The organism is Streptomyces sp. NPDC001093 (assembly GCF_040298985.1).
Taxonomy (GTDB): Bacteria; Actinomycetota; Actinomycetes; order Streptomycetales; family Streptomycetaceae; genus Streptomyces.
The window spans coordinates 1-57,260 of sequence record NZ_JBEPBF010000026.1 but is presented as its reverse complement, the minus strand read 5'-3'; the positions used below and the strand labels follow the sequence as shown (position 1 = coordinate 57,260).

The window sequence follows — 57,260 nt, the reverse complement described above, 5'->3', positions numbered from 1 at the left end:
TGTGGTCGCGCCACTGCTGCACGGGCTGTTCGGGAGCGGGCCCGTCGGTCAGCTTGCGCCCCAGGTACTCGTCCTCCAGCACCTGACGGAACTTCTCCGCGCCCCAGTCGGCGACGAGGAACTTCAGCCGGGCGCGGTTGCGCAGCCGGCGGTAGCCGTAGTCACGGAAGATCGAGATGACGCCCTCGTAGACGTCCGTGACCTCCTCCAGCGACACCCAGGCGCCGAGCCGCACGCCCAGCTTGGGGTTGGTGGACAGGCCGCCGCCGACCCACACGTCGAAGCCCGGACCGTGCTCGGGGTGGCGTACGCCGACGAACGCCACGTCGTTGATCTCGTGCACGACGTCCAGCAGCGGCGAACCCGAGATGGCCGTCTTGAACTTCCGGGGGAGGTTCGAGTACGCCTTGTTGTTCAGGACGCGGCGCTTCATCTCCTCCAGCGCGGGGGTGGCGTCGATGATCTCGTCCTCGGCGATACCGGCGACCGGCGAACCGATCATCACACGCGGGGTGTCACCGCAGGCGGTGATGGTGGACAGGCCCACGCCCTCCAGCCGTTCCCAGATCTCGGGCACGTCCTCGATCCGGATCCAGTGGTACTGCACGTTCTGCCGGTCGGTGATGTCCGCGGTGCCGCGCGCGAACTCCTGGGAGATCTCGCCGATGACCCGCAGCTGCTGGGTGGTCAGCGCGCCGCCGTCGATGCGCACCCGCATCATGAAGTAGCGGTCGTCCAGCTCCTCCGGCTCCAGCACCGCCGTCTTGCCGCCGTCGATACCGGGCTTGCGCTGGGTGTACAGCCCCCACCAGCGCATCCGGCCCCGCAGGTCGCTGGGGTCGATCGAGTCGAAACCGCGCTTGGAGTAGATCGTCTCAATGCGTGTCCGCACATTGAGACCGTCGTCGTCCTTCTTGACCTGCTCGTTGCCGTTGAGCGGGGTGAAGTGGCCCACCGCCCACTGACCCTCACCACGGTGACGACTCACCTTGCGGCGGGGCGCGGAGGCGGCGGGGTTCGGCGGGGTGGCGGCCATGGTTCTACGTCCTTCGGGACCGGTGGGAAACGACTCTGACCTGCACATATGCGCGCACGCGGGCAGGCGTGCGCGTCATTGCGCAAGGAAAAATCGGGTGGAGGGTTCGCGGCGGTGCTGGGGCGGTCAGCTCGCCGGACAGATGGCGCTGGACATGCGGCCGAGGTCGACGTGCCGCCGACTCACCAAGGCAATTCCAGTTCCAGACATGACGGAAGCGTGTCATGGCGATCTGGACACAGTCCAGCTTTATCCATCATGCGGACACCCTTGTCCCGGAATATGGGACAAGGGTGTCGTCGCTCACATGCCGCGCGGGGGGTCTTGTCCCGCCAGGTCAGGCGGGGTATCAGGCCGGGTGCGCGCCGGGCCAGGGACCCGGAGTCGCCAGGTCCGGCTCCAGCTCGACCTTGGTGTCGAACAGCTTGAAGCCGCGCCGCTGGTAGTTGTCCATGGCGAACTCGCCGTCCTTGCTGCACGTGTGCAGCCACACCCGCTTGGTCGGCGTCCGCACGGGCCACCGCTCGGCCAGGTCCCAGGCGCGCGCCGTACCGTACGAGAGCAGATGGCCGCCGATGCGCCGGCCGCGGAAGGCGGGGATCAGCCCGAAGTAGGCGATCTCGACCACGCCCTCGTCCTGCGGATCCAGCTCCACATAGCCGGCCGGGGTGCCCCGGTCGTAGGCCACCCAGGACTCCACCCCGGGCCGCTCCAGGTACTCCTGCCACTGCGCGTAGGTCCAGCCGAGCCGGTCGGTCCAGAGGATGTCGCCGCCGACCGAGGCGTACAGGAAGCGGCTGAACTCGGGGGAGGGGACCTCGGCGCGCACGATCCGGACGTCGCCCTCGGGCACGGCGGCGGGCAGGAGGTCGGCCGGCGAGGTCTGCTCCAGGGACCAGGTGGTGACGGGGACGCTGCTCATGCGAGCCAGGGAATCATCCCACCGGCCGGTCTGTCGATCGACTTGGTCACGTACTGGACGGCGGGGAACCTGACGGCCGCAGGGCACCTGGCGCACGGATCAGGCGGACCGCGGGGCACCTTACGCACGGACCAGGCGGACCGCGGGGCATCGGCCGGACGACCGGGGGCGCCTCGGGGCCGGTTCTGCGGCAGGGCCGGTTCAGGCGCTGGTCCCGGGAGTGGGGTACCTGAGCGAATGGTCTGGCGGCAGGGTCGGGTCGGGGGTTGGTCCGGCGGCATGCCCAGCCCGGGGGTTGGCCCGGCGTGCGGGCCAGAGCCGAGGCGGGTCGGGCGAGCGAGTCACCCGGGGTCGCGTCAGTGAGCCGGTCGTTCCGGCGCGCGCATCGAACGGCGCGGTCAGTGCAGGGAACGGTCCAGCTCGGCCAGGGGCAGGGCGAAGAGCATGCGGTCCGTCAGAGACCACACCTCGCCCGTCGCCTGCCAGTAGGACAGGGAACCCGCCCCCTCGGCCCAGCAGCGGCGCGAGCCGTCCGCACCGCAGTGCGCCGCCTTCGCCCCGCCGGCGTCCTGTCGCCACAGCGTGCCGTGGCCGTCCCGTGAGCCGGGCAGACGTCCCACATACCAGGACGCTTCCACCGCGCCCGGCTGCCAGTACGACAGCACCCCCCGGATCCCCGCCGCCCGGGTCCGGTACGCCTCCGCCGCCCTCACCCGCCCCGCGGTGTCCGCGTCGAGCAGCCCTCCGCGCGCCGGATCCGTGCTGAACGCGTACCGCCACAGCCGGGCGTTCCGCTCCCCGTCCGGCGCGGTCCACTCCGCGGCGACCAGACTGTCCGGCACGCTGCCCCGGTCGACGGCGAGTGCGCCGGGACAGGGCGGGCCGGAGCGGCCGCAGCGGCCCCCGGTGAAGCGGTAGGAGCCGATCGCGGGCATCACAAAGCGGTAGCCGTCGGCCGACCAGCCGCCGGGCACCCGGCCGATCGCGGGCCCGTCCACGCCGACGCGCTGGATCCGGTCGAGGTCGTAGACGTACAGCGCGTCGGCGCCGCCGGTCCTGGCGGTGACCAGCAGCTTGTCCTGGTACCAGACCATCCCGGAGATCCCGGAGGCCAGCCCCCGGTAGTCACGGCCGCCGTCGACCGGCACCACCAGCAGCACCCAGCGGTAGTCGAGGCGGGCGGGGTCGTCGGCGTTCACGAAGGCCACCCTGGCCAGTCCCCGCTCGGCGGCCCGGCCGGTGGCGGTGCTGTGGGTCCAGCCGGCGAGCACGACCCGGTGCGTGCCCCAGACACCGTCGTCGTCGGCGTCCCCGGACGTCGTCACGGAGGCCGGCCGCCAGCCGGTGCCGACGGCGTCGGCCGGGTCCCAGCAGTAGCCGCGGGTGGCGGCCGGGGTGACGGGCAGGGACGCGCGGTCGGCGGATGAGCAGTCGGCGGAGGCGCGCATCCCGCGGTCGGCGCTCGCAAGGACGGCGTCCACGCCGACCGGGCGGCCCATCGCGGCGGAGAGCCGGTCCAGCGTGCGGGCGGGGACCAGGTGCTCCTGGAGCCGCAGCCGGCCGGTGTCCGCGGGGGAGGAGAGCGGCTTGAGCGCGCCGGGGCTGTCGGTGACGTCCGCCTGGGAGGCGCTGATCAGCGTGGCGGCCGCGGTGAGCGCCAGCGCGGTCCCGGTCAGGACCGCGCGCAGTGCAGCGCCCCGCCTGCGCCGGCGGTGTCTGCCGCGATGCTTCATCTCGTCCCCTTCTCCAGGGCTCCTCAGCCGCCGGGGCGCGCCGGCCGGTGGCGGTCCAACTGCGCCTGGTGGTCCATACGTTGACGCGAGGAGCGGCTGGGGAGGCCCTTAGGGGATGCTACGGCAGTAACGGTCCGCGCAGGGCGAAGACCCCGCAAATATGCGGAAGACACGCTCACCGGTCGGCGGGCCCGCCGCACTGCGCGGCCGTCCGCTTCTGGGTGATCGCCGGCGCCGTCGAGGAGAGCAGCAGGTCACGGGGGTTGTCGGGAAGGAGCACCTCGATCTCCGTGTCCTCGCGGAAACGATACGGCCGATGCTGCAGAAGTTCCCCGCAGTATCTTCGGATCCGGGACATCTCCGCCCGTACCGTCACCGTGCGCGAGGGATCCCCGAACAGATCCCCGGCCAGGGCCGCCGCCCCGCGGCCGGCGCGATGCGCGGCGAGCAGATACAGCAACTCGGCGTGCCGGGGACTGAGTTCACGCGACCAGGAACCCGCCGAACCGGACACCGTCAGCGTACTGCGGCCCGGTGCGGCCAGATCCAGCACGATCCGCGTGGGCGTGCCGGCCGGTTCCTCGGCCGCCCGCAGCAACCAGCCCCCGGCCAGCGGCTCCACCGCGCACGAACCCAGCGACGGCAGCCACCGGCGGCCCGGCGCCAGCGACTTGGGCAGCGCGACACGCCGCACGTACGGCATCCCGGACACCGCCGCCGACCAGCCGTCCCGGTCCACCACCAGCGCCCGCCCGTCCAGCCGGGCCAGCACCGGCGCCGCCACCGACCGCAGCCGTTCCAGCGAGTCCAGGTGCATCTCCCGCAGCCGCGCCTCGGCCAGCTTGGCCACCGAGTCCACCCAGGCGAGGGTCGCCGGATGCATGGTCTCCAGCGGGCCGCTGATGTCCACCACACCGATCAGCCGGCCGTCCCGCGGATCGGTGATCGGCGCGCCGGTGCAGGTCCAGGAGGCGTGCGAGCGGACGAAGTGCTCGGCGGCGAAGACCTGCACCGGCCGCCGTACGACCGCCGGGGTGCCCACCCCGTTGGTGCCGACGACGTCTTCCCGCCAGTCCGCGCCGAGTTCGAAGCCCAGCCCGTCCGCCTTGCGCAGCACCGGCGAGGCCCCCTCCCGCCACAGCACCCGCCCGTCGGCGTCCGCGACGACCATGATGTGCTGGGCGACATCGGCGACCGAAAGCAGCCCCTGGCGCAGCACCGGCAGGACGTGCCTGAGCGGTGACTCCTCGCGCCGGCGCCGCACTTCGTCGGAGGACAGCAGCCCGGATCTGAAGTCGTGGTCGGGATCGACACCGCTGCGCAGCATCCGTCCCCAGGACTCCTCGATCACCGGCCGGGGCGCGATCCTCGCCCGCTGACCGGCAAGGGTGGCGTCGCGTACCTCGCTCAGCAGCCGCGCCGCCTGCGTCGCGTCCATGGCGGCCAGGCGCGCCACGTTGATCAGCGGGTTCACCACGGGGGTCCTCCCGGGAAAAGGCGTCGAACACACTTGTCAAGCCGCCCGGGCGGCGGTTTCCGGTCCGACTGTGCCTCTCATACTGCCGCTCCGGGCAGGCCGGAGGCACACACTCCGCGCATGTGCACCATTAAGTTGCAACCCCCTGCAACCCTGGTGGACGGCCCGAGGGTGGCCGAGACTTGACCCGACGCGATGTCGCGTCCGCGGGCTTAACGGGCCCATGAGGTGGGGGTGGTGCCGTGTCGGCGCAGCACCACCCCCACCGGGGATGTGGCCGACTTCGCTCGGCTCGGTCCGCGTTTCACAGTGCCGGACGTGCCCGCTCCACAATCGACGCCAGATCCAGGCCCGTTGGCAGCGTGCCGAAAGACGCTCCCCGGTCGCCGCCCAGGCGGGACGCGCAGAAGGCGTCCGCCACCTCCGGTGGAGCGTGGCGGACCAGGAGTGAGCCCTGGAGCACCAGTGCGAGGCGCTCCACGAGCCGTCGTGCGCGGCCCTCGACGGCGTCCAGGTCGGCGAGTTCGGTGAAGAGGTCCTTCACGGCGCGGTCGAGGCGGTGGTCGGCGCCGTGGGCCCGGCCGATCTCGGTCAGGCAGGCGTCGAGTGCGCCCGGCTCGCGTTGCAGCGCCCGGAGCACGTCCAGTGCCTGAACGTTTCCGGCGCCCTCCCATATCGAGTTCAGCGGTGACTCCCGTACCAGGCGGGGCAGCCCCGACTCCTCGACGTAACCGTTTCCGCCCAGGCACTCCGCGGCCTCGACCGCAACGGGCGCACAGCGCTTGGTGATCCAGTACTTGGCGGCCGGCACCGCCAGCCGCAGAAAGGCGCGCTCCTGGTCGCCGCCGTCGTCGCAGGCGGCCGCCAGCCTGAGCGTGAGCGCGGTCGCCGCCTCCGACTCCAGCGCGAGGTCGGCGAGGACGTTGCGCATCAGCGGTTTGTCGATCAGCTTTCCGCCGAACGCCTCCCGGTGGGCGCAGTGGTGCACCGCCTGCGCCACCGCCTGCCGCATCAGGCCCGCCGAGCCCAGCGCGCAGTCCAGCCGGGTCGCCGCGACCATCCCGATGATCGTCCGCACCCCGCGCCCCTCCTCGCCGACCCGGCGCGCCCAGGTGCCGGCGAACTCCACCTCGGCGGAGGCGTTGGACCGGTTGCCCAGCTTGTCCTTCAGCCGCTGGATGAGGAAGACGTTGCGGCCGCCGTCGGGCAGGACACGCGGCACCAGGAAACAGGTGAGGCCGTCCGGGGCCTGCGCCAGCACCAGGAAGGCGTCCGACATCGGTGCCGAGCAGAACCACTTGTGCCCGGTCAGCTCGTACGTGCCCGCCTCCGCGAGCGGCCGGGCCTCGGTGGTGTTCGCGCGGACGTCGCTGCCGCCCTGCTTCTCGGTCATGCCCATGCCGAAGAGTGCGCCGGGCTTGTGCGCGGCGGGCCGCAGCTCACGGTCGTAGACCGTGGACGTCAGCCGCGGCTCCCACTCGGCGGCGAGCTCGGGGTCGGTGCGCAGCGCCGGCACCGCCGCGTGGGTCATGGACAGCGGGCAGCAGTTGCCCGCCTCGACCTGGGTCCAGACCAGGAATCCGGCGGCCCGGCGGACGTGACCGGACGGGCGGGTCCAGGCGCCGGTCAGCCCCGCCGAGACACCCTTGCCGAGCAGCCGGTGCCAGGCCGGGTGGAAGTCGACCTCGTCGATCCGGTGGCCGTAGCGGTCGTGGGTGCGCAGCCGGGGCGGGTGCTCGTTCGCCTGCACCGCCCACTCCTGCAGCTGGGCCGAGCCCGCGGCACGGCCCAGCGCGGACAGCTCGGACCGCACCTCGTCGAGCACGTCCGGACCGGTGTGCCGCTCGACGGCCGCCACGAGGGCCCGGTCGGCGGCGAACACGTCGTAGCCCACCAGGGGAGGCGGCTGGTTCGTCACGGTGTGGGTGGAGGTGCCTGCCATGGTGCGAACCTACCCGGGACGGAGGCGGTGATGACCTCCAGAGTGGCACAGCGGTGCCGCCGGGCGCGCCGGATGTGCTCACCCGCCCCGGAAGGTGAGGCCGGTCCGGTGCGGCGGATACCGTTGGGTCGTGCAGCCAGCAAGTGAATCCCCCGAGAGGCCCGCCGGTCGCCTCCACCGGGCCAGAGCCCTCTACCGGAACGTCTCCAAGCGCAGGACCGCCTGGCTGCTGCTCAAGGACACCGTCAACTCCTGCGTGGAGTACCGCATCCTGGGCCTGGCGGCCGAGGCGGCGTTCTTCACGCTGCTGTCCGTGCCGCCACTGCTGCTCTGCCTCATCGGGCTGCTCGCCTACGTCGACACCTGGACCGGCGCCCACACCATCAGCAGCCTCGAGACCAACATCCTCGAAGCCTCCCGGACGGTCCTGTCCGACAAGGGGGTGAAGGAGATCACCGAACCGATCCTGCACGACGTGATGAAGGGCCGTCCCGACGTCATCTCCATCGGCTTCGTCTTCGCCCTGTGGTCCGGCTCCCGCGCGGTGAACGTCTTCATCGACACCATCACGGTGATGTACGGCCTCGACGGCGTCCGGGGCATCGTCAAGACCCGCATGATGTCGTTCCTGCTGTTCATCGTGGCGCTGCTGATCGGATCGGTGGCCCTGCCGCTGATGGTGGCGGGCCCGGACGCGGTGGTGCGGGTGGTGCCCTGGTCGGCGACGGTGGTGCAGGTCCTGTACTGGCCGGTCGTCATGGTCCTGTCCATCGTCTTCCTGACGACCCTGTACCACGTGTCCGTACCGGTCCGCTCTCCGTGGATCGAGGACGTACCCGGCGCCCTCGTCGCCCTGGCCATGTGGGTCCTCGGCAGCTCCCTGCTGCGCGTCTACCTCGTGCACACCATCGAGGGCGCCACGATCTACGGCTCCCTCGCCGCCTCCGTCGCCGTGCTCCTGTGGATCGGCGTGTCGGCCTTCGCCGTCCTCGTCGGCGCCGCCGTGAACGCCGCCATCGACCGTGTCTGGCCCGCCGCCGCCACGGCGGCCGCCCGCGCCGCGAACGAGCGGGTGCGCGAGGTCCAGGTCGCCGAGTACGTCGCCCGCGCCGCGGCGGCCCGCGAAGCCGACCCGGACGACCCAGACATGCCCTCCGAGTTCCCCGAGCGCTGGTCCCGCTTCCTGCCCCCGGAGGACGTCACGGCCCGCCTGCGCACCCACGCCCGGCACACCCACCAAGGGCCCAAGGCGAACGGCCGCCCTCCACAGGAGACCAACGGCCGACACCCGCACGAGGACGACGACGGACCTCGGCACGGGGACACCGGCCGGCCTTCGCACGGGGATGCGGGCCGGCCTTCGCACGGGGATGCGGGCCGGCCTTCGCACGGGGTCGACGGGGCCAATGGCGTCAACGGGGCCAATGGCGTCAATGGCGTCAATGGGGTCAATGGGGACGGGGGCGCGGCATGGCACGAGCAGTGATGTGCAGGTCCGTGGGCGGCCCGAGCCGTGCGGATGTGCCGGCGCCGCACGCCTCCACCCAGTGAGTGAGGGTGAGGTCCACCTGCTTTCCACTCGCTTCTCCACCCGCGCTCCGATCCGTCCGGCACCGCCCCGCACGTAGCGTCTTCGCGTGGCCCGGCACTGCTCCGGCGTGAGGACAAGGGCCTGGGACGGCGGAGGAGGTGGAGCACATGACGCATCTGGTCGACAGCTCGGTGCGGGAACGGCGCCCGGGCACGGGCGCGAGGAGAGGAAAGGGGGCCTACGGCCCACTGCTCACGATCGCCGCCGATATCGTCCTGCCGCTCCTCGTGTACTACGCGGCCCGCGCCCTCGGTGCGGGCCAGGGCCCGGCGCTGCTCCTCAGCGGCGCGCCCCCCGCCCTGCGACTGGTGTCCGGTGCGGTGCGACAGCGGCGGATCGACGGCGTGGACCTGTTCTTCACGGTGCTGCTGGCAGCCGCCGCGCTGGCCACCCTGATCGGCGGCGGGACCAGGGTGCTGCTGTTCAAGGACGCGGCGCTGTCCCTCGTCGTCGGCGGCTGGATACTCGGCACCGCGTTCACCGGCAGGCCGCTCGCCTTCCAGCTGGGACAGCGACTGCACCGGGGTGCGGCGGCCCGGGCACGGGCCGGACTGTGGCGGGACTCCGCCGGGTTCCGCCGGGGCCTGCGCGTCCTGACCGTGCTCTGGGGCGCCGAGCAACTGCTCGACGGCGGCCTCGGCACACTCGCCGCCGCCACGCTGCCCACCGACACGGTGCCGCTGCTCACCAGAGTCCTCTCGCTTCTCCTCATCGCCCTGACCGCCGCGGCCACCGCCGCCTACGCCCGCCGTCTCCGCATCCACCACGGCCTCCGGCTCTTCGGCACCCCCGTCGCCGCAGGCAGTACCGGCGATCCCGCCGAGGCGCCCCTGCCAACGGCCTCGGGCGGCGGTATACGCACCCCCGCGACGTAGGCTGGCACCCGTGTACACCGAGTGGGCGTCCCGGCTGACCGGTGCGGTCGTGTGGACGAACTCCCCGGATGGGGCCGGCGGCAGGCCGGTGCTGCCCGACGGATGCATGGACCTGCTGTGGAGCGAGGGCCGGCTGCTGGTCGCGGGCCCCGACACCCACCCGTACGTCCCCGGGGGCCCACCCCGCTTCTGGGCCGGCGTCCGCTTCTTCCCCGGCACCGCGCCCGCCCTGCTCGGCGTGCCCGCGCACGAACTGCGCGACCTGCGGGTCGACTTGGCCGACCTCTGGCCCGCCGCCCGGGTCCGACAGCTGCGCGAACGCGTCGAGGCGGCGCCCGACCCGGCGACGGCACTGGAGGACATCGCCCTGGACCGCGCGGCACGGACCACGGCCGCCGACCCGCTGCTGCACCGGCTGGTCGAGCGGCTGGACGAGGGCCGCCCCGTGTCGGCCACGGCAGCCGAACTCGGCGTCGGCACACGGACCTTGCACCGCCGCTGCCTGGACGCGTTCGGTTACGGCCCCAAGACCCTGGCCCGCATCCTGCGGCTGCAACGGGCGCTGGCGCTGGCCCGCTCCGGCACGCCGTACGCCGAGACGGCCGTCCGCGCCGGGTATGCGGACCAGCCCCACCTCGCGCGTGAGGTGAGGGAGTTGACGGGCATGCCGCTCGGCCGGCTACTCGGCGGCGGGTAGCGGGGCGAACAGGTCGACGCCGTTGCCGTCGGGGTCGTGCACAGTGGCGTACCGCTGGCCCCAGAACGCGTCCCACGGCTTCAGCTCCCCGTGGTACCCGGCGCTCACCAGGTCCTCGTACAGGGCGTCGACCTCGGCGGGCGAGTCGCACCGGAAGGCGAGCCCGACGCGGCCGGCGCGCTCCGGCGGCTGCCAGCCGGAGTGGAAGGAGCGGACGGTCCTCTCGGTGTCCAGCGCGAAGATCAGCCCGCCGGGCAGTTCGGCATCGACGTGCGGCTGGTCTTCGGACCCCTCTGGAAAGACGAGTCCGAGGCGACGGTAGAAGGCGAGCGCGGCGGCCATGTCGGACGTCACCACGCCGATCACGGCGAATCGTGGAGTCATGCCGTCACCGTAGGCGGGCGGCCGTCGGCCGGTCTTGAAGGAATCGGACACCCGGAGGAGGACGGGGGACGGGGACGGGGGACGGAAAGAAACCAATTTGCCCGGCGCCGCTGAGGCGGGAACGATCCGGCTGATCGGCGTGGGGGGAAACACTGTTGGGCGATGTGTTCGCGCGCCCCGGCTCCCTGCCCCGCGCCCCCATGCCCGAACTCCTGCGCCCCCGCATCCCCGCGCCCCGCGCCCTCCGCGCCCGGCTCCCTGCCCCCGCGCCCGAACCCCAGTCCCTGGCACCCTCCGCCCCGCACGCCGCCCTGGCATCCCGCAACCGCTCCCGCGCACGAACTCCCAGCGTCCCGCGCCAAGCTCCTTCCGGCCGGCCGCGCGCGCCAGACCCCGGCGCCCCCGGCCCCGCACTCCAGCGTCCCCGCGCCCAGCCCCACGCCTCAGCCGAAGGTGGCCGGCCCGTTGGGTGTGTTCACCGTGAAGGAGAGTGCGACGGGGCCCGCTGTGAGGAGTAGTCCCGTGCCCAGGGCCGTCAGCGGGCCGCGTACCTCCTCCGGGGCCGGCGCCGTCCCGGAGACCTCCAGCAGGGGGGTGACCGGCAGGCCCGAGGCCGTGGGGTGGCGGGAGGCGCCCCAGTCGATCAGGAACGGGACCAGACCGGAGGGATGCGCATGGCCGCCGTCGGTCAGCCGCCACCGCAGTACGGTGCCGTCGGGAGTGCGGCGGCTCATCGAGTGCACGGGTCCGGGGTCGTAGCCCCGCTCACGAGCCGTCGTGATCGCCGCGTCCAGGTCGGGTGGGCTGATCGCCCAGGTCAGCGTGCGCGGCCCGGTCAGCCGGTCGACCCCGAAGGGCCGCGGTCCGGCGGGCTCGGGCTGCTCGGGGTCGGGGCCCAGGATCTCCAGATAGCTGCGGTCGCCCAGCCCCACCAGATGGTTGCGCGTGCCGAGGCCGGGATGCGCACCGCCGGGCACGGGCGTCACCCCGGTCCGCCGTGCGAAGTCGGCGACGGTCGCCGCCAGATCGGGCGTGGCGAGGACGAGATGGTCAAGGAGCGGCGGAACGGCGTTCATGCCCGGCGAGGCTACGGTCAACGTCCCTGCGCATCAAGGGAGTTGGAGCGGACGCGGGTGGCCGCGGCTTAGGGTCGTCACATGCCCGCGCGACTGCTGCTCTACACCCGCACCACGGACTACCGCCACGACTCCATCCCGGACGCCGTCGCCGCCGTACGCGCGCTCGGCCGGTTCGCCGTCGAGCACACCGAGGACCCCGCGGACCTCGAACGGCCGCTGGAGGCGTACGCGGTCGTGGTCTTCCTCTCCACCAGCGGAGATGTGCTGACCCCGGCCGGCCGGGAGCGGCTCGCGCGGTACGTCGGCTCGGGCGGCGGCTTCGCCGGGGTGCACGCGGCGGCCTGCACCGAGTACGGCTGGCCGTACTACGGCGAACTCCTCGGCGCGCGCTTCGCACGGCACCCCGCCCTCCAGCCCGGCCGGGTCGTCGTCGAGGATCCCGGCCACCCCGCGACCCGCGGGCTGCCGGCCGTATGGGACTTCACCGACGAGTGGTACGACTTCGGCGCGAGCCCCCGCGGACGGGTGCGGGTGCTGCTGAGCGCCGACGAGGCGTCGTACGACGGCGGCGGGATGGGCGCGGACCATCCGCTGGCCTGGTGCCGTGAGCAGGGCCCGGGCGGCGGTCGCGTCTTCTACACGGCACTCGGTCACGCCGTCGAGGCCTACCGCGACCCGGACTTCCTCGCCCACCTGGACGGCGGGCTCCGCTGGGCGGGGAACCTCCCCGCGTGACGTTTCTGCGGTGCACCGGTTCCCCCATTGGGGTGAGTAAAGCTCGTACATATAGAAGTTCACGTGACTCTCAAGAGATGCTTTTGTCTTGGCAAAGGACGTCGAGGCGCGTCGGCCATCCGGCCCCGCGTCACCTCCCACAGGACAGGAGCCGGACCTTGACTCACGGTAAGAAGCTGCGCGAGCGCATCGCCGGGCCCGGGACCACGCCGCTGATCGGCGTGTACGACATGTACTCGGCGTCGATCGCGGCCAAGCACTACGACGGCATGTTCGTTTCGGGCTTCGGCTTCGCGGCCTCGTACTACGGACTGCCGGACATCGGATTCATCGCCTGGCCCGACATGGTGGCCTTCGTCCAGCGGCTGCGGGGCGCCTTCCCGCACCACCATCTGCTCGTCGACATCGACGACGGGTACGTCGACCCCGAGGTCGCCTGTCACGTCGTCGAGGGGCTGGAGCGCATCGGCGCCTCCGGTGTGATCCTGGAGGACCAGAAACGGCCCCGCCGCTGCGGCCATGCCGACGGCAAGCAGGTGCTCCCGCTGGAGGAGTACCTGGAGAAGCTGCACCGGGTCCTGGAGGTCCGCAAGGACCTGGTCGTCGTCGCCCGTACCGACGCCACCGACGAGCACGACATCCTGCACCGCGCCGAGCGGCTGGCCGCGACCGACGCCGATGTGGTCCTGGTCGACGGGGTGCGCAGCGCCGAGTGGATCACACGCATCCGCAAGGTCGTCGGAGACAAACCGCTGCTGTTCAACCAGATCGCCGGCGGCAAGTCGCCCCGGCTGTCGCTCGGCGAACTGTCCGACCTCGGTGTCGACGTCGCGATCTACAGCACTCCATGTCTGTTCGCCGCGCACGAGGCGGTGGACACCGCGCTCACCGAGCTGAAGGCGGCCGACGGCCGGCTGCCGGAGGTGGACTCCGCGCGCGGGATCGGCGTGAAGGCCTCCACCAGCCTGCTGGAGCGCAACATCGCCCGCGACCGGCTCGTGGCCGAGGGAGTGGGCGTGTGACCGGGGCCGTACCCCGGCTCGGGATCGCCGCGGCGGCCACCGCCGCGCTGCTCGGGGCGGGCGCCGCACCCGCGGCCGCGTCCGGAAGCCTGATCACCGTGATCGACAACTCCCATGCCGACTCCTGGCTGGAGGTCGACCGCACGGCCAACGTCCAGACCGGCAAGGGCACGGCAGGAAGCGACCACGACGGCAGCGCCGTGGACGCGGTTGAGGCCCTCGTCGGCCGCGGCCACCAGCACAGGGAGGTCTGGGACTGAGCGATCGGCGGGCGACCGGCCGCCGGACGACAGCCGATCGCTGACGTAGGCCTTTGACGACGACGGCCGGGCGCCCCGTGCGGGCGGTGAACGGCCGTCGCCGCGCTGCGGCCCGGTGCACGTGGTGAGGTTCATGCCCGGGAGACGAACTCGCGCGGGGCGCCGTGGGCCATCGACCTGCGTCCGAACGAGCCTTGTGCATCACGCAGTTGGCCGCCCCCGGAACGGCTCGGGTCGGCCGTCCCGGGGCCGGGTCAGCCCGGCCGAGACCACCACCTCCAGGCCCCCTCCGAGGTCACTTGAGGGCTCCGAGCGTCACCCCGGTACGCCAGTAGCACCGCATCGCGACCATCATCACCGCCAGCGGCAGGAAGAAGGAGTTCCAGGTGTTGACGAAGTCAGCAGGAAGACCGTCGCGCCGCCCGTCGTCATCATCCGCAGCACGATGCTGACGAAGATGCGCAGCTCCCCGGCGCCGTCGAGGCGGGCCGCCTCCAGCAGCTCGTAGGGCACCGTGGCCTCGGTGTACACCTTGGCCAGGTACACGCTGAACGGGTTGATCAGGCAAGGGATCAGCATCGCCCAGGGGGTGTCCACCAGGCCGATCGCGGAGAACAGCAGGTACAGGGGGAGCGTGAGCAGGGCGATCGGGATCAGGAACGAGCCCGCGACGCACGCGAAGATCACGCTGCGGCCCGGGAAGTCGAATCGGGCGAGGCCGTAGCCCGTGGCGAGCGCGATCAGGGCGCCCCGAAAGAGCCTGCACCGGCGTACAGCAGCGAGTTCGCCGTCCAGCGCAGGAAGATGTCGCCCTGGTAGGTCAGCACCTGGTGCAGGTTGTCCCACAGGTGCCAGCCGGAGAACCACAGGCCGTTGCTCTGGTACAGCGCGGTGCGGTCCTTGGTGGCGCTGACGAGCGGCCACCACACCGGGAACAGGCACGACGACATGGCTGCCCAGCACCAGGTGCTCGCCGTCGGCGCCCTTCCGGCGGCCCGCGCCGCCCTCTCGCCGGTCGGCCACCGCGCGCAGCGCCACCCGGCCCATCTCCTCGTACGGCACGTGCACGGTGGTCAGTTGGGGCGTCAGCCGGGAGGCGAGCGGGATGTCGTCGTAACCCACGATCGAGACGTCCTCCGGCACCCGCAGCCCCGCCGCGCGCAGGGCCTGCATGGCACCGGCGGCCACCACGTCGGTTCCGGCGAGCACGGCGGTGAAGTCCGGCGTCTCGTGCAGGGCGGTCCCGACCGCCGCGTAGCCGTGCGCGTCGTCGTACGGGTCGTGGCGGACCAGACCCGGGTCGAGCGGCACGCCGTACGCCTCGAACGCCCGCTCCGCGCCCCTCAACCTGCTCTGGGCCGTGGTGAGTTCGGCGGGCCCGGGTAGGACGAGGACGCGCCGGTGGCCGGCCGACAGCAGATGGCCGGCCATGGCGTAGGCGCCGGCCTCGTTGTCGTAGTCGACCGTCGTGGCCGGGACGTCGCCCTCCAGGGGTGGCCTGCCCACCAGGACGAGAGCTTTCCAAGGCCCGGCGGGCCTGTGGACAGCGGCCCTCGAGGGGTCGGTGGGGCTGTGGGCGATGGCCCTCCACGGCCCGGTGGGCCTGTGGACGGCGGCCCTCACGCGGGCATCAGGCGACCCGGGTCAGGTCCGCGTGCCGCACCTCGTGCAACGGCGGCAGGCCCGCCGCCAGCCGCTCCAGTTCCGCCACGACGACGGTGCCCAGCCGCTCCAGCTCGTTGCCGAGCGAGCCCGCGATGTGCGGGGTGAGGAAGACGTTGGGCAGCCGGTACAGCGGGGAACCGGCGGGCAGCGGCTCCGGCTCGGTGACGTCGAGGACCGCGCGCAACCGGCCCGAGACCAGCTCCTCGGTCAGCGCCTCGTGGTCGACCAGCGCACCACGCGCGGTGTTGATCAGCACACCGCCGTCCCGGATGAGGGCGAGCCGGTCCCGGTCGAGCATGTGATGGGTCTCGGGGATGTCGGGGGCGTGCAGGCTGACGATGTCGCTGCGCCGCAACAGGTCCGCCAGCGGGAGGAGTTCGGCCCCCAGGACGGCGGCCTCGGCGGGGCTCACGTAGGGGTCGTGCAGCAGGACCGTGAGGTCGAACGGCCGTAGCAGCTCCATGAGCCGCCGGCCCACGCGGGAGGCGCCGACGACGCCGACGCGGCGGCCGAGATTGCCGGTGGCCGCGGTCTCGGCGGGGGGCGGTCCGGCGTGGGTGCGGCGGTAGCGCTCACGGTGGCCGAAGGCGTCCTTCCCGGCGAGCAGGATCATCGCGAGCGTGTACTCCGCCACCGGGACGGCGTTGCCGGTGACCGCACTGGACACGCTGACGCCGTGTTTCCACAGCGCCTCGCCGACCAGGGAACGCACCGAACCCGCGGCGTGCAGGACGGCACGCAGCCTCGGGACCGTGGCCAGGACGCCGGCGTCCAGGTGCGGACAGCCCCAGCCGGTGATCAGCACCTCGGCCTGCGCCAGGGCTTCGGCCACCACCGGATCGGCGAAGTCCCGTACGACCAGCTCCGTGTCGACGTCGGCCGTCCGCCTCAGGCGGGCCATGAGCGGCGGGGGGAAGAGCAGCGGCAGGTGCACCGGATCCATCGCGAACACGGCCCGCGGCGGTTGAGGGCTGGGCATGGCTCTCCTGGGAGGGAGGGGGAAGGGGTGTGGTGCGAGATGGAAACAGTTTCAGATTCCTCGCCGTCGGCGTCTACGGGTGGGAGTTCGCCAACGCGGCCGAACTCATGTGCGACTACGACGGGTTCGACCTCGCCGCCTTCCAGGAGATGAGGGTGAGCGTTTTCTACCCGCTCAACAACAGCTTCCTGACCCACCACAACGACGCCTGCATCACCAACTACCGGGCGAACTGGGACCTGTGCACCACGGCCGCCGTCATGGCCATCGGGATCCTCACCGACGACGCCGCCACGTACGACCAGGCCGTCACGTACTTCAAGTCCGGCGCCGGAAACGGCTCCATCGCGCACGCGGTGCCGTACCTGTACACCGACGCGGACGGCTACGCCCTCGGCCAGTGGCAGGAGTCCGGCCGTGACCAGGGCACACCGTCATGGGCATGGGCCAGATGGGCGCCCTGTGCGAGACGGCCTGGAACCAGGGCGACGACCTGTACTCCTACGACGACCGCCGCTTCATGAAGGCCGCCCAGTACGTCGCGAAGTACAACACCGGCCAGGACGTCCCCTACACCACCTACACCTGGGGCACCGGCCAGAACTGCGCCCGGCAGCCGCAGACGGTCATCGGCTCCGGCTCCCGCGGGCAGGTCCGCCCGGTGTGGGCGATGCTCCACTTCCACTACAACCGCCGTCTGTACCTGGACGACAAGTACATCTCGGCCATGTACTACGGCCTTGTCGCCCCCGAGGGCGGTGGCGGTGACTACGGCTCCACCAGCGGCGGCTACGACCAGCTCGGTTTCGGCACGCTGATGTACGCCAAGTGATCGAGCGGCCATGCGCGTCCCCGGGGTAGCCCGAACGGCCCTACCGCGCGTCCGTGCACCGGAATACCGGACGTTCTTGTGGTGCTCTGATGTTGCACGGTGTACGAGCGCGCGGCGAAGGGCTGGTGGGCGATGACGGCAGACCAGGCGGACCCCGTGGCCGGGCCCGAGGTCAGAACGCCGTACGGGGCCGTACGCGGCCGGTACGAGCAGGGCGTCGCGGTGTTCCGGGGCATCCCGTACGCCGCCCCGCCCTTCGGCCCCCTGCGGTTCCGTCCGCCCGTACCGCCCGAGCCCTGGGACGGGGTGCGCGACGCCGGCGCCTTCGGTCCCACCGCGCCGAAACCGCCGTACTCCGAGGCGTTCGCCCAGTACCTGTCCGACCCGGAGATCCCCGGCGACGACTGCCTCAACCTCAATGTGTGGACCCCGCAGCCGGACCCCGGCGCCCGCCTCCCGGTCCTCGTCTGGCTCCACGGCGGCGCCCTCACCAGGGGATCCTCCGCCGTGCCGGTCTACGACGGTGTCACCTTCGCCCGGGACGGCGTCGTCTGCGTCTCCGTCAACTACCGGCTCGGCGTCGAGGGCTTCGGGCTCTTCCCCGACGCACCGCCCAACCCGGGCCTGCGCGACCAGCTCGCCGCCCTGCGCTGGGTGCACGACGCGATCGGCGCCTTCGGCGGCGACCCGGACCGGGTCACCCTGTGCGGCCAGTCGGCCGGCGCCATCAGCGCCGGCGCCCTGCTCGCCGCACCCGCGACCCGGGGTCTGGTCCGGCGCGCGGTGCTGCAGAGCGGACCCCCGGAGGCGTCCGAACGCGACAAGGTACGGCGGATGGTGCGCCGCATGGCCACCCGGCTGAGGATCCCCGCCACCGCCGAGGCCTTCGCCGCCGTCGACCGCGACCTGCTGCTGCGCACCCAGGCCGAGGTCGGCCGGCTCAGCAGCCCGGTCCTGGGCGGACCCGCGTTCGGCATCGTCGTGGACGGCGACCTCGTGCCCCGCGACCCCCTCCAGGCCCTGATCGACGGCGACGCCGCCCCGGGCGTCGAACTGCTCATGGGCTGGACCCGGGACGAGTACCGGCTCTGGCTCGTGCCCGGCGGGCTGCTGGAACACGTCGACCGGCTCGGCCCCGTCGCCCTCGCCGGAGCCATGGCCCGCTGCCGCGCCGGCCACGAGGTGCCCCGCGGCTACCGCACCCTGCACCCCGACGCCGGCACCGCCGAGATCGTCGGTCAGATGGTCACCGACCACCTGCTGCGGCTCCCGCTGCACCGCCTCGCCGACGCCCGCCCCGGCGCTTCCTACCTCTATGAGTTCGCCTGGCCGTCCAGCCTGCCCGGCCTCGGCGCCTGCCACGCCCTGGAACTGGGGTTCGTCTTCGACTCCGGTGACCTGCCCGAGTCGAAGAAACTGGCAGGTGAGGGCGCCCCGCGGGAGCTGGCCGAGGCGATGCACGCGGCCTGGGTGCGCTTCGTCACGACGGGGGATCCCGGCTGGCAGGGCTGGGACGCGTCCCATCCGGTGCGGATCTTCGGCGACGGTGCCCCGCGCACCGCATACGGACCACGGGACGCGGAAGTCGCCCTCTGGTCGACCACCGCCGTCCCGGAACCCGACCCCGCCTCGGACATCCGGGCGCCGGGAGCGGAGCTGGCGGCGGCGGTACGGCGCTTGCGGCGGTCCGTGGGGGCCGCCCGGCGCCATTGATCACCGACGGGCGACTTCCGGTGATCCGGCATACCGTCGCCGGTCCGCCCCCACCTCACCCCTCACCCCTCGACCGCTGCCACCGAGTCCCGCACCACCACATGCGTGCCGAGCAGCAGATGCCCGCCGGGGGAGTCCGGGGAGTGGCCCAGGGCGGTGCGCACGGCGAGCCGGCCGAGCTCCTCGTACGGGACGTGCACCGTCGTCAGCGCCGGGCGCAGGTCGCGGGCGAACGGTATGTCGTCGTACCCGGCCGGCGACACGTCCCCCGGCACGTCCAGACCGGCCTCGTGCAACGCGGTCAGGGCGCCCGCGGCGACCATGTCGGTCGCGGCCACCACGGCGGTGAAGTCCAGCCCCCGCTCCAGCGCCCGGCGCATCAACCGGTGCCCGGAGCCGCGGGTGAAGTCGCCGTGCAGCAGCAGCTCCGGGCTGGGTTCCACGCCGCGGGCGCGGTGCGCGCCCAGGTAACCGCGCTCGCGGCCCTGCGCCGTGGTGTGGTCCGGCTTGCCGCCGAGGAACAGTACCCGCCGGTGGCCCTGGGCGAGGACGTGCGCCACCAGGGCGAAAGCCCCGCCCTCGTTGTCGTACTCGATCACCGTCACCGGCGCGTCCGGACCGAGTGGCGGCCGCCCGCACAGCACCAGCCGGGAACCGGCCGAGGCCGGTGAGCCGGCGATACGGCGCGTGCGCTCCCGGTACTCGGGCGTGTCCGCCGCACCGCCGACCAGGATCACCGCCGCCGCCCGCTGGGCGCGCATCGTCTCGATGAAGTCCAGTTCCTGCCGCAGGTCACCGTCCGTGCTGCAGACCGGGCAGAGAGGCCCGAGCCGCGCGGCCTCGCGCTCCACCCCCCGTGCCATGTGTGCGAACGACCGCCCTGTGATGTCCTCGAGCACGAACGCCAGGGTCGGTGTGCCGACCCCGGCGACGGCCTTGGGCGCGCGCGTCGGCTACATAGTCCAGCTCCCGCACGGACCGCATCACCCGGGTCCGGGTCGCCGCGCTCACCGGATACACCCCGCCCAGCACCCGGGAGACCGTCGAGGCGGACACCCCGGCCCGCGCCGCGACATCCCGGATCGTGCTGCGCCCGGCGGTCTCGCTCTTCCTCGTCATCCCCCAGCCCCTTCGCACCGTCGGGAACTGCGGCAACGCGATAGCAACCGGTTCCCACGCCGCAGGCCGGCGCCGGCAGGGGACAGGGCCGGCGCGGATGCGCGGCTCCTGCGCCGGACTTCCGAGCCTCCGCGTCCGTCCCGCCGCGGGGCGGGGCTTTCAGAGGGCGCACCCGGGCGTCGGCCTCGGTGGGGGCGGCGATTTCAGACTGCGCACCCAGGTATCCGTCTCGGCGCAAGGTGGTGACCTCAGGCGGCGCACCCCGGCGTCCGCCCGGCTGCCGGGCGGCGCGTTCAGGCCGGGCCCAGCGCCTGCCTGATCGACGCGATCGCCTCCGGCCCCACCCGGCAGCACCCGCCGATGAGCCTCGCCCCGGCGTCCCGCCACGTCTGCACCTGGTCGGCGCCGAACCTCGTCCGCCCCGTCCAGGCGCGGGACTCGGCGTTCCAGGCCTCGCCGCTGTTGGGATAGACCACGACCGGTTTGCCGGTGACCCGCGCCGCGATCTCCACCGCGGCCTCCACATCCTTTGGCGCACAGCAGTTCACGCCGACCGCGACCACCTCGTCCGCGTCGGCGGCCGGGGCGAAGGCCTCCTCCAGCGGCTGCCCGGCCCGCGTGCGCCGACCGTCGACCGTGTACGACAGCCATGCCGGCACCCCCAGCCCACGCACCGCCCTGAGCAGCGCGGCGCCCTCGTCGGCGTCCGGCACCGTCTCCAGCGCGAGGACGTCCGGCGCGGCGGCGGCCAGCACCTCCATGCGCGGCCGGTGAAAGCGCTCGAGCTCGTCCACGCTCAGCCCGTACCGGCCCCGGTACTCGGAGCCGTCGGCGAGCATCGCGCCGTACGGCCCGACCGACGCCGCCACCCACAGCGGCCGGTCGATGCCCGCGTCCCCGGCCTGCCGGGCGGCCTCCCGTGCGAGGTCCACGCTCAGTGCGAGCAGCCGCGCCGCCTCGTCGTGGCCGATGCCGCGCCGCGCGAAGCCCTCGAACGTCGCCTGGTAGCTCGCGGTGATGGCCACGTCCGCGCCCGCCCGGAAGTAGGCGAGATGCGCCTTGGTAACCGCTTCCGGCCGCTCGGCGAGGAGCCGTGCCGACCACAGTTCGTCGCCCAGGTCGTACCCGGCCGACTCCAGCTGGTTGGACATACCGCCGTCGAGCACGACCGTCCCGGCTGCGAGGGCGGAGGCGAGGCTGGGGGAGGTGTTGCTGGTCATGTCATGACGCTAGTCGAACCGGAGGGTGTACGGACCTGGAAACCGGCCCGGCAGCCTGGTTTCAGAAAGGGCTTTCCCGCATCTCGCCGAACCCATTGACCCCACTCCCGGCCCACCCGTACCTTTTCCGCGTTCGGAATGACAGATGATGTCCGATATTTCGAATCCCCCACCGAGAGGCACTCCGCATGAGCCGTGCCCCCGGGCTCCCCGAAGTCCCCAGCCGCAGACTGATGCTGAAAGGTGCCGCGATCGCCGCCGGTGCCCTCGTCGCCGCCCCGGGCATCGCCCAGGCCGCCCCCGACCGTCCGACGGCCGCCCCCTACGTGAACCCCCTGGTCCTCCAGCGCGCCGACCCGCACATCACCCGCCACACCGACGGCCTCTACTACTTCACGGCCACGGTCCCCGAGTACGACCGCATCATCCTGCGCCGCTCGCACACGCTGAACGGCCTCGCCACGGCGGCCGAGTCGGTGATCTGGCGGGCCCACGCCACCGGCCCGATGGGCGCGCACATATGGGCACCCGAACTCCACCGCATCGGCGGCAAGTGGTACATCTACTTCGCCTCGGCCCCGGCCGAGGACATCTGGGCGATCCGCATCTGGGTGCTGGAGAACGCGGGCCCCGATCCGTTCCGGGGCACTTGGGTGGAGCGGGGCCGGATCAGGACCGCCTGGGAGACCTTCTCCCTCGACGCCACCACCTTCAAGCACCGCGGCACCCGCTACCTGGTCTGGGCCCAGCACGAGCCCGGCATGGACAACAACACCGCGCTGTGGATCTCGAAGATGGCCAACCCCTGGACCCTGACCGGCCCTCAGGTGCGGCTCTCCACCCCCGAGTACGACTGGGAGTGCGTCGGCTACAAGGTCAACGAGGGCCCGTACGCGCTCCAGCGCAACGGCCGGGTGTTCCTCACCTACTCGGCCAGCGCCACCGACTGGCACTACTGCGTCGGGATGCTGACCGCCGACGCCGGCAGTGACCTGCTGGACGCCCGGAGCTGGTCCAAGTCGCCCGTCCCGGTGTTCACCAGCGACGACACCACCCGGCAGTACGGCCCCGGGCACAACTGCTTCACCGTGGCCGAGGACGGCCGCAGCGACGTGCTCGTCTACCACGCCCGCCCGTACAAGGAGATCACCGGAGACCCCCTGCACGACCCGAACCGGCACACCCGGATCCAGCGGCTCGGCTGGAAGCCCGACGGCACCCCGGACTTCGGCGTCCCGGTCGCCGGCACCGTGAAGGCAGGGGCGTGAGATGAGGCGCGTCCACGCCGCCCTCCTCGCCCTGTGCTGCGCCCTCGCCGCGGCCCTGGCGGCGGCCGGACCCGCCCGGGGGCGGCACCGCGGACGGTCACCAACGGCACCCGGTTCACGGATACTTCCGGCAACCCCGTGCACGCCCACGGCGGCGGCGTCCTCAAGGTCGGCTCGTACTACTACTGGTGGACTGCGCCGGCGCCACCGCACAGCAGTGGTCGGTGGTGACCTCGGGCTCGTACGTGAACATCAAGGCCCGTACGACCGGCGAGTGCCTGGACGTGTCCGGCGCGTCCACCGCCAACTCCGCGGCGATCACCACCTAAGCCTGCAATGGAGGAACGAACCAGCAGTGGACGCACGGAACATGACCGGACCTCAGGCGAGCAGATCGATCGCGTCGATCGCCGTGCCCGCGCTGAGATAGCCCGACGTCCCCGAACCGCTCACCACGTCGATCCTCAGCACGTTGTACTGGCTGGTGTCCGTGCGCCACGCGCTCGCCGGGACGCTGTAGCTGAAGGTGTGGTTGTTGCCCCGGTAGGAGCCGACGGTGAGGGACCGGGTGCTCGGCTGGGCGGGCGGCGAGGGGATCGCCGAGGTCCACATGTCGTTGACCGTGACCTGCGGCCGGCCGCCCGCGTAGGCCGTCGTCACGCCGATCCTCAGGGTGTGCGCGGCGGCGGCCTGCGCGGCGGTGAGCTTGAAGTGGACGAGCAGGCCGCTGTTGACGTCCTTCCACAGATAGCAGGGGAAGGCGGAGGTCTCGGAACCGCTTCCGATCACCACGTTGCCGGTCCAGGAGGCGGCCCGTACGTCCGAGGGATGCGCGTACGTCATCAGGTCGGCGTTCTTGAAGCCGCTCGGCGTGCCGTCCCAGTTCCCGATCCGCCAGATCGCGCTCGCGTGGGACGGGTCGTTGGAGGACGGGACGGTGATCGTGTTGAGCGTGGTCGTCGTGCCCGCGGACACGGTCACCTGTGTGCTGTACACGGCCAGCTCGCCTTTGTGGACCGTCAGCGTGTACGCACCCGGCAGCACCCTGGGCACCGAGAAGTACCCGTCGGAGGCCCGCACAGAACCCCAGTACTGCGCCGCCGGGTTGGCGAGCCCGACCGTGTACGCGTACGTCGTGTCGCGCCCCGTGATGCCGACGCCGGCGACCCGGCCCCGGCCGCCGTCGGGCACGTACCCGGCGATGCCGAGCGAGTCCGCCCACGGCGTGGTGAGCGTGCCGTGGTACAGCGCGGGCGATGGTGCGCCGCCGTCGGTGAAGGCGATGACGTACGGCCCCTGCAGGCCGTGGCGTTCGGCCTCGGTCTGGTTCTCGCCGTAGTGGAGGATCTCGTACAGGCCGCCGCCGTCGGCGCTCTGGTGGCGCAGCAGCGAGCGGTAGAAGGGGCCGCCGGAGGCCTTCTCGTGGTTGCTGCGGACGATCCACAGACCGACGCCGCCGGTGGTCCAGCCGATGTAGTCGTAGTCGATGACCCGGTGTCTCGAGTAGTGCTTGGAGCGGGTCTGGCCGTCGGGCTTCGCGAACACGTCCGAGGCCTCGACGGTGCTGGTGGTGTACGTGTAGGAGTCCGGTTCGTCGTTGAGGAACAGGCCTGCCTTGACGCGCACGATGTAACGGGTCGCCGTGACCGAGGAGTCGGCCTTGTTCGTCCACAGGTAGATGTTGTTCTCGCCGCTGCGGGCCGCGTAGTAGTGGCGCAGCGTGCCATGGGCGACGGAGATCAGGATGGTCGAGCCGGACTGGGCGAGGGTCACCGTGGAGGTGCCGAGGCCGGACTCGACGTGCGAGTTCTTGCCGCCGTAGCCCTGGTACTCGGTGCCCTTGTAGACCAGCGAGGTCAGGTCGCCGTTGGTCCTGCTGACCTTGAGGACGAGGTTCGCGCCGGTGTCGACGACGTAGTTCGAGCCGTCGTCGCTCCAGCCGAAACCGGCCGCCGCCGCGGAGCCGGCGAGCGGACCGGTGAGGGCCGCCGCGGCCGTCGCGGCGGCGGAGCCGAGGACGAAGGTGCGGCGTCGGACCGCCCTGCTTCCGGACCCGGACATGGGGCTCCTTCGAAAAGTGTGGGGGGTACGGGTGTTGGCAGGGTGGCAGTCGAACGCACTTCGCGAAAGGCCTTGCGTGAGTGAGAACTCAGTAATCCAGCGAATTCCTCCCTAGGTCTAGAAAGCGCTTGCCCGAACCGGTACGGTCTCGGGTCGGCCGATGACGATCGATGGAGGAGCCGCGCGTGAGACGTGTCGGAACCGCCGTGCTGCTCGCGGTCACCGTGGGCGCGACCCTGACCGCGGCCCCCGCCCGGGCCGACGGCGCCCGGCCCCTCGGCATCGACAACTGCACTGCCATCGCCTGCCACTTCGACGTCCCTGCGGGCACGTACGACGTGACGGTCCGGCTCGGCGGCGCGACGGCGTCCAGCACCGGCGTCTTCGGGGAGACCCGGCGCGCCCTGCTCCCGGAGACGGCCGTCGCGGCCGGCGAACGCCTCACCCGCAGTTTCACCGTGAACGTCCGCACCCCCGAGGGCGAACCGACCGGCCCCGACGGAACCCCCGGCCTGGACCTGACGCTCGGCGGCTCCGCCCCCGCCCTCGCCGGCACCCGGGTCACCCCGGCCCGGCACCCCCGCCAGATCATCCTGATCGGCGACTCCACCGTCTGCGACCAGCCCGCCGACCCCTACTCTGGCTGGGGCCGGCAGCTGCCGCAGTACCTGCGCCAGGGCCTGTCCGTCGCCAACTACGCCGACTCCGGCGAGAGCACGGTCACCTGCCTGGCCGATCCCCGGCTGTGGGCCACCGTACGGCCGCTGATCCGCCCCGGCGACCTCGTGCTGGTGCAACTCGCCCACAACGACAAGACCACCGACGAGACCACCTGCCGGGCCGGCCTGGAGGCCCTGGTGGCGGGAATCCGGGACCAGGGCGGCGAACCCGTGCTCGTCACCCCGATCGTCCGCCGCTGGTCCAACGCCGACGGCGCCCTGCACAACAACACCGCCCTGCTGGTCAACGGCCTCGGCGTCGACCTCCCGGCCGCCATCCGGTCCGTCGCCGCCGCCGGACACGTGCCCCTGATCGACCTCACCGCGAAGACCAAGGCGCTGGTGGAGTCCCTCGGCCCGGAGGGCTCCAGGGCGATCTGCCTCTACAACGAGAAGCGCGACAACACGCACACCTCCGTGCACGGTGCCACCGTCTACGCCGGCCTGGCCCGCGACGGACTTCTCGCCCTGCATCTGGTGCCCGAGGGCGCCGTGCGGGTGGGATGAAGCCCTGGGGCGCCCCGACCGGAACCGGGGCGCCCCAGGCCCGCCTGGAAGGAACGTCACCGCCGTGATCGAACTGCCCGCCGACGACCGCGTGTCGAGCCCGTACACCGGCTACACCCGCGCCCACTGGCAGACCGCCGCCGACGCCCTGCTGGCCGCCGTCGAGCCCTACGCCACCCCCGACTGCGCCCTCTACCACCTCCCCGGCGACCACGTGAGCCACTCCGGGCACCTCTCCGACGGCCTGGAGGGATACGCCCGTACGCTGCTGCTGGCCGCCTTCCGCCGCGACGAGACCGCGCTCGGCCGCTACGCCGACGGCCTCGCCACCGGTCCCGGCGGGGTCTGGCCACGCGTCGAGGACCGGGGCCAGCCGCTCGTCGAGGCCGCGTCCGTCGCGCTCGCCCTGCGGCTGACCCGGCCGCTGCTGTGGGACCGGCTCGACGACTGTGTACGGCAGCGCACCGCCGCCTGGCTGGCGGACGCGCTCACCGCCGAACCCTGGGCGTGCAACTGGGAGTTGTTCCCCGTCACCGTCGGCGGCTTCCTGCTCGAGATCGGCCACCAGCCGGAGGCCGCACGCAAGGCGATCGACCGCGGTCTGGAACGGGTCGAGGGCTGGTACCTCGGCGACGGCTGGTACACCGACGGCGACGGCCGGAAGTTCGACTACTACAACGGCTGGGCCATGCACCTGTACACCGTCCTCCACGCATGGCTGGCGGACGACGGTGAACTGCTTTCCGTGTACGGCCGGCGGCTGTCCCGTCACCTCGCCGACTACGCCCGCCTGTTCGGCGGCGACGGCGCCCCGATGCACCAGGGCCGCTCCCTCACCTACCGTTTCGCGACGACCGCCCCGCTCTGGCTCGGCGCCCTGACCGGACAGACCCCCCTGTCCCCGGGGGAGACACGGCGTCTCGCATCCGGCGCCCTGCGCTACTTCCTCGACGGCGGCGCGGTCGACGAGCGGGGCCTGCTCCCGCTGGGCTGGCTCGGCCCCGACGACTCGCTCGTCCAGAGCTACTCGGGCCCGGCCTCCCCGTACTGGGCCAGTAAAGGGTTTCTCGGCCTGTTGCTGCCTGCGGAGCACGAGGTGTGGACGGCGACCGAGGAGCCGGGACCGGCCGGGCGCGCCGACGAGGTGCGGCCCGTCCCGGTCCCCAACTGGCTGCTGCAGTCCACCCGTTCGGACGGACTGGTCCGGCTGCACAACCACGGCAGCGAGGACGTCCGCTACGACCCCTACTACACCCGGCTCGCCTACTCGACCTCGACCACGCCCGACCGGGCGTCGTACGACAACAGCGTGATCGTCGGCGGCGATCCGAGCCGCACCGGGATCGAGCCGCTCGGCACGGGCCGGGGCTGGATCGCGTCCCGGCACACCGTGCGCGACGGGATCACCGTCACCAGCCTCGTGCTGGCCGAGGGCGCGGTGGAGGTGCGGGCCCATCTGGTCTCGGGGGCCGCGCCCGGGACGCCGGTGCGGATCACCGGGTGGGGAGCGCTGCGGGACGGCGTACGGGCCGAACTCCTGCCCGCCGTGGGCCTGTCCAGCGCACTCACCGGGGCCGTCGGGGAGGGGGACACCCTCTTCGTCGCACTGGCCCGGCTCACCGGGGACGCGGATCCGCCCCCGATGGGGGAGCTGGTGTCCGTGCGGGCGGACGGGGAGGGGGAGCTGGTGGTCCGGTGGAGCGGGGGAGGTGAGGTCCGGGTGCGGCTGGTGGCGGCGGGGGCGAACGTCGTTGTACGGCGCGACGGTCCGAACGGTTCGGCAGGCGCCGAAACGACCCGTGCCTAGCGTGGCCGTATGACCGCTGATCCCACCATGACGACGTTCGCCGGACTCCACCACCGGCCCGGCGTGCCGCTGCTGCTGCCCAATGCCTGGGACCATGCCTCGGCGGCCGCGCTCGCCGCCCGGGGTTTTCCGGCGATCGGCACGACGAGCCTGGCCGTGGCGGCGGCCGCCGGACTGCCCGACGGCGAAGGGGCGACCCGGGAGCAGACCCTGGCTCTCGCCCTGACCCTCGGCGCGGGGCCCTGGCTCCTCTCGGTCGACGCCGAGGACGGATTCAGCCCGGATCCCAGTGAAGTGGCCGCACTGGCACGGGAGTTGTGGGCCGTAGGGGTGGCCGGGGTCAACCTGGAGGACGGGCTGGGGCCCGTCGACCGGCACGCGGCGAAGATCGCCGCGGTGAAGGCGGCCGCACCGGGCCTGTTCGTCAACGCCCGCACGGACACGTACTGGTCCGGCGACGGCGACGAGCGGGACACCCTGCGACGGCTCGACGCCTACCAGCAGGCCGGTGCCGACGGGGTGTTCGTGCCCGGGCTGACCGACCCCCGGCGGATCGCCGCCCTGGTCCGGCACCTCGAGGCCCCGCTCAACATCCTCTACTCGCCCGCCGGACCCACGGTCGCCCAGCTGGCCGACCTCGGCGTCCGCCGGATCAGCCTCGGCTCACTGCTGTACCGGCGGGCGCTCGGCGCGGCCCTGGACGCGGTCACCGACATCGCCGCCGGACGCACCCCGGACGGCACCACCCCCACCTACCCAGAGGTCCGCGCACTGGAGCGGAACGTGTCGGTGAGCAGGTCGGCGAACGCCTCCGGGTGATCGAGTGTGCCCAGGTGCCCGCCCGGGAACTCCGCGAACGCACCGCCCAGCCGCTGGGCGAGCGACACGCTCGTCCGGTACAGCGGCCCACCGCGCGAGTCGGCGCCGGCGGCGAGGGTGAGCGTGCCCTGGGGAGCGGTGAAGGAGGGCAGGTACGACGTGAACGGGCGGAGCACGCGGGCCAGGAAGACCCCGAACGGGGTCGCCTCGGCGCCCTCCGCGGCCGGGCGTCCGGGCCCGTCCAGCTGCCCGATCAGCTCGGCGCGCCGCTCCTGTCCGTCCGACAGCACCGTCACGCACGGCGGTTCGTGCGCGACCACGTGCGCCGGCCGCCCGGGGTGCCGGGCGAGCAGGTCCAGGGCGGTGATACCGCCGGAGCTGGTCCCGAACACGTACGCGGACTCGCCTGCCGGAAGCACCTCCTCCAGCACCCGGTGCGCCCCCTCGCTCCAGTCCGCCACCCGCTGCCCGGGAACCGGCAGGCCGAGCCGGCCGTGGGCGAGGCCCAGCGGGTCGTACGTCACCACGGTGAAGTGCGCGGCCAGCCGCTCGGTCAGCGGCCCGAGCCCCATCGGGTGCCCGGCCCCGCCCGGCAGGACCAGCAGCACGGGACCGCTGCCCGAGACGTCGTAGTGCAGCGCTTCAGCCGCCTTTTCCGTCATCTCCGCTCGTCTCCCGGGGCCAGTGGGTGAGGGCCTGGTGCAGCGCGTCGATCGCCTTGTCCCAGGAGGCCTGTACGTTCCGGTCCGCGCCGAAGCCGCCGGCGGACTCCAGGGCGCAGTAGCCGTGGAAGGTGCTGCGCAGCAGGCGTACGGCGTCGGTCAGGTCGGGCTCGTCCAGGCCGTAGGCCCGCAGCATGCCGTAGGTGATCTCGGCGGTGCGGCGCAGGGCCGGGGAGCCGGGGATCAGGGACTGGTCGATACGGATCTGGGTGGCCGCGTACCGGCCGGGGTGCTCCAGGGCGTACGCGCGGTAGGCGCCGGCGAAGGCGGCCAGCGCGTCCTTGCCCGCGCGGCCGGCCACGGCCACCGCGATCCGGTCGATCAGCTCGCCGCCGGCCTGCAGCGCGAGCCGGGTGCGCAGGTCCGCGAGGCCTCGGACATGCGAGTACAGGCTCGCGTCCTTCACGCCGAAGCGGCGGGCCAGCGCGGACAGGGTGACGTTCTCGAAGCCCGCCTCGTCGGCGAGTTCGGCGGCGGCCGTGACGACACGGTCGACGGTGAGGCCCGCTCGGGCCATCCGGCACCCCCTCCTTGGATGTTTAGTGGCAATCCTAGGGTATCTAGGTTTCCGGCGGGAGGGGTGCCGGCCGGCCGCGGTGGGTGTCGGGAGCGTCGGGGTCAGTCGGCCTCCGGCTCGGGCGCGGTGGAGAACACGAAGGAGAACTCCGCCGGTACGGCCCGCAGGCGGTACGGGGGCAGCGGGCCCGGACCGCAGGACTGGGAGCCGATGCCGTGCTGGCCGTGGTCCAGGTTGACCCACACCGCGTCGCCAGGGGTGAGGTCGGTGCGGTGCGCGGCGGCGTCCAGCTGTTCGGTGGTCCAGCGGCGGGCGGTGAGCCAGAACGCCGGGTCGCCCTCGATGCGCAGGCCGCCGAGCTCGGCCCAGCGGACTTCGATGCGGGCGCCGTTCTCCTGGGGGCGGACGTACGGCGTCTGCAGGGCGTCCACGGTCGACTGCCAGCGGCCGACTGCCGCCGCCGTCCTGGTGTCCGGATACGCCTCGCCGGGGCCGCCGCCGTACCACCGCACACGGTCGGCCGCGGACAGGCCGAAGCGGATGCCGAGCCGGGGGAGGGGGACGGTCCAGTCGCCCTCGGGGGTGGTACACACGGTCAACCGCAGACGGTCTCCGTCCGAGGTCCAGCGGTATACGGTCGACAGGCCCAGCTCCCGCGCCGCCGGCGCCACCCGGGTGCGGACCGTCAGCGCGTGCTCGCCGGTCTCCACCGCGTCCAGCCGGTGCCGCATCCGGTGCAGGCCGAGCCCCCGCCACAGCAGCCCGTAGCGTAGGTCGGGCTGCCAGGGGGCGCCGTCGTCGTTGTCGGTGGTGGCCCGCCACACGTCCAGGCGCAGCCCGGTGACGGGCACGTCGCCGACGGCGGTCAGGGCGCCGGTGCGGGCGTCGAAGGTGCCGGGGCCGAGGGTGATCACCCCATTGCCGGGCACCGGCCGGGCGGTCGCCGCGACCGTGGGCACCCGGCGCTCCGACACCGGGATCTGGCCCCAGGCCACGACATGGCCCCTCGGCGCCCAGGCGGTGTCCGCGGCGAGCACCGCCCGGACCGTCCAGAGGGCCTCGCCGGCCGGCGCCCCGGCCGGCGGCGCGGGCAGCTTGACGTCGGCGGACGCGCCGGGCGCCAGCGCCGGCACCGACAGCGTGCCGGACTCCACCGTCTCCCCGTCGACCTCGTACGACCATGAGAACGCCAGCGACGACACGTCGGCGAAGTCCTGCTTGTTGGTGACCCGGACCGTGCCGTCGCCGAAGTCGCCCGCGATGCCGACCGGTTCGATCACCTTCTTGAACTCGGTCAGGCCGGGGGAGGGCTGCCGGTCCGGGAAGAGCAGGCCGTCGCAGACGAAGTTGCCGTCGTGCAGCTCCTCGCCGAAGTCGCCGCCGTAGGCGTGGCCCAGCTCCGGATGGGCGATGCCGTGGTCGATCCACTCCCACACGAACCCGCCCTGCAGCCGGTCGTACGACTCGAACAGCCGCTGGTAGTCGGCGAGTCCGCCGGGGCCGTTGCCCATGGCGTGCGCGTACTCGCAGAGGATGAAGGGGAGCCTGCGTCGCTTGAGGGTGCCGCCGTCCAGACCCCGGCCGATCCGCTCGACCTCGGCGTGGTCGGCGTACATCCGTGAGTACACGTCCGTGTCACGGCAGCCGTGGTCGCCCTCGTAGTGCACCAGCCGGGAGGAGTCCCGGCCGCGGATCCACTCCGCCATCGCGGTCAGGCCGCGGCCGGTGCCGGCCTCGTTGCCGAGGGACCAGACGACGACCGACGGGTGGTTCTTGTCCCGTTCGACCATGCGGGACGCCCGGTCCAGCAGGGCCGGGGTCCAGCGGTCGTCGTCGACGGGGTTGTCCCGCCAGCCCTGCTCGGTGAAGCCGTGGGTCTCCAGATCGCACTCGTCGATCACCCACAGCCCGAACTCGTCGCACAGGTCGAGGAAGGCCGGGTGCGGCGGGTAGTGGGAGGTGCGGACGGCGTTGATGTTGTGGCGCTTCATCAGCAGCACGTCCTCGCGCATGGTGGCGAGGTCCAGGGCGCGGCCCTTCTCCGGATGCCACTCGTGCCGGTTGACGCCCTTGAACAGGACCGGCCTGCCGTTGACCTTGATCAGGCCGTCCGCCGTCTCCACGGTACGGAAACCGATGCGCAGCGGCACCCGCTCGCCCTCGGTGGCCAGCGTGCCCTCGTACAGCCTCGGGGTTTCCGCCGACCACGGCTCGACCGGCACGGTCACGCTCTCGCCGGTCGCGATGTCGACACCGAGCTCGGAAACGGTTACCCGGCCGTCCACGTCGGAGTCGACGCGCAGGGTGCCGGTGCCGGCGCGGTGGTCGTAGGAGGCGTGCACGAAGAAGTCGAGGGCGGCGCCCGCCGGGCGGTGCAGCAGGGTGACGTCACGGAAGATGCCCGGCAGCCACCACTGGTCCTGGTCCTCCAGGTAGGAGCCCGCCGACCACTGGTGGACCCGGACTGCCAGGACGTTGTCCTCGGGCCTGAGCAGATGGCCGACCGCGAACTCGTGCGGCAGCCGGGAGCCCTTGAAGTCGCCGAGGTCCGTGCCGTTCAGCCACACCCGGGCGCAGGACTCCACCCCGTCGAAGCGGAGTACGGCGCCCCCGGCGGTGCCGTCCGGCCAGTCCTGTGGCAGGTCGAAGAGCCGCAGATGGTCGCCGGTCGGGTTCTCCGTCGGTACCCGCGGCGGGTCGACCGGGAACGGGTAGAGGTGGTTGGTGTAGATCGGGGAGCCGTGCCCCTGCAGGACCCAGTGGCCGGGGACCGGGATCTCCGCCCAGTCACCGGCGTCGTACCCGTCCTCGGCGAAGGAGTCGTCCTCGGCGTCGGCCGTCGGCGACAGCCGGAAACGCCAGCTGCCGTTCAGGGAAAGGGAGGTGGCGTCCGAGGAGGCGTACCAGGCACGGGGTGGCAGCGCCCCGGAGCCCGGCGAGACGTCCTCGACGTAATCGGTGGCGGTGCGGTTGCTCAACGACATCGGTCTCCTAGCTCAGCCCTTGATGCCGGTCTGCGCGATCCCCTGTACCAGCCAGCGCTGGAGGAAGAGGAACACGAACAGCAGCGGCAGGATGGAAATGGCGGCCGCCATGAAGATCTGGTGGAAGACGACGGTCTGGTTGGTGATGTACGACGAGAGTGCGACCTGGACGGTCCACGAGTTCGGGTCCTGACCGATGACCAGCGGCCACAGAAACGCGTTCCAGCCGTTGATGAACGTGATCGTCGCGATCGCCGCGAAGAAGTTCAGCGAGTTGGGGACGACGACCCGCCAGTACGCGCCCCAGTAGCCGAGCCCGTCCACACGTGCCGCCTCCTCCAGCTCCTTGGGGAACCCGAGGAAGTACTGCCGGAACAGGAAGCAGGTGAAACCACTGAACAGACCCGGAATGATCAGTCCCCGGTAGGTGTCCACCCAGCCGAGCGACGACACCAGCACGAAGCTGGGTACGAAGGTCACCGAGGTCGGGACCATCAGGGTGCCGAGGACGACGTAGAAGATCTTGTTGGCGTGCCGGTACGGGATGCGGGCCAGGGCGTAGCCCGCGAGCGAGCACACCAGCAGGATGCCGGCGGTCATGGAGCAGGCGACGACCAGGGAGTTCAGCAGCGACCGGGCGAACGGCACCGACGGGTCGTCGAACAGCTCGCCGATGTTGCCCCACTGCAGGTGCGTCGGGAAGAGCTCCCAGTGCTCGCCGGTGATCGCCGCGTCGGTGGACAGGGAGTTGCGCAGCAGCACGTAGAACGGGACCAGGAAGAGGACGGCGGCGACACCGGTGGCGATGTAGAGGCCGGTGTTGCCCATCACCCCGCCCCCGCGTTTGGCGGTCACGTGGACTCCTCCCCCCTTCCGAAGCCCATGATCTTGCCCTGGAAAAGGGTTACGACGACGATCAGCGCGGTCAGGATGACGGCGCCCGCGCTGCCGGCGCCGTAGTCCTGTTCCGTGCCCAGGGCGGTGTAGTACAGCTCGACCAGCGGGGGGCGGCCCCACGTCGTCTTGTCGAGCAGGTTGTAGAACTCGTCGAAGGCCTGATAGGCGGCGATGAGCAGCAGCAGGACCACCGCGCTGGACGTGGCGCGCAGCTGGGGCAGCGTGATGTGCCGGAAGGTCTGCCAGCCCGGCCTGGCGCCGTCGATGGCGGCGGCCTCGTACAGCTCGGCGGGGATGTTCTGCAGCGCGGCCAGGAAGAGGATCATGTAGAAACCGGACTGCAGCCACAGCCGTGCCGAGACGATGACCAGCCAGTACCAGGGCGGATCGGGGCTGGCCAGCCAGGCGATGTTGTCGATTCCGAACCAGCCGAGGACCGTGTTCATCAGGCCGAAGCGCACGCCGCTGAAGAGGGACATCTTCCAGATCAGGGAGGCGGCCACATAACTGCACGCGGTCGGCAGGAAGAACACCGACCGGAAGAAGGCCCGCATGAACCGCAGCCGGTTCACCAGCAGGGCGAGACCGAGGGACACCGCCCAGGTGGTCGGCACGATGAACGCGGCGAAGACGGTGAAGGTGCCGAGCGAGTGGACGAACTTGGGGTCCGTCAGCATGTACGTGTAGTTGTCGAAGCCGATGAACTTCGACGGTGTGACCGTGAAGCGGGCGTCGAAGAAGCTGAGGTAGACGCTCCAGACGATCGGCACGTAGATGAAGACGATCAGCCCGATCAGGAAGGGGCTGAGGAAGAGCCAGAAGTTGAAGGTGCGGCTGCCCCGCAGGCGCCGCCAGGTCCGGGCCGGCGCGGCCTTGGCCGGGGCGGGGCCCGCGAGGGCGGGCTTGGTGGTCGTCGACATGTCGTGGTCCGTCCGCGGGCCTATCCGAAGAGCTTCTTGAGCTCGCGGGTGACGGCCTTGTCGCAGGTGTCCAGAGCCGCCTCCGGGTCACCGTCCTTGCGGACGCAGTCGGCGAGGACGTCCCAGGTCGCCTGGATCATGGCCTGGGTCCAGCCGATGTTGTCGAAGTGCCCGTGGTCGTTGAAGAGCTTGACGCCCTGCGCGGCCAGACCCGACTTGAGCTTGGTGGCCGACGCGGCGATCGAGGAGCGCGGCGGGATGTGGAAGCCGTACGAGGTCGAGAAGTCCTCCTGGTACTGCTTCTGGTCGATCCACAGCCACTTCACGTACTCCTTGGCCGCGTCGACGTCGCCGCCCTTGGCGTTGACGAACATCGACCAGCCGCCGTTGTAGACCGAGGGCTTGCCGGAGTCGACGGTCTTCGGGAAGGGGAAGATCCCGAGGTCGTCGCCGAGCGCCTTCTGGAACTGCGGCATGGCCCACATGCCGCAGAACTGGATGGCACACAGGCCCTGGCTGAGCGAGGAGGGGTCCCAGAAGTCCGTCGGGGCGCCGAGGAGCAGATGGCCGCTGGTGAAGAGCCTGCGCAGCTTCTTCAGGCCCTCGATGACGCCGGGGGTGTGGTAGGCGATGCGGTTCTTGTCGTCGAGGGTGTCGGCGCCCGCGGACCAGATCAGCGGGTTGACGATCGCGTGCAGGTCGTTGCCGAGATAGACGCCCTTCGTCTTGCCGGTGGTGAGCTTGGCGGCGGCCTCGATCAGCTCGTCGAGGGTCTCGGGGACCTTGACGCCGGCCTTCTCGAAGAGCGAGGGCCGGTAGAAGAAGAACTGCGGGTCGTCGATCATCCGGACGCCGTAGATCTTCCCGTCGACCGTGTGGGACGTGATGTCGGCCGCGTTGAAGTCGCCCTTGACCGGATCGACGATGTCGCTCAGATCCGCCACCTGGCCGCTCTTGACCATCTGGATCTGCGGGTGGAACTCGAAGACATCGGGCGCGTTGTCGGTGAGCAGGGTGGCGAAGAGCTTGCTCTCGTAGTCGGCGCTGGTGATCCACTGGGTGGTCACGTTCGCCTTCTTGTACGCGGCGGCGTACCGCTTGAGCGCCTGCTCCACGCCCGGCTCGCCGTAGGCGTGGAACATCTGGGTGAGCCGCTTGCCCGAACCGCTGCCTCCGCCACGGCCGTTGTTGCTGCCGCACGCGGTGAGCGGGGCGGCGACGGCCAGCCCGGCGGCGGCCCGGAGTATCGAGCGGCGGTCCCAGGTGCTGTTGCTCTGTGCCGACATGCTGACGTCCTTGTCTGTCGAGTACGGCTGCGAGTGCGAGTGCGAGTGCGAGTGCGAGTGCGAGTGCGAGTGCGAGTGCGAGTGCGCCTGCGGCGAGGCTGGTGCGGGACGTTAACCTTCGACTAAGGCTTCGGCAAGGGGTCGGACGAAGTCTGTTCGAAGTGTTGTGCCTGGTCCGGAATCCCGAACGGGCCAGCGGGAAAAGGGAGATGGGGCCGCCGGGTCAGGGGAGTGGCCGGCGGCCCCCAGTCAGGGAAGAGTGGCGGTTACCGCCGGGCCCAGGCCTCGTTCGCCCCGCCGTTGCAGCTGTACAGGATCACCGTGCTGCCGTCGGCGGTCGCCTGTCCGCCGACGTCGAGGCACTTGCCCGACGCCTCGTTCACGATCTGCCCGTTGCCGTTCAGCAGCCACTGCTGGGTTCCGTCGTGCGTGGCCGTGGCGGTGGCCGCCAGTCCCGAACTCCCCGCCGTCAGATAGCCGTTGGCGCCCTTCAGGGTGCCCTGCGCGTCGTACGACCACGACTGGCCGGCCGCGCCCGTGCAGGAGGTGATCGCGGCCCCCGAGGCGTCGGCGGTCAGGCACTTGCCGGACTGCTTGCCGACCAGGGCGCCGGTCAGCGCCGTACCGCCCTGCCCCTTCTGGTCGAGGACGTAGGTCGTGATGGAGCGGGCGGCCAGGGTCGTGGAGACGGTTCCGCCTCTGACGGCCGGCGTGGCGACCCTCGCCCAGTTCTCCTCCGCCGAGGTCCGCACCGCCTGGGTCGCGCGCACCGGCGCCCTGCCGTTGAAGTGCAGGTTCAGCGCGGTGTCGGTGGTGTTGTGGTTGTTCACCACGACCACCCACTGCCCGTTCCGGTCGTACGACGACACCTCCACGCCGTCCGGGGCCCCGGTCACGTCGTGCGCGACCGCCCCGGGCCGGACGAACCTGCTGTACTGGCCCAGCGCGTAGTACCGCTTGGTGAAGTACAGCTTCTGGTTGCCGTTCGTGGCGTAGTCGGGGTCGTAGTAGATCAGGCCGTCGTTCCAGCCCTGGTCGTTCCTGGTGTTCGGATCGGTGCCGTAACCGCTGGCGAGCGCCACCCACCACTGGAACGCCGAGTCGTGGGAGGTCGCGAAGTCCTTGTAGATGATCCGTGACATCAGCAGCGCGCTGTCGATGGTCGGGTCGTACTCCTGGTTCCAGCCCGTGCTCCCCTTGCCGAAGCAGCAGATCTCGGTGGCCCAGGGCGCCTTCCCGACCGACTTCGCCGTTTCGTAAACGTTTCCGAGCCGGCCGTCGTCCGGGTCGTCGTAGGTGTGATGGGCGAGCCTGGACACGTACTGTGCGGTGCCGGGCTGCGTGATCCACTGCGGGACCTCGCTGGTGAACTGCGTGGTCCTGCTCGACTCGTCCGCGATGATGCCCGTCTTGTGGTGCCGGGCCCGCTGCTCGGCGCCCAGCGCGCGCACGATGTCGTCGCGCTGGTCGACGGGCACCGGCATGCCCTCCTGGCCGCAGTCGGCGAAACTGTTGTCCGGCTCGTTGAAGGGGCTGATGTAGTCCAGCTTCACGCCCTGCCGGGCGAAGTGGTCGGTCACGTCGGCGACGTACTTCGCGAAGTCGTTCTCGTTCTCCGGCTTCAGCCGGCCGCCGCAGCTCCTGCCGTTGGTCGTCCACCGGGCCGGTGCGCTGTTGACGAAGCCGATCAGATCCTTCACGCCGTACTGCGCGGCGTACGTCAGGAAGGTCCGGCCGCCCTTGTCCCTGCTCCAGTCGTAGGAGCCGTCGGCGGAGAGGAAGTCCTCGGCGGCTCGGGCCGGGGTGGTGACCGCGACACCGCCGCCGCCGATGTTGTAGCGGTACGAGCTCAGGTCCAACCCCTGCTTCGAGAACAGGAGTCGGGCAACCCTGGCCTGGACCTTCGGGGTGAAGCGCTGGAGGTCGTCGACCCACCAGGCCCCGGACGCGCCGATGTTGTCGATGGTCTGGGCGGCGTGCGGGGAGACCTCGGCGGCGGCCGGGGCGGCCCCGGCGCTCGCGGGCGGGGAGGTGAGAAGGGCTCCGGTGACGGCCAGTGCGGCGGAGGCTGTCAGCAGCAGGGATCTCTTGCGGGGGTGAGACACGTGCATCCCTTCCGTCGTCATGAAGGCGGTGCGGTACGGCTCCTTGCGAGGGTGGTGCGCCTGACGGTGCCTTTGGTGGTGCCCTGCCTCTGCCCGACGGACTGCAGCGCCCCCTCCAGCGCGAACGTGGCCGCGCCGAGGGACACCGGGTCGGTGGGGATCGGGGAGAGGACGATCTCGGTGGCGGCCAGCGGCCGGCGCAGCGCGTGCCGGGCGACGGCCTGTCGCACCTCGCCGAGGAGCGGCTCGCCCAGCCGGGCGGCGACCCAGCTGCTGAGCACGACCACCTCCGGGTTGAGCAGGTTGATCAGGTCGGATATGCCGGCCCCCAGGTAACGGGCGGTGTCCCGGACCACCTTGAGCGCCACGGGGTCGTTCGCGGCGACCGCGCGGGCCAGGGCGTCGATGGTGGCCGTCTGGTCCTCGGGGTGCAACAGTGGGGACTGCGGGCTGAGTTCGCGCAGGTTCTGCATGATGCCGGGCGCGCCGACGTACGTCTCCACGCAGCCGTGGTTGCCGCAGTGACACAGCCGCCCGTCCAACACGAGCGTGGTGTGGCCCCACTCGCCCGCACTGTTGCTCACCCCCCGGTGCAGCCCGCCGCCGAGGGCGAGACCGGCGCCGACCCCCGTGCCCAGATTGACCACGACCGCGTCCCCGCGGCCCCGCGCGGCCCCGAACCACAGCTCGGCCACCGCGCAGGCCCGCAGCGGATTGTCCAAGTGCAGGGGGTACGCGATGTGTTCGGCGAGCAGGTCATGCAACGGCACGTCGTGCCAGTCCCAGTTGGGCGCGTACTCGGCGACGCCGGTGTCCCGGTCCACCTGGCCCGGCACGCTCACCCCGACGCCGAGCACCCGGGCCGCCTCGACCCCGGCCTGCGCCACCACCGAGCCGACGGCCGCGGCCACATGGCCCACCACCTGTGCCGGGCGGCTCTCGCCGGGCCGCATGTCCTCGTCGGCGCGGGCCAGCACGTTCAACGCCAGGTCGAACAGCTCGACATGGACGTACGTCTCCGCGATGTCGACGCCGATCAACGCGCCCCCCGACGCGTTGACGGCGACCAGGCCCCGGGGCCGGCCGCCGGCGGAGTCCTCGAACCCCACTTCGGTGATCATGCGGAGGTCGAGCAGCTCGCCGACCAGCGTGGCGACCGTGGCCAGGCTCAGTCCGGTGGCGGCGGCGAGCTCCTGCCGGGAGGTGGGAGACTCGGCGATGATCTGGCGCAGCACCTCGTAGCGGTTCGCGGTGCGGATGTCACGTGATGTGCGCTTCAACGCGGCTGCCCCTCCCGTCCCGTCCAGCCGGACCACGCCGGGGCGACTCGGCACCGGCGCGGGCGCCAGGCTATGGGCTGCGAGGGAGTTTCGACAAGGGCTTAGGAAAGGGGCTGGAGGAAGTCCCTGTCCGGGCGGCCCTCAGTCGTCGCGGAGGCCGAGGTGGTCCCGCACGAAGGCGTTGGCGAACGTACCGGAAGGATCCACGGACTCGGCCAGCCGCGAGAAGTCGTACAACCGTGGATACCGCCGCCGGAGTGCGGCCGAGGGGATCTGGAAGACCTTCCCCCAGTGCGGGCGCGGATCGAACGGGTCCAGCACCTCCTCCAGCCGGCGCACCACCGGCAGCACCGCCGTCTCGTCCCGCACCCAGGTGAAGTGCAGCGCGACCGAATCCCGTCCGTGGGCCGGGCTCAGCCACTGCGTGTCGGCGGCGACCGTACGCACCTCGCAGGTCTGCAGCACCCCGGCGACCGTCTCCCGGATGCCGTCGATCGCGTGGAGCGCGTCGAGGGCCGCCGAACGCGGCAGCAGATACTCCGACTGGATCTCCTCCCCGCTGCTCGGCGTGAACTCCGCCCGGAAGTGCGGCAGCCGCTCGTGCCACGGCCCGGGCACGCCCAGCTGCTCGGTGCAGTTGCCCGCGGGCATGCCCGGCACCGGGTGCAGCGGCACCCGCGCGGGCTCCGCCCACGGGAAGTCCACCGCCGGCCGGTCCGTGCGCCGCTTGACCCACACCTGCCTGAAGCCCGGTTCCCGCCAGTCCGTGAACAGGCTCACGCTGTACCCCGCGGCCGACACGGCTTCGAAGTCCAGTGATCTCAGCGGGAGTTCGGTGTAGACACGCTGCTCCACCTCGTACGCCGGCTCCAGGTCGAGCGTGAGCGCGGTGACGACGCCGAGTGCGCCGAGGGAGGTCACGACACCGTCGAACCGCGCGTCGTCCCGGCCCGTCGTCCTGGCCGTGCCGTCCGCGACGACCATCTCCACCTCCCGTACGGCCGACGCCAGCGGGCCGTTGTCCACGCCCGAGCCGTGCGTGCCCGTCGCCACCGAACCGGCCACCGAAATGTGCGGCAGGGACGCCATGTTGGGCAGGGCGAGACCGTGCGCGTGGACCGCCCGGGCCAGTTCGGCACAGCGGACCCCGCCCGCGACCCGGACCGTGCGCGCCGCCGTGTCGACCTCGATCACCCGCGGCAGCCCGGCCGTGGACAGCAGTACGCCGTCCGGACCCGGGTCGGCGATCCGGTTGAAGGAGTGTCCGCTGCCCAGTACCCGCACCCGCTCACTGCGCGCCACCAGCGCCGCCAGCGCGTCGAGCGTGCGCGGGCGGTGGAACTCCCGCGCGGTGTAGGTGACGGTGCGCGCCCAGTTGGTGACCGACCCGGAGGTCCCGGCCTTCCCGGCTGCCTTCCCTGTCACGTGGCGTCCCTCCTGGAGAGTGTGTAGGGGCCGACCCTCTCATCCGTCCGGGTCCAGAGGAGAGTCACTCTGCGGATTTCGTTGCTGTAACCGTATTCATCGACGTATCCGAAATTTCACTGGCCTGTTGAATGCGATATCGGTACCTTTCGATCCATGACCCAGGAACCGCTTCCCGCCCGCCTGCCCGTCACCGACCGCACCCGCCACCGCCGGCTGCGCGAGCAGGGCAGCCTGGAGCGGGCGGAGCTGGAGGCGATCCTCGACGCCGCGTTCGTCTGTCATCTCGGGGTGCTGGTGGAGGGGCGGCCGCTCGTCGTGCCCACGGTGTACGGGCGGGACGAGCGGTGGCTGTATCTGCACGGCTCCGTGGCCAGCCGCAGCCTCGCCGGGGATGTGCCCGTCTGCGTGACCGTCACCCACGTGGACGGGCTCGTGCTCGCCCGGTCCGTCTTCGAGCACGGCGTCAACTACCGCAGCGCCATGATCCACGGCACGGCGCGCAAGGTCACCGACCCCGAGGAGAAGCTGGCGGGGCTGCGCCGGCTCACCGAGCACTCCGCGCCGGGGCAGTGGTCGTACGCCCGCCGCCCCGACCGGAAGGAACTGGCGGCCACCACCCTCCTCGCCCTGTCCCTGCAGGAGGCCTCCGTCAAGATCCGCACCGGCGCCCCGGACGACGGCGACAGCCCCGACGCGGCCCTCGGCCTGTGGGCCGGGGTCCTGCCGCTGACCACGGTCTGGGGCACCCCGGAGCCCGACCCGGCGCTGCCGGCGGGGACCGCCGTACCGCACCACATCGCGCGCCGTGCGGGGACCCGGCACGGCTGAGCCGCAGCCGGGGGCATACGGTGTAAGACGTACGCCTGAGCCGGGAGGAGACAGACGGATGGGCAGTCGTACCGCGCTGGTCGAGGATCTGATGGAGCGGTTCCCGCACGTGCCACGGGAAGCCGTTTTCAAGGAGGACCTGCTCCGCGGCGGCGTCGCCTTCGACCCGTCCGCCCTCAGCGACAACGAGAGCGGCGAGGTCAAGCCGAAGTCGTACTTCATCTTCTCGTTCGACCACGGCACCCTGCCCGAGCTCGGCGAGGCGGCGCTGCGGCGCCCGCCGGAGGAGATCATCCTGACCGGCGGCCCGTACGAGCTGCGCCGTACCGTTGTCTCCGTACGGGTGAACCCGGCCTCGCCGTACCGGGTGGCCGCCGACGACGAGGGACTGCTCGGGCTCTACCTCGACGGGAAGCGGATCGCGGACGTCGGCGTGCCGCCGATGCCGGAGTACTACCGGCACACCCTCTCCAACGGAAAGTCCGTGATGGAGGTGGCCCCGACCATCCAGTGGGGTTACCTGATCTATCTCACCGTTTTCCGTGTCTGCCAGTACTTCGGCGCCAAGGAGGAGTGCCAGTACTGCGACATCAACCACAACTGGCGCCAGCACAAGGCGGCCGGGCGGCCGTACACCGGTGTGAAGGACGTCGAGGAGGTGCTGGAGGCCCTCGAGATCATCGACCGGTACGACACCCAGCAGGCTTCCACCGCCTACACGCTGACCGGCGGCGCCATTACGAAAACGGTTGCCGGCCGGGACGAGGCCGACTTCTACGGTCACTACGCCAAGGCCATCGAGGAGCGCTTCCCGGGCCGCTGGATCGGCAAGGTCGTCGCCCAGGCGCTGCCCAAGGCGGACGTGCAGCGGTTCAAGGACTACGGCGTGCAGATCTACCACCCCAACTTCGAGGTGTGGGACCGCCGGCTGTTCGAGCTGTACTGCCCCGGCAAGGAGCGCTACGTCGGCCGTGACGAGTGGCACAAGCGCATCCTGGACTCCGCCGACGTCTTCGGCGCGCGCAACGTGATCCCCAACTTCGTGGCGGGCGTGGAGATGGCCGAGCCGTTCGGGTTCACGACGGTGGACGAGGCGATCGCCTCGACCACCGAGGGGCTGCGCTTCTTCATGTCGCACGGCATCACGCCCCGCTTCACCACCTGGTGCCCGGAGCCCACCACCCCGCTCGGCAAGGCCAACCCGCAGGGCGCGCCGCTGGAGTACCACATCCGGCTGCTGCAGGCCTACCGTCAGACGATGGAGGACTTCGGGCTGTCCTCCCCGCCCGGATACGGCCCGCCCGGACCCGGCCGCGCCGTCTTCTCCGTCAGCTCCTTCATGGACAGCCTGCCCGCCGAGCAACCCGCGGAGGCGGAGGCGCCGCTCGAGGTGTGATCCCCGCACCGGACCGGCGTGGCGGTGAACGGAACGGCGCCCGCATCCGTACTTCAGGCCGGAGTTGCGGGCTCGTAGCGTCACGCATCTGTCCAGACACCATCGGTAACCGGATGTGAACAGGCCGCTTGTCAGTTGTGTCGAGGACGTGAAAGGCTCTGTGCCCTGCCGCGAGGTTCCCTGCAACTCCCTTCGGCCTATGGTGAGTTGACCTCGCTCGTGGATGCAGGAGTCCCATGCCCGACCTGCCGACCCCCCAGGACGCCACCGAGGCATCGCTGTTCTCGGAGGGCTGGGACGCGGTGCTCAGTTACGCCGACCTGTGCACCTCCGGTTCCCTGACGGCCCATCAACTGGCCACCGAGGCCTTCACACTCGGCATGCGCGAGATCCGCGCCGCCGCGAGCACCCATGTGCGCGGCGCGGGCCGCCGCACCGCCCGGCTGCCCACGATCCCGGCGCTGCTCACCGCCGTACGCGACACCGCCGCCGCCTGGGAGGCCGACGGCCGGGGCCACAAGCTCGACCCCGACCTCAGGCTGTGGCTCAACTCCGCCAAGGCCGCCCGCTATACCGGGCCGCCGCTGGAGCGCCCGGTCGCGCTGCGCGGCCTGAGGGACATGCAGGAGGCCGACGCCTCGCTGCTGTGGCTGGCCGAGGCGGAGGCGCTGCCCCTGCCCACCGTCGCCCGCCGGCTCGGCCTGGACCCTTCCACCGTCGCCGACGAACTCGACCAGGTCCGCAGCCTGTTCCGGGACCGCTGCCACCGCGCGCACCTGGACACCCCCATGGACGCGCAGTGCCGCTCCTACGCCCGCCTGCTGGACGCGGTCACCCGCTCCCCGGCCGCCGACGCCCCCGACGACCTCTCCCGGCACCTCGCGACCTGCGTGCGCTGTGCCGAGGCCGCCGCCTGCCTGCGCCTGCACGGCGGCGGGCTGCCCGCCGCGCTGGCCGGCGGAGTCATCGGCTGGGGCGGCCTCGCCTACCTGGAACGCCGACGCCGCGCCGCCGAGGTCCGCCTCGGCGCGGGCCGCCCCGGCGGCGCCGATCCCGCTGCCGGCGATCCGGCGGAGGGCACCGGCCGCAGCCGCGCCCTGCGCGGCGGCCTGCTCGCCGCCGCCGTGCTGCTGTCGGCCCTGGCGCTCGGTGTGTCGATGATGCCGTTCGGCGGCTCCGCCGACGACAGCGCCGCCGCCCGCGACGACCGGCAGCCGGTCGCCGCCGACCCCAGCGTCTCCTGGACCAGTACCCCGCCCGGCCCGGCGACGGCGTCCGCCGTCACACCCTCCGCGACGCGGACGCGGACGCCGACGCCGTCCGGCTCCGGCCGCGAGCAGCCCGACCCCGAGCCCCAGGGCAGCACCTCCTCGGCCGCGCACCCTTCCGGCCCCGGCCTCTCCAGCGCCCCCGCGACCGGCTGCCGGGTCGCCTACGACCTCGTCAACCAGTGGCCGGACGGCTTCCAGGCCACCGTCACCGTCACCACCGACCGGCCTCTCGACGGCTGGAACGTGTCCTGGGCCTTCCGCGACGGCCAGCAGGTCGGCCAGATGTGGGACGCCACCGCCCTCCAGAGCGGCCCCCGGGTCACCGCCACCGCCGCCGACTACAACAAGACCGTCGCCGCGCACGGCACCCTGTCCTTCGGGTTCCTCGGCACCTGGCAGGGCCGGAACCGGGCGCCGTACGGTTTCACGCTCAACGGGGCGTCCTGCTCGGCCGGCTGAGCGCGCCGTACGGAAGGGGTGTGCGGGGGCCCGTACGGAAGGGGTGTGCAGGGCCTAGTTGGCCGGGGTGCGGCGGCCGGATCCACGGACGGCCTTGCCGGAGGCAGTGCCGGTCGCCGTGCCGGCCGCGGTTCGGCGGCTGGATTTGCGGCCGCCCGCGCCGACGGCATCACCCGTGGCCTTGTCGGCTCCCGCCCGGCGGGCGGACCGGCTCCTGCCGGTTGCGGAAGCGCCGGCGGTGGCCGCCGCCCCGGCCCCGCGGCCGTTTCGGCGCCGGCCGGAGCGCCTGCCGGGCTCGGTGCCGGTGTTCCGGGCCGCGCGGGACGCCGTCGGTGCCGCCGGCTGGGGGACCTCGATGGTGACGGGCACGCCGGAAGGTTCGCGGGCGCCGGTGAGGGTGGCCAGTTCCGCGTCGCTCGACTTGACGCGGGCCGTCCGGGGGCGGATGCCCGCGTCCGACATGAGCCGGGTGACGTCCCGTTTCTGGTCGGGCAGGACCAGTGTGACCACGCTGCCGGAGCCGCCGGCGCGGGCCGTGCGGCCGCCCCGGTGGAGGTAGTCCTTGTGGTCGGTGGGCGGATCGACGTTCACGACGAGGTCGAGGTCGTCGATGTGTATGCCCCGGGCCGCGACGTTCGTCGCCACCAGCGCGGTGACCTGGCCGTTCTTGAACTGGTCCAGGGTGCGGTTGCGCTGCGGCTGCGAGCGGCCGCCGTGGAGGGCCGCCGCGCGGACGCCGACGGCCAGGAGCCGCTTGGCGAGCCGGTCGGCGGACCGCTTGGTGTCGAGGAAGAGGATGACCCGGCCGTCACGGGCCGCGATCCGCGTGGTGACGGCCTTCTTGTCGGTCTCGTCCTGGACGTGGAGCACATGGTGCTCCATGGTGGTCACCGCTCCCGCGGACGGGTCCACGGAGTGCACCACGGGGTCGGTCAGGAACCGCTGCACCAGTCGGTCGATGTTCCGGTCCAGGGTGGCCGAGAAGAGCATGCGCTGCCCGTCGGGCCGCACTCGCTGGATCAGCTTGGTGATCTGCGGCAGGAAGCCCATGTCGGTCATCTGGTCGGCTTCGTCCAGCACCGTGATGCGTACGTCGCCGAGCACGCAGTCCCCGCGTTCCACGAGGTCGTTGAGCCTGCCGGGAGTCGCGACGAGCACTTCGGCGCCGCGCCGGAGCGCTCCCGCCTGCTTGGTGATGGACAGCCCGCCGACCACCGTGGCCAGCCGGAGGTTCACGGCCGTCGCGTAGGGGGTCAGCGCGTCCGCCACCTGCTGGGCGAGTTCCCGGGTGGGCACCAGAACCAGGGCGAGGGGTGCCTTGGGTTCCGCGCGCAGTCCGGCCGTGCGGGCCAGCAGCGCAAGCCCGAACGCGAGGGTCTTGCCGGAGCCGGTGCGTCCTCGTCCCAGCAGGTCACGGCCGGCCAGCGAGTTGGGCAGCGTGGCCGCCTGGATGGGGAACGGGGTGGTGACGCCTTGCGCGGTGAGGGTCTTCAGCAGCCCCGCCGGCATGTCGAGCCCGGCGAAGTCCTCGACGGCGGGAAGTGCGGGTGTCGTGCTTTCCGGCAGCCGGAATTCCGTCGGTGACGACGCGGACGGTGAGGGTGACGAGGCGCGCCGGTTCGGCTTCTGCGACCTGCGGGACATGCAGCTTTCTGCCTTCCTGGAAACAGCACAAACCGGGGTCCGCACCCTTTCGGTGCGGACCCCGGTGAGCGGATACGCGTCCGGCGATCAGGCGGGGACGATGTTCTCCGCCTGCGGGCCCTTCTGGCCCGGCGTGACGTCGAAGGAGACCCGCTGGCCCTCCTGGAGCTCACGGAAGCCCTGGGTCGCGATGTTCGAGTAGTGGGCGAACACGTCGGGGCCGCCGCCGTCCTGCTGGATGAAGCCGAAACCCTTTTCGGCGTTGAACCACTTCACGGTTCCCTGTGCCATGACATTCTCTTTCTATCAGGCAGAGGCCCCATCCGGAGATGCCGGAAAACAAATAATGCGCCTGAAGGAGAAACATTCCCGTCAGGCGCACATAGGTTCATGGGTACCACAACTGCAACACCAAGACCGTAGCACAGCTCGACGGCCCGTGGTGGATCTCCCAGCCGCACGCACGGGTTCCTGGGACGCTGTGGGTGATCGTGACTTTCGCCTGGCCGCCGCTGGCCGCCGCCTTTACACACGATCCGGACGCCGCCTCGGGCTGCCGAGCCGACGTCCGGACCGGTCCGCTCGTGCAGCACGACCAGCTCGCGTTCCAGGCGCCCCAGCGCGGCTACGACGCCGGCCAGGACGACGCCGAGCAGCAGCAGCCACGGAACGCGCAACCCCCACCACACCGCGGACCCGAGCGGCGGCCCGGGCGCGAGGCCGGGTCAGGCAGAACGCGGGCGGCCACGGCCGGCACCGGCAGCATGTGCCACAGACGCAGCGGCATGCCGGCCGCGCCCACGGGGTGGACCACGCGCCACACCCGCTCGCGGGCCAGCGGTTTCCGTACCTGCGGCGCGGCGAGGAGGCACAGGCAGACCTGGGCCACCACCCACGCCGGCATCGCGGCCGACGGCGGATCGGTGTTGCTGGGGTCTGCCCGGTCACCAGGATCAGGCTGACGGGAACGGCCTGAGAGCCTCGAGCGCGGCGAAGGTCGGCCCGCCGCCCGCCGCCCGCCGCCCGCCGCCCGCCGCCGTCGCGAGCGGCACGAGCGGCACGAACCTACGCCCGGTCAGCAGGTCGGGGTCTTCCGTACAGGTGTTCCGCGAACCGTCCCGGTGAAGGGGGCTATGCGGACCAACCCCCGGCCCGGCCCGGGCGCTGGTGGCCGAGCGCCGCCCCGACCGGCCGTACCGCCGATGGCCGGTACCGCCGTGATCGGGGCGGTGGTGCATCTCCCAGCCGCCGCCATCGAGGAGGGCCGGGACCTGTCCTCGACGAGCGGCATCCTGGCCGACACCGCTCACCGTCCGCTGCCGGCCTGACGGCCCGCCCTCACTTCAGGTGCCGGCCGAAGAACCGGTTCCCGTCCTCCGCCTCGAACCACGGGGTGCCGGTGTGCCCGCCCATATTGGCGTGCAGCGTCTTCTCCTTGGTGCCGAAGGCGTCGAACAGGTCCAGGGCCCGCTGCCGGGGGTTCCCTTCGTCGTCCCACTGCAGCAGGAATAGCAGCGGAATGGTGACCTGACGGGCCTCCAGGCGCTGGGCGCGGGGCACGTACCCACCGGCGAAGAAACCGGCGGCCGCGATGCGCGGCTCGAGCACCGCCAGCCGAATGCCGACGGCGGTCCACCCCGAGTACCCGACCGGGCCGCCGATCTCGGGCAGCGAAAGGAGGGCGTCCAGGGTGGTCCGCCACTCGGGGACCGCCTTTTCGACCAGCGGGCCGATGAAGGACTCGAAGATCTCATCGACCGGCTCACCGGCCTGCATCGCCCGGCGGAGGTCGGCACGGGCCCGTTCGTCGGCGGCGGAACGGGGCCGGTCACCGCACCCGGGGGCGTCGATGGCGGCCACCGCGTAGCCGTACGCCGCGGATTGCCGGGCCCGGGCCACCAGCCGGGATTCCCCTTTGGGCAGGCCGTTGTTGTGGGCCATCAGGATCAGGGGAGCCGGTGCGGCGGATTCAGGCGTCCACAGCGTGCCGGGGATCTCGCCGAGGGTGAACTCGCGTTCGAGGACGCTGTCGTCGAGGCGCTGTTCGGAAGTGAATTGCATGGTCGTGCCTTTCGGGAGTGCGCTTGAACGGCGCTCCCGGACGACCTATCGCCCGACCGTGACCCCGGAGGGGAGCACCCATGTCGATACTGCGTTCACGGGTACCACCTCCTCGTTCTCTCGCACGGCCTCCGGAAAGCTAGCAATGGACGCCGTCGTCCGCCAACGGGTTTTTCACGGAGGCTCCGTGGCCGGAAGTCAAGGGCTTCGGGCCTGTCTGGTCACGGTGTGGCCGGAGAGGTTGTCCAGGCGACGGATGACCCGCTTGCCTCCTCGTGGGCCAGATGAACCTCTGCTCGGCCGCTCTCGACAAGCCGCATCTCACCTCGGCGGACCTGTCCTGGTCCGCCTGGCTCAGCTGCTCGTCCCGTCCGCCACCACGGTGAACGCAAGGGGCCCGAAAACCGTAGGCCACTGCGGCGGTACGGGTGCGAAATCCGATCGCCACTTCCTCGATTGCTGACCGACAAAGGGGTCCCATGAAACACCGCCGACCGCGCCACCGCCGCAGGGTGATCGCCAGAGCCGTCGGTACGGCGGGCACGCTGGCCATCGCCCTGGGTGCGGGGATGACGCCGGCGATGGCCGCCGGGAAGAAGGCCAACAAGCCCACCGCCACCGGCTTCTCGCCCGACCAGCCCGACCAGCCCGACCAGCCCGACCGGGACGACGCGCCCTGGGCGCCCCGGCACGACGAGGTGCCGAAGCAGCACACCGCCGTCCGTCCGGAAGCCTTCACGCCCCGCGCGGCCACGTCCGCTCTCCAGCTCAGTCTGCCCGCACCGACCGGGCGTCACGGCGTGGGCACGTTCAGCCTGCACCTCGTCGACAAGTCCCGCACGGACCCCTACGTGCCCGGTGGCAAGCCGCGCGAGCTGATGGTGTCGTTCTGGTACCCGGCCGCCTCCACCCGCGGTCACTACGAGGCGCCGTGGATGCCGTCAGTCTCCGGCGCCCACTTCCTCGCCTCCCAGGGTCTGACGCCACAACAGGTGACGTTGCCGAAGACCGCGGGCCATGTGCTCGCTCCGGTCGACACCAAGCTCGGCAAGCTGCCCGTCCTGCTGTACTCGGCTGGGCTCCACGGGGACCGCGCCGGGAGCACTGCACTCGTCGAGGACCTGGCCAGCCGCGGCTACCTCGTCGTCACCGTCGACCACACCCACGACGCCGGCGAGGTGCAGTTCCCCGGCAACCGGCTCGAGGTCAACACCATGCCGGCCGGCGCGCACTCCTCCGACACGCTCAACGTGCGTGCGGCCGACATCCGCTTCGTCATCAACCAGCTCGGCGCGATCAGCAAGGGCTCCAACCCGGACGTCGACCACGCCAGGCTCCCCACCGGGCTGTCGCACGCCGTGGACATGTCCCGCATCGGGATGTTCGGCTGGTCGCTGGGCGGCGGGGCGGTCGACACCGCCATGCAGCTCGACCACCGTATCGCCGCCGGCGCCGACCTGGACGGTCAGTTCTTCGGCTCGGCGCCGAGCAAGAACCTGGACCGCCCCTTCATGCTCTTCAGCTCCGGCACCCACAACCGCAACAACGACGGGTCGTGGCGCACGCTGTGGTCGCATCTGAAGGGAGACCGGGTCGACATCCAGCTCCAGGGCTCGGCGCACCTGTCCTTCGGCGACACGGAGGCGATGCTGCCACAGGAGGCAAGCCTGCGCGGGCTCTCCCAGGCCCAGCTCCAGCAGATACTCGGCACGCTCGACCCGAACCGCGCGATCGAGATCCAGCGCGTCTACCTCGCCGCCTTCTTCGACAAGGAACTGCGCCACCAGCACAGCGCCCTGCTCGACGGCCCCGACAAGAAATACCCGGAGATCTCCTTCGTCCGCTGAACGGGACATCCGAAGGGCGGCCCTGCATGCGGGCCCGCCCTTCGGATGTGCTGAACCGCGACCGCTTCCTCCGACGCCTCTCCACTTATCCCATCCGGATCCTGCCGTGCCTGCCCTGCGCGCAGACTTCCCCCTGAGCCCCTCCTGCCACGCCCGTGGGGTGACAGTCCCTGCGGCGCAGCCGAAGCGGCCGGTGGTCGCGTGGCCGGCTTGGGCGAGCTCGGACGCGGCGAGCGAGCGCCCGGTCCGGCCAGTATTCATACCTGTTGCCAGCAATGGCCATACTGGGAATACATTCGCCTCGATGTGCATCTTGCGAAATCGGCGCCGAATGGCCGGGCCCGGCCCGCCGTCAAGCAGTGGTGGGACAACCCTCGGTTCGTGCCCCCGTCGCTCTGCGCCGCGCCGACGCCAGGCAACGGCAGCGGTCCTGGTAGGGCGGCCCGGTCCTGGTGGATGCCGTGCTCGACGACGGCGAGGTAGACGTCGCCTGGCGGGCCGCGGCCCAAACGCGTGCGCACGACCGCGATGGCTCCCCCTCGCCGACCAAAATCGATGGCGCCGGAATGCGGTCGCCCCTAGGGTGAGAACCGCTTCACGCAGTGGCTGTTGGCCGCTGCTGTCGGCTCAGTGAGAAACGGGAGGTGTGACCGATGGCTGTCTCTGTGATGGGCGCTGCCCGCATCCGGAAGTTCATCCACTCCACCTCCGCGGTCTCCGGCTGACCACTCGTCATCCTCTTCGCGCCTGTGAGCGCTGTGCCGGGGCCGCCCTGTGAAGGGTTCCCCTTGAATCTCTCTTCTCTTTCGGCTTCTTCCGCTTCGTCTCACCCCCTGGCTCCGTACGGCTGGGACACAGGCTGGGAAGCGGAGTTCGCTCCCTACGCCGAGCAGGGCCTCCTGCCCGGCCGTGTCGTGCGGGTCGACCGCGGGCAGTGCGACGTCGTCACCGCCGGCGGGACCGTCCGCGCCGACACCGAGTTCGTCGTGCCCCGTGACCCGATGAAGGTCGTGTGCACGGGGGACTGGGTCGCGCTCGACCCCGACGGTGATCCGCGGTACGTCCGCGCGTATCTGCCGCGCCGCACCGCCTTCGTGCGCTCCACCTCCTCCAAGCGGTCCGACGGGCAGATCCTCGCGGCCAACGTCGACCACGCCGTCGTCGCCGTCTCCCTCGCCGTCGAGCTCGACCTCGGCCGCATCGAACGGTTCCTCGCCCTGGCCTGGGAGTCCGGCGCCCAGCCCGTCGTCGTCCTCACCAAGGCCGACCTGGTGGCGGACCCGGTCACCCTCGCCCACCTCGTGCAGGACGTGGAGACGAGTGCGCCCGGCGTGCCGGTGCTCACCGTCAGCGCCCTGCACGGGGACGGGCTCGACGTCCTCGTCGCGCTCGTCGGTTCCGGTACGTCCGTGCTGCTGGGCCAGTCCGGCGCGGGCAAGTCCACGCTGGCCAACGCCCTCGTCGGCGCGGACGTCATGGACGTGCGGGCCGCGCGGGACGTCGACGGCAAGGGCCGGCACACCACGACCACCCGCAACCTGCTCACTCTTCCCTCGGGCGGGGTCCTCATCGACACACCCGGGCTGCGGGGCGTCGGCCTGTACGACGCCGAGAGCGGGGTCGGCCAGGTGTTCGCCGAGATCGAGGAACTGGCCGAGCGGTGCCGCTTCCACGACTGCGCCCACGAGACCGAGCCGGACTGCGCGGTGCGCTCCGCCGTGGAGAACGGGGAACTCGCGGTGCGGAGGCTGGAGAGCTACCGGAAGCTGGTGCGGGAGAACCAGTGGATCGTGGCCAAGACCGATGCGCGGGTCCGTGCGGAGCTCCGGCGGGACTGGAGGAGGAAGGGCGCAGAGGGGAGGGCGGCGATGGAGATCAAGCGGGGGCGCTGGAAGTAGTCCCCCAGGTCAGCGCCATGTCCGATTTCCGCTGGCCCCACGTCCTTCACCCGCCGCACACTGGACCACGTGATGGACGAAGACACCAGGTACGAGGCGGTGCGGAGTCGGGACGGGCGGTTCGACGGCGTCTTCTTCTTCGCCGTCGAGACCACCGGGATCTACTGCCGGCCCAGCTGTCCGGCGGTGACGCCGAAGCGGCACAACGTGCGGTTCTTCGCGACGGCCGCCGCCGCGCAGGGGGCCGGGTTCCGGGCCTGCCGGCGGTGCCGGCCGGACGCCGTGCCGGGGTCCGCGGAGTGGAACGTGCGGGCCGACGTCGTCGGTCGGGCCATGCGGCTGATCGCCGACGGCGTCGTGGACCGCGAGGGCGTCGCCGGGCTCGCCGCGCGGCTCGGCTACAGCGCGCGGCAGGTCCAGCGGCAGCTCACCGCGGAACTCGGCGCCGGGCCCGTGGCGCTCGCCCGCGCCCAGCGGGCGCACACCGCGCGGGTGCTGCTGCAGACCACCGAGCTGCCGGTCACCGAGATCGCGTTCGCGTCCGGGTTCGCCAGCGTGCGGCAGTTCAACGACACCGTCCGGGAGGTGTACGCCTCGACGCCGACCGGGCTGCGGGCCGCCGCCCCCGGGGGCCGGGGTGCCTCCCGGGGCCGGGGTGTCCGCCGGGCCGCCCCCGGCGCCGGGATCCCGCTGCGGCTCGCCTACCGCGGGCCCTACCAGGCCGCCGCCGTCTTCGACCAGCTCGCAGCCGAGGCGGTAACCGGTGTCGAGGAGGTTTCCGGGGCGCCGGGCGGCCGTACCCACCGGCGCACGCTGCGGCTGCCGTACGGCACCGGAATCGTCGCCGTCCAGGAGCGCACCAGGGCGGCGAGGACCGGCACCGGCACCCGTCCGGGTGGCTGGCTCGACGCGCGGCTGCACCTCACCGACCCCCGGGACCTGACCACCGCGGTGCAGCGGCTGCGGCGCCTGTTCGACCTCGACGCCGACCCGTACGCCGTCGACGAGCGGCTCGGCGCCGACCCCCGGCTGGGCCCGCTGGTCGCCGCCCGGCCCGGGCTGCGCTCGCCCGGCGCCGTGGACCCGGCGGAGGCCGCCGTCCGCGCCCTGACCGGGAAGGACGGCGCGCAGGAGCTGGTGCGGCGGTACGGCAAGGTGCTCGACGCGCCCTGCGGCAGCCTCACCCATCTCTTCCCCGAGCCGGCCGTCCTCGCCGAGGCCGAGCCGGACGGGCCGCTGGGCGCGCTGGCCGCCGCCCTCGCCGACGGCACCGTACGGCTGGACCCGGGCGCCGACCGGGACGACGCGCAGGACGCCCTGCTCGCTCTGCCCGGGATGGACCCGGCCACCGTCGCCGCCGTACGCGTGCGCGCCCTCGGCGATCCGGACGTCGCCCCGCCCGGTGCGGAGGTGCCGGACGACTGGCGGCCCTGGCGCTCGTACGCCGTCCGGCATCTGCGCGTGGCAGGGGAGTGGAACGAGCGATGACAACCGTTTACTGGACACGACTCGACGCTCCCGTGGGCCGGTTGCTGCTCACCGCCGACGCGGACGGGGCGCTCACCTCGCTGTCCGTGCCCGGGCAGAAGGGCGGGCGGAGCGTGCAGGACGGCTGGCGGCACGACACCGGGCCGTTCCGGGCCGCCGCCGAGCAGCTCACCGCCTACTTCTCCGGTGAACTCAACGAATTCCGGCTGCCGTTGAGTCCGCACGGCACCGAGTTCCGGCAGCGCGTGTGGGCCGCGCTGGACGAGGTGCCGTACGGCGCCACCGTCACCTACGGGGAGATCGCCGCGCGGATCGGCGCCTCCCGCGCGGCGGTTCGTGCCGTCGGCGGGGCCATCGGCGCCAACCCCTTGCTGATCGTGCGCCCGTGCCACCGGGTCATCGGCGCGAACGGATCGATGACCGGGTACGCGGGCGGAGTCGAACGGAAGGTGTGGCTGCTGACCCTGGAGGGCGCGCTCCCCCGCTAGGCCCCGGCCCGGCGGACTTCGGCGCCTCCTCGGCCCGGCCGGAATCCGCTTGTCTACTCCTCCCCGTGCTCCTCCTCCAGACCCCAGCTGTGCACCCGGCGGGGATGGATGCGGATCACCTCCTCGCTGAAGTGCGGGCCCAAGTCGTGTGGCCCGACGAGGAGTTCGGCATCGCCGCGGATGTCGACGCCGCGCACACGCCAGGGCCGTACGCTCGCGATGTCGTCCACGACCAGGGCGACCTTCGGGTTCTGCTGCAGATTGCGCCACTTCTTCGTCGTGCCCATCGCGTAGCCGCCGATCAGGATCGTGCCGTCGTCCTGAACGACGAAGCCCACCGGGTTCGCCTGCGGCCGGCCGTGCGGGTCGACGGTGGCCATGCGGCCCAGCCGCTGCGACGCCAGATACGCGCGCTCCGCCTCGCTGAATTCGGTCATGACGGCAGCCAAGCACGCCTGCCCGCTCCGCACATCGGCTGCGCGCCCTAGGGCCGCCGTCCTACGCCCGGTTGCGCCGAGCGGGTGGACCGCCGTCGAGGGTGCGGTGGCCGGGCCCCGCCGTGTGGCACGGTCTGCTCCGACGGGCAACGGGGAAGGGTGGGTGCGGAGATGGCCGGTGCCGGACGGATCCTCACGGTGCTGCTGCTGGCGATGCTGCCGGGCACGAGGGCACCCGCCGTGGCCGAGCCGGCGCCGCCGCCCTGGACGGGCAGCTGGGAGACCGCGCCGTCGGGAACCGCTTCCGCACTGCCCGGCGCCGCGATCCGCAACGTCGTCCACCTCAGCGTCGGCGGTACGGCCGTGCGCATCCGGCTCGGAAACCGTTTCGGTACCGCACCCCTGCGGCTCGGTGCGGTCACCGTCGCGCTGCGCCGGGGGACCGGCCCGGACGCGGTGCCCGGCACCCTGCGCACCGCCACCTTCCACGGCGCGACGACGGTCACCGTGCCGCCCGGCCAGGACATGGTCACCGACCCGGTGCCGCTGACCGTCCCGGCCGCCGCCGACCTCCTCGTCACCGTGTACACCCCCGAGGACGGCGGCCCCGCCACCTACCACCAGACCGCCCTGCAGACCAGCTACGTCGCCCCGGACGGCGCGGGCCGGGCCGCCGACGAGGACGGCGCCGCCTACACCACCACCGTCAGCCGCTGGTACTACGTCACCGGCGTCGACGTCCTAGGCACCGCCTCGGGCAGCATCGTCGCGTTCGGCGACTCGCTCACCGACGGAAACGGTTCCACCCCCGACACCAACCACCGCTGGCCCGACCGGCTCGCCGAACGGGTGCGTGCGGACGGGTTCGGCGTTCTCAACGCCGGAATCTCCGGTAACCGTTTGCTTCGCGACGGCACCGGACCGAGTGCCCTCACCCGCCTGGACGCCGACGCCCTGGACCGGGCCGGGGTACGGGTCCTGGTCGTCCTGGAGGGCATCAACGACATCAAGGGCACACCGAAGGCCGACGACGTCACCGCCTACGCCGACGCCTACCGCACCCTCGTCGCCCGCGCCCACGCCCGGGGCATCCGTGTCGTCGGTGTCACCCTCACTCCGTACCGGGGCTTTTCCGCCTACACGGACGCCCGCGAGGCCGTACGGCAGCAGGTGAACGCCTTCATCCGCACCGGCGGCATCTTCGACGCGGTCGCCGACGCCGACGCCGCGCTCCGCGACCCGACGGACCCGGCCCGCCTTCTGCCCGCCTACGACCCCGGCGACCACCTGCACTTCAACGACACCGGCATGGCAGTGGTGGCCGAGACGGTGCGCGCGGCGCTGGGCGCGGTGCGGTGCGGTGACGGGCGGTCGTGTCGCGGTGCGGCGACGCCGCCGTCCGCCCTCCACGCGCTGCGGTGACGGCCGTGTCCCGATCTGCCGTCCGTCTCGTCAGTCCCGTCCGTCTCCCGTCCGTCTCGTCAGTCCCATCCGTCCGTCCCGTCCGCCCTCGCCGTGGCCCGGCGATCGCTCACCCCCACAGCACTGCCCCCAGCCACGCCCCCGCGATCAGCAGGCAGGCGAACAGTTCTGCCAGGACGCTGGAGCCGCCCGAGCGCATCGTCGTGCGGAGGGCGGCCATCGCCTCGCCGTGCCGGCCCAGGCGCAGCCGCTCGTGCAGATAGATGCCGGCCACGAAGCCCGGCAGAGCGCCCAGCACCGGCAGCAGCACGAAGCCGAGGAACGCCCCGGCGCCCGCGTACACCCCCATCCGCGGTGTGGCGCCGCTCTGGCGGAGCCGGCGCGGGGGCAGCGCCGTGCGGACCGCGAGCGAGAGCAGCAGCACCGCACCGGCCCCCACCAGCACGGCCCAGCTCAGGGACTGCGGATCCGTCAGCGCCCACCACAGCACCGCGGCCCACACCAGCCACGACCCCGGCACCCCTGGCACCAGTACTCCACACAGGCCGAGCGCGATGACCACACCGACCAGCAGGAGTTCCCACACTCCCATCTGCCCAGAGTGCCGGACAAGGCGGGCGAGGGCACGGCCTACGAACGCGTGACCCAGCCCCGCTCGTACGCGTGCCAGCCAAGCTGCAGCCGGGTCGTCACCCCGGCCAGCTCCATCAGCCGCCGCACCCGGCGCTGCACGGTCCTCAGGCCCAGGTCGAGCTGCTTGGCCACGCTCGCGTCGGTGAGCCCGGCCAGCAGCAGCGACAGCACCTCGAGATCGGTGGCGTCGGGGCCGTCCGGCCGCTCCTCGACCACCCCCGAGGCGCCCAGGCGCAGCGGCAGCGCTTCCCGCCACACCGACTCGAACAGCCCGGCCAACAGCTCCAGCAGCCCGCTGGCGTGCACCACCAGCGCGGCCGGCTCCGCCGTGCGGGAGGTCAGCGGCACCATGGCGAGCGAACGGTCCGCGATCACCAGCTTCGTCGGCACCCGGTCCACCGCCCGCAACCGCTCGTCCCGGCCCAGCGCCGCCGTCAGCTCGGCCAGCCCGTGCGGCAGCTCCAGCACCGCGCGCTCCACCACCACCCGGTAGCGCACCCCGCGCCCGGCCGCCTGCGCCTCCGCCTCGTTCTCCACGCCGGACACGACCACCGGATTGCCGGTCACCAGCGCGCACACCTCCTCGGCCGCCCCCAGCTGCAGCTGGAGAAAGCGCTGGGCGACCGCCGAGGCACCGGTCACCACCTCCACCAGGTCGTGCACCGCAGGCTCGGCCGCCGCCGCCCGGTACTCCTCCGCGAGCAGCGCCGCCGCCAGCTCGGCCTTCTCCAGCTCGTGCCGGTGCTGCGTGAGCAGCGCGCCCAGCGCGACCCCGGGCGGCGCCGCC

Annotated in this window: 46 protein-coding genes and 6 pseudogenes (1 of these 52 running past the window's edge); 23 read left to right on the top strand and 29 right to left on the bottom strand. The window is 72.2% G+C overall.

The features are described from left to right. The 6 genes from ABT288_RS16010 to ABT288_RS15985 form a co-directional block, all read right to left on the bottom strand. Window positions 1-1,036: the 5' portion of a nitrite/sulfite reductase gene (locus ABT288_RS16010; protein ID WP_351607432.1), read on the bottom strand. The gene continues 662 nt to the left of window position 1, outside the view; 1,036 of the gene's 1,698 nt are visible here — the first part of the coding sequence; it begins with the start codon at window positions 1,034-1,036; its stop codon lies beyond the left edge, outside the window. Window positions 1,037-1,162: 126 nt separating this feature from the next. Next, window positions 1,163-1,246, bottom strand: a complete 84-nt coding sequence (locus tag ABT288_RS16005; protein ID WP_309486338.1) for a putative leader peptide — start codon at window positions 1,244-1,246, stop codon at window positions 1,163-1,165. A 139-nt stretch (window positions 1,247-1,385) separates the two neighbouring features. Further along, a complete protein-coding gene (locus ABT288_RS16000) occupies window positions 1,386-1,958 on the bottom strand; it encodes a GNAT family N-acetyltransferase (RefSeq protein WP_351607430.1) in 573 nt (190 codons plus the stop codon). A 398-nt stretch (window positions 1,959-2,356) separates the two neighbouring features. Beyond that, window positions 2,357-3,691: a hypothetical protein gene (locus ABT288_RS15995; RefSeq protein WP_351607427.1), complete on the bottom strand. Its 1,335-nt coding sequence runs from the start codon at window positions 3,689-3,691 to the stop codon at window positions 2,357-2,359. Between the two features lie 175 nt (window positions 3,692-3,866). Continuing rightward, on the bottom strand, window positions 3,867-5,153 hold the full coding sequence (locus ABT288_RS15990; protein ID WP_351607510.1) for a GAF domain-containing protein: 1,287 nt from the start codon (window positions 5,151-5,153) through the stop codon (window positions 3,867-3,869). 319 nt (window positions 5,154-5,472) lie between these two features. Continuing rightward, a complete protein-coding gene (locus ABT288_RS15985) occupies window positions 5,473-7,110 on the bottom strand; it encodes an acyl-CoA dehydrogenase family protein (protein ID WP_351607425.1) in 1,638 nt (545 codons plus the stop codon). A 130-nt stretch (window positions 7,111-7,240) separates the two neighbouring features. On the opposite strand from ABT288_RS15985, the gene ABT288_RS15980 reads away from it, so the two are divergent. The 3 genes from ABT288_RS15980 to ABT288_RS15970 all read left to right on the top strand — a co-directional run bounded on the left by ABT288_RS15980 (window position 7,241) and on the right by ABT288_RS15970 (window position 10,273). Then, on the top strand, window positions 7,241-8,596 hold the full coding sequence (locus ABT288_RS15980; RefSeq protein ID WP_351607423.1) for a YhjD/YihY/BrkB family envelope integrity protein: 1,356 nt from the start codon (window positions 7,241-7,243) through the stop codon (window positions 8,594-8,596). 212 nt (window positions 8,597-8,808) lie between these two features. Next, a complete protein-coding gene (locus ABT288_RS15975; protein ID WP_351607420.1) occupies window positions 8,809-9,576 on the top strand; it encodes a VC0807 family protein in 768 nt (255 codons plus the stop codon). A 10-nt stretch (window positions 9,577-9,586) separates the two neighbouring features. Continuing rightward, window positions 9,587-10,273 carry a helix-turn-helix transcriptional regulator gene (locus ABT288_RS15970; RefSeq protein ID WP_351607418.1) on the top strand — a complete coding sequence of 229 codons (687 nt, stop codon included), beginning with the start codon at window positions 9,587-9,589 and terminating at the stop codon, window positions 10,271-10,273. Here the strand turns inward: ABT288_RS15970 and ABT288_RS15965 are convergent. Both ABT288_RS15965 and ABT288_RS15960 read right to left on the bottom strand, forming a co-directional pair. After that, complete coding sequence (locus tag ABT288_RS15965) at window positions 10,256-10,657, bottom strand: VOC family protein (protein ID WP_351607415.1); 402 nt, start codon at window positions 10,655-10,657, stop codon at window positions 10,256-10,258. The genes ABT288_RS15970 and ABT288_RS15965 overlap by 18 nt on opposite strands. Before the next feature lie 443 nt (window positions 10,658-11,100). Continuing rightward, complete coding sequence (locus ABT288_RS15960; RefSeq protein ID WP_351607413.1) at window positions 11,101-11,733, bottom strand: VOC family protein; 633 nt, start codon at window positions 11,731-11,733, stop codon at window positions 11,101-11,103. An 81-nt stretch (window positions 11,734-11,814) separates the two neighbouring features. Between ABT288_RS15960 and ABT288_RS15955 the strand changes: the two genes are divergently transcribed. From ABT288_RS15955 to ABT288_RS15945, 3 genes are all read left to right on the top strand, one after another. Beyond that, window positions 11,815-12,471 carry a ThuA domain-containing protein gene (locus ABT288_RS15955; protein ID WP_351607410.1) on the top strand — a complete coding sequence of 219 codons (657 nt, stop codon included), beginning with the start codon at window positions 11,815-11,817 and terminating at the stop codon, window positions 12,469-12,471. 158 nt (window positions 12,472-12,629) lie between these two features. Next, complete coding sequence (locus ABT288_RS15950; RefSeq protein WP_351607407.1) at window positions 12,630-13,493, top strand: isocitrate lyase/PEP mutase family protein; 864 nt, start codon at window positions 12,630-12,632, stop codon at window positions 13,491-13,493. Further along, complete coding sequence (locus tag ABT288_RS15945; protein WP_351607404.1) at window positions 13,490-13,753, top strand: hypothetical protein; 264 nt, start codon at window positions 13,490-13,492, stop codon at window positions 13,751-13,753. The genes ABT288_RS15950 and ABT288_RS15945 overlap by 4 nt, the downstream gene beginning before the upstream one ends. A gap of 295 nt (window positions 13,754-14,048) precedes the next feature. Here the strand turns inward: ABT288_RS15945 and ABT288_RS15940 are convergent. The 3 genes and pseudogenes from ABT288_RS15940 to ABT288_RS15930 form a co-directional block, all read right to left on the bottom strand. Continuing rightward, a pseudogene (locus tag ABT288_RS15940) lies at window positions 14,049-14,706 on the bottom strand (carbohydrate ABC transporter permease); the annotation flags it as partial. Beyond that, a pseudogene (locus ABT288_RS15935) lies at window positions 14,693-15,268 on the bottom strand (substrate-binding domain-containing protein); the annotation flags it as partial. The pseudogenes ABT288_RS15935 and ABT288_RS15940, both read right to left, overlap by 14 nt. A gap of 115 nt (window positions 15,269-15,383) precedes the next feature. Next, on the bottom strand, window positions 15,384-16,397 hold the full coding sequence (locus tag ABT288_RS15930; protein ID WP_351607401.1) for a hydroxyacid dehydrogenase: 1,014 nt from the start codon (window positions 16,395-16,397) through the stop codon (window positions 15,384-15,386). Between the two features lie 41 nt (window positions 16,398-16,438). On the opposite strand from ABT288_RS15930, the pseudogene ABT288_RS15925 reads away from it, so the two are divergent. Further along, window positions 16,439-17,229, top strand: a pseudogene (locus ABT288_RS15925) (alginate lyase family protein); the annotation flags it as partial. A 132-nt stretch (window positions 17,230-17,361) separates the two neighbouring features. Further along, window positions 17,362-18,942, top strand: a complete 1,581-nt coding sequence (locus ABT288_RS15920) for a carboxylesterase/lipase family protein (RefSeq protein WP_351607398.1) — start codon at window positions 17,362-17,364, stop codon at window positions 18,940-18,942. 62 nt (window positions 18,943-19,004) lie between these two features. Here ABT288_RS15920 and ABT288_RS15915 read toward each other — a convergent pair. Beyond that, a pseudogene (locus tag ABT288_RS15915) lies at window positions 19,005-20,061 on the bottom strand (LacI family DNA-binding transcriptional regulator). A 293-nt stretch (window positions 20,062-20,354) separates the two neighbouring features. Further along, the gene (gene mmuM / locus ABT288_RS15910) at window positions 20,355-21,281 is read right to left on the bottom strand and encodes a homocysteine S-methyltransferase (protein WP_351607395.1); all 927 of its coding nucleotides are present in this window, start codon (window positions 21,279-21,281) and stop codon (window positions 20,355-20,357) included. A 188-nt stretch (window positions 21,282-21,469) separates the two neighbouring features. Between mmuM and ABT288_RS15905 the strand changes: the two genes are divergently transcribed. The 3 genes and pseudogenes from ABT288_RS15905 to ABT288_RS15900 all read left to right on the top strand — a co-directional run. Continuing rightward, a complete protein-coding gene (locus ABT288_RS15905; protein WP_351607388.1) occupies window positions 21,470-22,549 on the top strand; it encodes a glycoside hydrolase family 43 protein in 1,080 nt (359 codons plus the stop codon). A 1-nt stretch (window position 22,550) separates the two neighbouring features. Next, window positions 22,551-22,741, top strand: a pseudogene (locus ABT288_RS50240) (beta-xylosidase); the annotation flags it as partial. After that, window positions 22,741-22,878: pseudogene (locus ABT288_RS15900) on the top strand (RICIN domain-containing protein); the annotation flags it as partial. The pseudogenes ABT288_RS50240 and ABT288_RS15900, both read left to right, overlap by 1 nt. A gap of 52 nt (window positions 22,879-22,930) precedes the next feature. Here ABT288_RS15900 and ABT288_RS15895 read toward each other — a convergent pair. Then, a complete protein-coding gene (locus tag ABT288_RS15895; RefSeq protein WP_351607382.1) occupies window positions 22,931-24,610 on the bottom strand; it encodes a rhamnogalacturonan lyase B N-terminal domain-containing protein in 1,680 nt (559 codons plus the stop codon). Between the two features lie 185 nt (window positions 24,611-24,795). On the opposite strand from ABT288_RS15895, the gene ABT288_RS15890 reads away from it, so the two are divergent. The 3 genes from ABT288_RS15890 (at window position 24,796) to ABT288_RS15880 (ending at window position 28,462) form a co-directional block, all read left to right on the top strand. Next, the gene (locus tag ABT288_RS15890) at window positions 24,796-25,836 is read left to right on the top strand and encodes a rhamnogalacturonan acetylesterase (RefSeq protein WP_351607379.1); all 1,041 of its coding nucleotides are present in this window, start codon (window positions 24,796-24,798) and stop codon (window positions 25,834-25,836) included. A 67-nt stretch (window positions 25,837-25,903) separates the two neighbouring features. Next, the gene (locus ABT288_RS15885; RefSeq protein WP_351607508.1) at window positions 25,904-27,643 is read left to right on the top strand and encodes a DUF2264 domain-containing protein; all 1,740 of its coding nucleotides are present in this window, start codon (window positions 25,904-25,906) and stop codon (window positions 27,641-27,643) included. A 9-nt stretch (window positions 27,644-27,652) separates the two neighbouring features. Continuing rightward, window positions 27,653-28,462 (top strand): isocitrate lyase/PEP mutase family protein, encoded by an 810-nt coding sequence (locus ABT288_RS15880; protein WP_351607376.1) that lies wholly within the window; start codon window positions 27,653-27,655, stop codon window positions 28,460-28,462. Here the strand turns inward: ABT288_RS15880 and ABT288_RS15875 are convergent. From ABT288_RS15875 to ABT288_RS15835, 9 genes are all read right to left on the bottom strand, one after another. Next, on the bottom strand, window positions 28,396-29,124 hold the full coding sequence (locus ABT288_RS15875; RefSeq protein ID WP_351607373.1) for an alpha/beta fold hydrolase: 729 nt from the start codon (window positions 29,122-29,124) through the stop codon (window positions 28,396-28,398). The two genes, ABT288_RS15880 and ABT288_RS15875, sit on opposite strands and share 67 nt — an antisense overlap. Continuing rightward, window positions 29,105-29,701 (bottom strand): TetR/AcrR family transcriptional regulator, encoded by a 597-nt coding sequence (locus tag ABT288_RS15870; protein WP_351607371.1) that lies wholly within the window; start codon window positions 29,699-29,701, stop codon window positions 29,105-29,107. The genes ABT288_RS15875 and ABT288_RS15870 overlap by 20 nt, the downstream gene beginning before the upstream one ends. A gap of 101 nt (window positions 29,702-29,802) precedes the next feature. Then, window positions 29,803-32,685: a glycoside hydrolase family 2 TIM barrel-domain containing protein gene (locus ABT288_RS15865; protein WP_351607369.1), complete on the bottom strand. Its 2,883-nt coding sequence runs from the start codon at window positions 32,683-32,685 to the stop codon at window positions 29,803-29,805. 12 nt (window positions 32,686-32,697) lie between these two features. Further along, window positions 32,698-33,513, bottom strand: a complete 816-nt coding sequence (locus ABT288_RS15860) for a carbohydrate ABC transporter permease (protein ID WP_351607506.1) — start codon at window positions 33,511-33,513, stop codon at window positions 32,698-32,700. 23 nt (window positions 33,514-33,536) lie between these two features. Then, the gene (locus ABT288_RS15855; protein WP_351607367.1) at window positions 33,537-34,502 is read right to left on the bottom strand and encodes a carbohydrate ABC transporter permease; all 966 of its coding nucleotides are present in this window, start codon (window positions 34,500-34,502) and stop codon (window positions 33,537-33,539) included. 20 nt (window positions 34,503-34,522) lie between these two features. After that, the gene (locus tag ABT288_RS15850; protein WP_351607365.1) at window positions 34,523-35,788 is read right to left on the bottom strand and encodes an ABC transporter substrate-binding protein; all 1,266 of its coding nucleotides are present in this window, start codon (window positions 35,786-35,788) and stop codon (window positions 34,523-34,525) included. Between the two features lie 266 nt (window positions 35,789-36,054). After that, a complete protein-coding gene (locus ABT288_RS15845; protein WP_351607363.1) occupies window positions 36,055-37,899 on the bottom strand; it encodes a glycoside hydrolase in 1,845 nt (614 codons plus the stop codon). Between the two features lie 11 nt (window positions 37,900-37,910). Beyond that, the gene (locus ABT288_RS15840) at window positions 37,911-39,173 is read right to left on the bottom strand and encodes an ROK family transcriptional regulator (RefSeq protein WP_351607361.1); all 1,263 of its coding nucleotides are present in this window, start codon (window positions 39,171-39,173) and stop codon (window positions 37,911-37,913) included. 141 nt (window positions 39,174-39,314) lie between these two features. Continuing rightward, on the bottom strand, window positions 39,315-40,598 hold the full coding sequence (locus tag ABT288_RS15835; protein WP_351607358.1) for an FAD-binding protein: 1,284 nt from the start codon (window positions 40,596-40,598) through the stop codon (window positions 39,315-39,317). 156 nt (window positions 40,599-40,754) lie between these two features. On the opposite strand from ABT288_RS15835, the gene ABT288_RS15830 reads away from it, so the two are divergent. The 3 genes from ABT288_RS15830 to ABT288_RS15820 all read left to right on the top strand — a co-directional run bounded on the left by ABT288_RS15830 (window position 40,755) and on the right by ABT288_RS15820 (window position 44,555). Then, entirely contained in the window at window positions 40,755-41,429 is a 675-nt protein-coding gene (locus tag ABT288_RS15830) for a pyridoxamine 5'-phosphate oxidase family protein (RefSeq protein ID WP_351607355.1), read from the top strand. A 58-nt stretch (window positions 41,430-41,487) separates the two neighbouring features. After that, window positions 41,488-42,825 carry a radical SAM protein gene (locus ABT288_RS15825; protein WP_351607352.1) on the top strand — a complete coding sequence of 446 codons (1,338 nt, stop codon included), beginning with the start codon at window positions 41,488-41,490 and terminating at the stop codon, window positions 42,823-42,825. 236 nt (window positions 42,826-43,061) lie between these two features. Beyond that, entirely contained in the window at window positions 43,062-44,555 is a 1,494-nt protein-coding gene (locus ABT288_RS15820) for a cellulose binding domain-containing protein (protein ID WP_351607350.1), read from the top strand. Between the two features lie 54 nt (window positions 44,556-44,609). Here the strand turns inward: ABT288_RS15820 and ABT288_RS15815 are convergent, their stop codons facing one another. Next, window positions 44,610-46,199, bottom strand: coding sequence for a DEAD/DEAH box helicase (locus ABT288_RS15815; RefSeq protein ID WP_351607348.1), 1,590 nt, complete (start codon window positions 46,197-46,199; stop codon window positions 44,610-44,612). A gap of 87 nt (window positions 46,200-46,286) precedes the next feature. Beyond that, window positions 46,287-46,490 carry a cold-shock protein gene (locus ABT288_RS15810; protein WP_307623925.1) on the bottom strand — a complete coding sequence of 68 codons (204 nt, stop codon included), beginning with the start codon at window positions 46,488-46,490 and terminating at the stop codon, window positions 46,287-46,289. A gap of 911 nt (window positions 46,491-47,401) precedes the next feature. Here ABT288_RS15810 and ABT288_RS15805 point away from each other — a divergent pair. Next, window positions 47,402-47,527 carry a hypothetical protein gene (locus tag ABT288_RS15805; protein ID WP_351607346.1) on the top strand — a complete coding sequence of 42 codons (126 nt, stop codon included), beginning with the start codon at window positions 47,402-47,404 and terminating at the stop codon, window positions 47,525-47,527. Window positions 47,528-47,537: 10 nt separating this feature from the next. Here ABT288_RS15805 and ABT288_RS15800 read toward each other — a convergent pair whose 3' ends face one another. After that, on the bottom strand, window positions 47,538-48,260 hold the full coding sequence (locus ABT288_RS15800; protein WP_351607343.1) for a dienelactone hydrolase family protein: 723 nt from the start codon (window positions 48,258-48,260) through the stop codon (window positions 47,538-47,540). 479 nt (window positions 48,261-48,739) lie between these two features. Between ABT288_RS15800 and ABT288_RS15795 the strand changes: the two genes are divergently transcribed. From ABT288_RS15795 to ABT288_RS15780, 4 genes are all read left to right on the top strand, one after another. Beyond that, window positions 48,740-50,107: an alpha/beta hydrolase family protein gene (locus tag ABT288_RS15795; protein WP_351607340.1), complete on the top strand. Its 1,368-nt coding sequence runs from the start codon at window positions 48,740-48,742 to the stop codon at window positions 50,105-50,107. 788 nt (window positions 50,108-50,895) lie between these two features. Further along, window positions 50,896-52,005 (top strand): ribosome small subunit-dependent GTPase A, encoded by a 1,110-nt coding sequence (gene rsgA / locus ABT288_RS15790; RefSeq protein ID WP_351607338.1) that lies wholly within the window; start codon window positions 50,896-50,898, stop codon window positions 52,003-52,005. 72 nt (window positions 52,006-52,077) lie between these two features. After that, on the top strand, window positions 52,078-53,493 hold the full coding sequence (locus tag ABT288_RS15785; RefSeq protein WP_351607503.1) for a DNA-3-methyladenine glycosylase 2 family protein: 1,416 nt from the start codon (window positions 52,078-52,080) through the stop codon (window positions 53,491-53,493). Continuing rightward, the gene (locus ABT288_RS15780) at window positions 53,490-53,981 is read left to right on the top strand and encodes a methylated-DNA--[protein]-cysteine S-methyltransferase (protein ID WP_351607336.1); all 492 of its coding nucleotides are present in this window, start codon (window positions 53,490-53,492) and stop codon (window positions 53,979-53,981) included. The genes ABT288_RS15785 and ABT288_RS15780 overlap by 4 nt, the downstream gene beginning before the upstream one ends. A 53-nt stretch (window positions 53,982-54,034) precedes the next feature. Here ABT288_RS15780 and ABT288_RS15775 read toward each other — a convergent pair whose 3' ends face one another. Continuing rightward, complete coding sequence (locus ABT288_RS15775; protein WP_351607333.1) at window positions 54,035-54,418, bottom strand: PPOX class F420-dependent oxidoreductase; 384 nt, start codon at window positions 54,416-54,418, stop codon at window positions 54,035-54,037. Window positions 54,419-54,589: 171 nt separating this feature from the next. Between ABT288_RS15775 and ABT288_RS15770 the strand changes: the two genes are divergently transcribed. Further along, window positions 54,590-55,840: an SGNH/GDSL hydrolase family protein gene (locus tag ABT288_RS15770; RefSeq protein WP_351607330.1), complete on the top strand. Its 1,251-nt coding sequence runs from the start codon at window positions 54,590-54,592 to the stop codon at window positions 55,838-55,840. Window positions 55,841-55,949: 109 nt separating this feature from the next. Here ABT288_RS15770 and ABT288_RS15765 read toward each other — a convergent pair whose 3' ends face one another. After that, window positions 55,950-56,432, bottom strand: a complete 483-nt coding sequence (locus ABT288_RS15765; protein ID WP_351607327.1) for a DUF456 domain-containing protein — start codon at window positions 56,430-56,432, stop codon at window positions 55,950-55,952. Window positions 56,433-56,470: 38 nt separating this feature from the next. After that, on the bottom strand, window positions 56,471-57,260 hold a 790-nt coding region (locus ABT288_RS15760), incomplete at its 5' end, for a helix-turn-helix transcriptional regulator (RefSeq protein WP_351607324.1).

Coding starts and splice junctions, on each gene's coding strand:
- ABT288_RS16005 (WP_309486338.1), bottom strand. CDS start 1,246: ATGTCTGGAACTGGAATTGCCTTGGTGAGTCGGCGGCACGTCGACCTC.
- ABT288_RS16000 (WP_351607430.1), bottom strand. CDS start 1,958: ATGAGCAGCGTCCCCGTCACCACCTGGTCCCTGGAGCAGACCTCGCCG.
- ABT288_RS15995 (WP_351607427.1), bottom strand. CDS start 3,691: ATGAAGCATCGCGGCAGACACCGCCGGCGCAGGCGGGGCGCTGCACTG.
- ABT288_RS15985 (WP_351607425.1), bottom strand. CDS start 7,110: ATGGCAGGCACCTCCACCCACACCGTGACGAACCAGCCGCCTCCCCTG.
- ABT288_RS15975 (WP_351607420.1), top strand. CDS start 8,809: ATGACGCATCTGGTCGACAGCTCGGTGCGGGAACGGCGCCCGGGCACG.
- ABT288_RS15965 (WP_351607415.1), bottom strand. CDS start 10,657: ATGACTCCACGATTCGCCGTGATCGGCGTGGTGACGTCCGACATGGCC.
- ABT288_RS15960 (WP_351607413.1), bottom strand. CDS start 11,733: ATGAACGCCGTTCCGCCGCTCCTTGACCATCTCGTCCTCGCCACGCCC.
- ABT288_RS15955 (WP_351607410.1), top strand. CDS start 11,815: ATGCCCGCGCGACTGCTGCTCTACACCCGCACCACGGACTACCGCCAC.
- ABT288_RS15930 (WP_351607401.1), bottom strand. CDS start 16,397: ATGCCCAGCCCTCAACCGCCGCGGGCCGTGTTCGCGATGGATCCGGTG.
- ABT288_RS15920 (WP_351607398.1), top strand. CDS start 17,362: ATGACGGCAGACCAGGCGGACCCCGTGGCCGGGCCCGAGGTCAGAACG.
- mmuM (WP_351607395.1), bottom strand. CDS start 21,281: ATGACCAGCAACACCTCCCCCAGCCTCGCCTCCGCCCTCGCAGCCGGG.
- ABT288_RS15905 (WP_351607388.1), top strand. CDS start 21,470: ATGAGCCGTGCCCCCGGGCTCCCCGAAGTCCCCAGCCGCAGACTGATG.
- ABT288_RS15895 (WP_351607382.1), bottom strand. CDS start 24,610: ATGTCCGGGTCCGGAAGCAGGGCGGTCCGACGCCGCACCTTCGTCCTC.
- ABT288_RS15880 (WP_351607376.1), top strand. CDS start 27,653: ATGACCGCTGATCCCACCATGACGACGTTCGCCGGACTCCACCACCGG.
- ABT288_RS15875 (WP_351607373.1), bottom strand. CDS start 29,124: ATGACGGAAAAGGCGGCTGAAGCGCTGCACTACGACGTCTCGGGCAGC.
- ABT288_RS15870 (WP_351607371.1), bottom strand. CDS start 29,701: ATGGCCCGAGCGGGCCTCACCGTCGACCGTGTCGTCACGGCCGCCGCC.
- ABT288_RS15865 (WP_351607369.1), bottom strand. CDS start 32,685: ATGTCGTTGAGCAACCGCACCGCCACCGATTACGTCGAGGACGTCTCG.
- ABT288_RS15860 (WP_351607506.1), bottom strand. CDS start 33,513: ATGGGCAACACCGGCCTCTACATCGCCACCGGTGTCGCCGCCGTCCTC.
- ABT288_RS15855 (WP_351607367.1), bottom strand. CDS start 34,502: ATGTCGACGACCACCAAGCCCGCCCTCGCGGGCCCCGCCCCGGCCAAG.
- ABT288_RS15850 (WP_351607365.1), bottom strand. CDS start 35,788: ATGTCGGCACAGAGCAACAGCACCTGGGACCGCCGCTCGATACTCCGG.
- ABT288_RS15845 (WP_351607363.1), bottom strand. CDS start 37,899: ATGCACGTGTCTCACCCCCGCAAGAGATCCCTGCTGCTGACAGCCTCC.
- ABT288_RS15830 (WP_351607355.1), top strand. CDS start 40,755: ATGACCCAGGAACCGCTTCCCGCCCGCCTGCCCGTCACCGACCGCACC.
- ABT288_RS15825 (WP_351607352.1), top strand. CDS start 41,488: ATGGGCAGTCGTACCGCGCTGGTCGAGGATCTGATGGAGCGGTTCCCG.
- ABT288_RS15820 (WP_351607350.1), top strand. CDS start 43,062: ATGCCCGACCTGCCGACCCCCCAGGACGCCACCGAGGCATCGCTGTTC.
- ABT288_RS15815 (WP_351607348.1), bottom strand. CDS start 46,199: ATGTCCCGCAGGTCGCAGAAGCCGAACCGGCGCGCCTCGTCACCCTCA.
- ABT288_RS15810 (WP_307623925.1), bottom strand. CDS start 46,490: ATGGCACAGGGAACCGTGAAGTGGTTCAACGCCGAAAAGGGTTTCGGC.
- ABT288_RS15805 (WP_351607346.1), top strand. CDS start 47,402: ATGGCCGGTACCGCCGTGATCGGGGCGGTGGTGCATCTCCCAGCCGCC.
- ABT288_RS15800 (WP_351607343.1), bottom strand. CDS start 48,260: ATGCAATTCACTTCCGAACAGCGCCTCGACGACAGCGTCCTCGAACGC.
- ABT288_RS15795 (WP_351607340.1), top strand. CDS start 48,740: ATGAAACACCGCCGACCGCGCCACCGCCGCAGGGTGATCGCCAGAGCC.
- ABT288_RS15785 (WP_351607503.1), top strand. CDS start 52,078: ATGGACGAAGACACCAGGTACGAGGCGGTGCGGAGTCGGGACGGGCGG.
- ABT288_RS15780 (WP_351607336.1), top strand. CDS start 53,490: ATGACAACCGTTTACTGGACACGACTCGACGCTCCCGTGGGCCGGTTG.
- ABT288_RS15775 (WP_351607333.1), bottom strand. CDS start 54,418: ATGACCGAATTCAGCGAGGCGGAGCGCGCGTATCTGGCGTCGCAGCGG.
- ABT288_RS15770 (WP_351607330.1), top strand. CDS start 54,590: ATGGCCGGTGCCGGACGGATCCTCACGGTGCTGCTGCTGGCGATGCTG.
- ABT288_RS15765 (WP_351607327.1), bottom strand. CDS start 56,432: ATGGGAGTGTGGGAACTCCTGCTGGTCGGTGTGGTCATCGCGCTCGGC.